Consider the following 57,671-nt stretch of genomic DNA (forward strand, 5'->3'; position numbering starts at 1 on the left):
AACGAGGCTACACAAAGATTTGATAGATACTTAATACTATACGATACCATTCCAGGAGGTACAGGATATTTGCAGAAATTATTTGATCCAAATGAATTTACAATATTATTAAATGAAGCCTATAAAGCCATAAAAGAATGTACGTGTAAAGACCATGGAAAAGATGGCTGTTATAGATGTATTTTAACATATTCAAACCAATACAATAGAGCAGATTTAAGTAGAGAAAATGCTGAAGATATCTTTCGAAGAATTGTTGAACAATCCAAAGATTGGGAGCCTATCAATCAAGGTATTTCTTCTTTAACAAAAACTGGAATGATTGAGGAAAGTGAGTTGGAATTAAAATTTATCCATGCTTTAAGAAAGTATACAGAAAAGCATAGTGATAAAAACCTAGTTTTTGAAGAGGTAAAAGAAAATGGAATTCAAACCTATCGTTTATCCTTGCCAATTTTAAACGGTAGTATAACTTATGCAATTAGACCACAAATAAATTTAGGGGAAAAAGATGGTGTTACAGTAAATACAAGAACGGATTTTTTAATAAAGTGTATTCAAATTATTAAAAATGATGAGGTTATAACAGATGTAGACACCTTATTAGCTTTTAAAGAAGTTGCTATTTATTTAGATGGCTATACATATCATGCTTCAGAAAAGCACATGCGTTTTTATGAAGATATTACAATTAGAAATGCTATTTCAGAAACACCAAATATAGTTCCATGGTCTCTTAGTTGGTCCGATGTTATTTTGTTTGAAACAGATGAAGACAAAATAAATACAGATAATTTATATGTTGATCCTTTACGCTATAGAAAAGCGATTCAATCTTTAAACAGTTTTCCAATGTCACAAAAACTAAACAAAGGTTTAATTGTCGCTAAAAATTCGATTGAACGATTATTATGGTTTTTAGCAAATAGCAGTAGTTTAGAATTAAATTCAGAAATAGGTCACTTTTTTGCAGTACAACAAGATAGTTTTAATAAATATATTTTTAATGAAAGTTCTGTATTAAAGTTATTGGATGTGAATGAGATGATTGATCAAAGTATGTTAACGAATCCGGGGCCAAACGCGTATATGCAATCTGATAGAACTGAAGCTAACGAATTGTTTAAATCAAGAGTATTTGTACGTTTCAAAGATTTTGAAGTAAAATCAAACCTTATCGCTTCAGAACTAAAGGAAATAGATAAAGCAAAATGGGAGGAGTATCTAAGATTGTTTACTATTTTAAAATTATGAGACATACTAGTTAAAAAGAAAAAGTAGAATTAAATTATTGCAAAAAAAATGAGTAAAGAAAGAGCATTGAATATGTTACGTAGGTCTATAAATATGCCTACTGCAACATTTAGGGAAGGACAATGGGAGGCCATTGAAAAACTTACAGTAAATAAAGAAAAACTACTAGTTATTCAAAGAACAGGTTGGGGTAAAAGTTCTGTTTATTTTATAAGTAGTAAATTATTAAGAGAGCAAGGTAGAGGCCCCACAATTATTATTTCACCATTATTAGCTTTAATGCGAAACCAAATTGAGGCAGCAGAGCGTTTAGGGATAAAAGCAGTTTCCATAAATTCAACAAATTTTGATGATTGGAAAGCCATTCAAAATGAAGTATTAAAAGATAATATAGATACTTTATTAATTTCACCAGAACGTTTAGCTAATGATCGATTTATGGATGAAATTCTGTTTCCAATTGCAGATAAAATTGGTTTGTTTGTTGTAGACGAAGCGCATTGTATTTCAGATTGGGGCCATGATTTTAGGCCAGATTATAGACGTATTGTTGGTATCTTAAAAGCGATGCCCAATGGTATGCCTATTTTGGCAACAACAGCAACAGCTAATGATAGAGTAGTAAGTGATGTTCAAGAACAATTGGGAGGTATAAAGACTATTAGAGGTGGATTAACAAGAGCAAGTTTAAAACTACAGAATATTAAGTTAAAAGACCAAGCATCACGTTTAGCATGGTTAAAAGAGAATATACCTAATATGGAAGGAAGTGGTATTGTATATGTATTAACAAAACGTGATGCTAGAACTGTTACACAATGGCTAAATGATTGCAACATTGATGCTGCTGCTTATTATTCGGATGTTAAACATGAGAATTTTGATAATTCTACTGCCTACAGAGAATTTTTAGAGGATTCATTATATAATAATGAGATAAAAGTTTTGGTAGCTTCTACTGCTTTAGGTATGGGTTATGATAAACCAGATTTAAATTTCGTGATTCACTTCCAAGCACCAGGTTCTATTATTGGATATTACCAACAAGTTGGTCGTGCAGGTCGTGCAATAAAAAGCGCATATGGTATTTTATTATCAGGACAAGAAGATGCAGATGTTCACCGCTATTTTAGAGAAGGTGCATTTCCGCCAGAACAAATAGTAGAACAAATTTTAGAAGCTATTGAGGATCATGATGGATTGTCTATTCCTAAATTACAAGAACTTTTAAATGTAAAATATAGTCAGATTACAAAAACAATAAAATATTTGAGTGTAGAGGAGCCTTCTCCCATTGTTAAAATTGGTACACAATGGCAAAGAACAGCCATTAATTATTCAATGGATACTGATAAAATTGAAAGATTGACAAATCAGCGGTTAATAGAGTGGAATATTGTGCAAAATTATATAGAATCGAAAGAGTGTTTGATGATGTTTTTGCAAAGTGAATTAGATGATGAAGATGTGCAATCTTGCGGACAGTGTGTGAATTGTTTAAATGAAAATATTTTACGCAATATAGCCTCTCAAAGTAACGTGTTAGAGGCTTCTATATATTTAAAACATTCTGAGTTTGATATTGAGCCTAGAAAACAAATAGCAAGAAATGCATTGCCTGAATATGAATGGAGAGGTAATTTATCTAAAAATTTACAAGCAGAAAAAGGGAAAGTGTTATCTAGATGGGGTGATGCAGGTTGGGGTAAAATGGTTGCAGATGATAAACATCATGGTTACTTTAGTGATGAATTGGTTGATGCAATGTGTGATATGATTATAAAAAGATGGAGTCCAAATCCTTTTCCAGAATGGTTAACATGTATACCGTCTTTAAGGAACCCAGAATTAGTGCCTAATTTTGCAGAAAGACTGGCGGCAAAATTAAGAATTCCTTTTAGACCAATTATTGTAAAAGTAAAAGATACTGAGCCCCAAAAAGAACAAGAAAATAGTTATCATCAATGTAAGAATTTAGATGGTGTTTTTCAAATAGATGGGGATGTTCAAAATAAACCTGTATTTTTGTTTGACGATGCTGTAGATTCTAGGTGGACTTTTACTATAGCAGCAACATTATTAAGAAAAGCAGGTTCAGGAATTGTTATTCCGATAGCCCTAACATCAACATCAGTAAGCGAATAGAATGATTTCAGAAAGGACAAAAGCCATATTACTACTTACATCTTATTTCTCAAAGGATTTAGATAAAAAGAATAAGCCACTTGCTTTATTAGAATGGAATAGGTTTGTACGTTGGTTACAAGAAAATAAATTAAAACCAGAAAACCTTTTGACAATTGATTTAAATAAACTTTTGATTAATTGGGAAGATAGATCTATTGATAAAGATAGAATTATAGCATTGCTAGATCGTAAAATGGCATTAGCTATTAAATTAGAAAAATGGTTTAAGGCAGGCATTTGGGTAATTAATAGGGGAGACAAAGAATATCCTGAAAATTTAAAAAATAATTTAAAAGACCGTGTTCCACCAATACTTTTTGGGGTTGGTAATAAAGAACTTTTAAATAAAAACTATATAGGAATTGTCGGTTCTAGAAAGTTATCAATACAAGATATAGATAATACCAAGTACATTGTTAAGCAAATTGTAAATCAAAACTGTGGTGTTATTTCTGGCGGTGCAAGAGGTGTTGATGAGCATTCTATGGTGGGTGCTTTATCTCTTAAAGGGTACGTTTTAGGAATACTTGCAGATAGCTTATTGAAAAAGTCGTCAACAAAAATTTATAGGGAAAGTATCGTTGATAATAGGCTGGTTTTAATTTCACCTTATAACCCAGAGGCTGGTTTTAATGTGGGTAATGCAATGGGAAGAAACAAATTAATTTACGGCACCTCTAATGCAACAATAGTTATTAAGTCAGAAACAAAAGGAGGTACTTGGGAAGGAGCAAAAGAAAATATTAAAAATAAATGGGTCCAATTGTGGGTTGTTAATTCTCAAGATAAAAAACAGAATAAAGGAAATGAAGCTGTTGTTAATTTGGGATCAAAATGGCTTCCAGAAGATTTAAGAATAAATGTAAAAGATTTAGCAGTAAAGTCATTTAAAACTCCCGTAGTAGTTAAGCAAGGTGATTTATTCAACGAAATAAGTATAAATAAAGTTGAGCTTGATAAGAAAAATGATAACAAAAACGTCTTATCTAGTAAGAGTCAATCTAAAACAAATAGTAGTTTAGAACTAAAGCAAATTAATTTTGATGAAGCTACACTTTTTGATTTTTTTATTCATAAATTATTTCTTGTTTTCAAAGAAAATGAAATAGATAAAACTAAAATAATAAGTCATTTCAAATTAACTCCTAAACAAGTGGATGAATGGTTAAAGCTAGGAGTAGAAAAAGGTTTGTTTATAAAAAAAACAAGACCTGTTAGGTATACTTTAAATCTAAAGATGATAACAATTATTAATAAGAAGTAATCACTTTTCAATAATTGAATAAAGAGATAGTGTTAATAATTGGAAAATTTTATGAGTTAAAGCAATTATAAATATTAGTATTTATATTTAGATAATATTCATTTAATACGATTTAAGTATAAATGAATTAATAGCTACTATATTAAAAAAGGAATTAGATGTTTCGCATAAAGAAGTTGTAGAACTGAAGTTTTTATATTTTGACAAGGAAAAAACGTTTAATTTAAGTTGCAATCATAAAATTGGTTTTGATAATATCTCGTTGAAGATTTTTAAATCCGTAATTAATAATTTGTTTCCATAGCTCTTTAATTTTTCAACTTTCATAGCACAACATTTTTTATATTTTGGTTTACCACATATAGGGCACTCTCTATTGCGTTCAGCTTTTAAAACCCCTAAAGAACATTCAAGGTATTTTATAATAGTTTTAAAATCAGTAAGTTGAAACTCTTCTTTATAATATTGTATTACACCAGCTATATCGTGATCATATTCGCCATTTGCATAAGAATCAGTTTCAATTTTAAATTGATGATTAGCAAAAAAAGGATAAACAAATTTTTTATAAAAATCAATAATATTTATTCCTCTTCTTTGAGCCAAAGCTAATCTATGGTAGATATCCAAACAACATTTTCCATTTGTATCAATATGATACTTTATATCTCTATCTATTTTAGAACTTATTTCAAAAACTTCTGGGAGAATGTGTGGATAATTTAATTTTGGTAAAAACATTCTTATTTTATAATTCTGCCAAAAATCACCTTCGGTATCTATAATATCAATAACACCATCTATAACTAAACAATTTTTCGTTTCCATTTCGTTATTAATGCTAAAATTAAAATACTTTGCTAAAAAATCTTTAGCATCTTTCTTTAAACAAGAGTTCATTAAAACTTATAATAGGGTTTATTTATCTCTGCAATAGGGCTTAAATGAGCTGGATTTAATATTGGAGTTTTCGGATTTCCAATACTTAAAATCAAGTCACTATCGATATTTTGTTTTGCAAAATCATTATCCACAAGATATTTTTCCCAGTTGAAATCATATTGATTATAAAATCGTCCATCTTCATAATCCCATATAGGTTTAGACTTTACTTTAAAATACTTATCAGAAGAAGAAATTTGATTAATAATGTTTTGCCCTGTAACGATTCCGTTTGAAATTGCATTTGCTTGCATTTTAGGAGCAAGACTTGTATGTAGACTACACGTAGTCACTTCTCCAGAATTACTCAATCCTGAATACATCCAAAGGACTTGGCTATCGTGTCCTAAATCAATACCAGTTCTTGTGGATATGTCTTTGATATTCATTGAATCAAAATACTCTTTTAAATCATTTTTCACAAAGTAAGAAATCATTGCAAAAGCTTTTAAAGCATCTTTTGTAGCTTGTCCTTTATCAATTTTTTTTCCTCCAAAATAAACCATTAAACCATCTCCTTGTATTCTATGTACATATCCGCCACATAAATTAACTGCAAAAATAGAAGCCTTTACAATACTTTCAGTAATTAATGCTGCAGTTGCAAGAGTAAAGCGATTATGTAGTTGAGTGCTTTTTTGCACATCAACAAAAGCTGATATAATCCAATGCTTTTCTGTATCTGATGTATTTCTTAAGTCTGCAAAATCAGGATGATTTCCTAATCTTGGTAAGTTCTCTATTTCTAATGCATTAAGGCCTTTAACTATACGAGAGGACTCATTTAATTTTTCTAAACCAGGTAATTCATTTCGCAATGCTTTTATATAACTTGTATCAAAATCAGTTTCTGGTTGTTCTGAATGAAGTCTAATATATTGTTGTTTTGGATCTTTATCTATTGCTTTTTTGATAACATCCAAATATGGGTTAAAAATGCTCATAACTCTTTATTTAAAGTTTAATTAATATGGTTATTAAAATTAATAATAGCATAGAAAATTGAATCACTAATAATATTCCTGCTAATTTTAGTTTTGTAAATTTTTTTGTTAAGCCTTCTGAAAGAACAAAAGCTTGTGACCTTAAATCTTTTAATTCTTCTTTTTGTGTATAATTTTTGGAAGTTTTATTAAAATCAGATTGTGTCATTTTAGATATCGCTCCAAAATAGTAGATAGATTTTGGTTTGGTTGAAAAAAAAGGGATGCTTGCAATAGATAGTACAATTAAATTTATAATACCAGTAATTAATAACAACCAAACAATAACTTGTCCAACAATTATTAAGTCTTTAACAATATCAGTCTGTGTAAGCAATACAATAACACCACCAGTAATAAAAGTATTTATTGCTATATAAACAGCAGTTTTATTATTAACACTATCAAAATAGTGATCAAATCTATTTATAGTATATTTCAATCTATCTTTTTCCATCTCCGCCAGTAATTAATTTTAAAGTGACTAAACCAGCCAATATTAGAAAACCATTAGTAACTTGACTACTAGTTTCTTTACCATACTGTACCCAATTAGCGAAATGTTCACAATTGAATCCTAAAAAACTATATGGTTGTCCTAATTTTTGTTTCACTCTTTTTACAGCTTCATTTGCATCAAAATGATTACCAGAAAACTTTCTTATTTTTATAGGTTCATAAACATTCAATAATTCAAAGAGCTCAGTATATGTAACTTGTTTTACGCTTCCCTTTAAGTTTCCAACAAATATCCCATTACCTAAATAGACGATGTAGTGATTTAAAATTCTTCCTAAACCAACTCTTTTTTTAGCTACAATGACATCTATTGGTTCCAGACTATTAAATAATGCATCATAATTTTTCATAATATTCATTTTTTTAATTTATTTTTCTTTACGTACTCCTTTAAACTTTCCTCCAGTAGTTTTTACATCCATAAACCTTCCTGTTTCTGCATCTCTCTTTACATAAAGATTTGTTTTAGGATTTAATACTTGTGAACGTCCTTTGACTGCTCCTTTTCTTGCGTTATCTCCTGTGGGTGCGTTTTTAGCCATTTTTTTAATGTTTATAAGATTAATATTTAACTATTTAAAGGACTATGCTCATAATTTTTTATATTTTGCCACAACTAATAAAAAAAATGAGGAGTATATTGTATTCTTTTTACAATTGTATATGCTCATATGTTTTATTTTTTTTCCATTAACGTGGATATTTTTTAATCATAATGAGCATACTCTATTGAAATATGGCTGTAGCAAGTAAAAAAGAAATTCTTGACCACCTTGATTCTATCGATTTAAACGAACTTTTTGATAGAATGGAAAACTATGTCCGTTCTCGCTTTTATGATAAATCAAAAAATAAGAAAGATGGATTCGATTATATGGATTTCTGTAATGATGTTTTAGTCAAAGCATTAACAGGTGTTAGGAAATGGAATATGGAAAATGTTTCTTTTGAAGATTTTATCTTTGGTGCTTTAAAAAGTGATTTGTACAATTTCTTTAGGAAACAAAAAAATAACCAAGACAATTCGCAATCCTCAGAACAAGAAATATATTTAATTGAAGTAAATGATTTTATTTTATTAGATGGAATTGCTACAGAAGACGAACCTCCAGATATAGATTTTGAAGATATATCTCAAGATGTAATTAAATCTTTAAGAGAGCAAGGAGCAAAAAAATTAGAAATAGATATATTTGAATGCTGGTTATCAGGTTATTATAAGCCTAAAGAAATAGCTGAACTATGCGGAAAAAGTACTACAGAAATAAATAACTCAGTTAAAACACTTTCTAGAAAAACTATCAAGTTAAAAGAAAAATGGATAAGCTTAAAAAAATAATAGACAAAGGTATTACTGAAAATTATCTTTACGGTAACATCAATGATATTCGTCAAAATTTATCTGATTACGGCGTTAATTTGGATGATAATCGTGTGCGTCAGAACAAAATGATTAAACAATTAAAATTTAAACTAAGTTCTACTATTAACAAAGAAAAAAATGAAAACCTTTTACTTAAAGCTACAGAATCATTTCAAGAAGCTATCAATAAAGGTTTAGAAAAACCAATTGCTTATTTAAATAATCTTATTAGAGAAAACCAATTAGTAGTTCAATACAATAAATTAGATAAACTAAGTCCTGATGAGATAAAAGATATAATCAAAGATCAAAATTTAATTGAAATAATTGAGTTACTTGAAAACGAATAGTAAAGGCAAAAACAAAGCCAAAGAAATCTTAAATGAAATTGGTTTTGATGAAATAACTGAACTTTCAAATTCAGAATTAGTCAGTGGTTTTGGTATAATTTTTATTTCAGAACCTTTAAATAATGCTGATGGTAAAATAATTAGAGGTAAAACAAAAACCATAATTAAAGTCAATTCACTAATACCTTATGCTGAAAGAATACGCTACGTAGTGGCACACGAACTAGGTCACTACTTTTTACACGATAAATTAGAAATTCATACAGATAATTCTAAAACTCTAAATTGGTTTAAAGTAGAAGACCAAGCAAAAAGGGGTTTACAAGAATATGAAGCAAATGATTTTGCTTCTGAATTATTGATGCCGGAAACTGTTTTTCGAAAATTTATTGAACGCAAACCTTTTTCCCCATCTTTAATTAAGGCAATATCAATTAGGTTTCAAACTAGTTTAACTTCTGTAGTTTATAGATTAATAGCTTTAGATGTTTTTCCATTATTAGTTGTTTTTATCTCTGATGGCATAGTTAGATATTGGAGAAAATCTCCTGATTTAAAAGGGTGGTTAAAAGACGTTACAAAACTTTCACCTCCAGAAGATTCAGTTGCAAAAGAATATATTGATGCAGATTATGAATTTATATACAAAGGTGATGAAAAAGCTCAAGAAATAGAGCGTTCTACCTGGTTTAAACTTTATGAAGATCAGGAAGATTCAGATTTTATGGAATATTGTATACCCATAAAGCAATACAAAACCATTATTAGTATTATTTGGGAAGAATAAACCCAACTCAAACCAAATTCAGTTTTCTTATTCCTCAAAAACCTCTGTATTTTGGTTTGTTCCAAGTGCCAACTCAAGTTTAGCGTTTTAATATTCTCTAGGTACTTGCATTTTACAGCTTGTATTTTCGCTCACTCAAACACAACTATAAAAAGCAATCTTTGTTATTGTTTTCATAAAACACAAAACTCCCCAAAGCTAAGTTACATAATGCGCAGTTATAGGTACATTCATTCACTTTCTGCCCTATAACGCCATTATGTAAAATAGCCGCTTCCAGCCGCTTAATTAGTGCTTTTAAATCAAATTTGTGGCTATTCATGAACTCCCGTAAAAATAGAACAGTCGTGAACTAAATAGCCGCACTCCCAACGCTCACCTAGTAAGTATTTAATAAAGTCCATACAATTAAATCACATTTTTACTTTGTTGCATTGTTTATATAAGTGCTTATGCTTACAATAAATTCAAAATAATAACAGGTAAACTTAAGGTAGTAAATTTCAGAAAAACTATAAAGCACCTATAAAATCAAAAAAAGCCAATAAGAGTATAACTTTTTATTTTTTAGGAAATTAGTTAAGGCAGTTTTTACCAAATGCGGATGCTGTATTAATTTTTATAAAAGAAAAAGCAATACAAAATATAGAGGTATAATCATAATGAATATCAAGTACCAGCAACCACTTTTAGCAAAAACATCAATAGAAATCGTATAAGAAAAATAAAAAGTAATACACTTATTTTCACTGCTGCCAACGCACTAGGTATTCGTTAATGCAGTTTTTTTAATCAAAAAACCCACATCGTGGAGAGGTGGGAAATTGCTATGAAAAAGAAAGTGAGATTGAACTCACTTGACTTTAAAAATAGTAAAAATATACTTCAATTACAAATAACATTCCTTATCTCATTCAAGCTGCACAAAACCATCGCTAAGTCCAAGTATTCCTTATCTCAAGTCTTTGTTTGTTTCATTTCGCTAAGTAATAAATTTTAGTCCACTTTCCCCACCGGATCGAACGTTAAGAAACAGTCTAGTAGACTGTTTTAGTGAAGAGGCCAGCTTGTCGCGTTGTTAAGGCGTAGGTTACAGCAATTAGTAATGTTTGCCATGTGTTTGTGGTAGTTTCATTCCATTCATTCAAGACACCTCAATGCTTCCTTTCATCCAGCAACTTCGGTTTCCTTTCTCTCATTCCATTTAACCACCTCAACACCGCGCATAAAAAAAGAGTATTTTTTCTAAAATACCCTTTATTTATTTTTTCCACATACCAGTTAAAGCATATAATTTTAGGAAGTATTTTAGAGTTAATTTGCCAAGATTAAGGTAAAAAACAGAGGCATAATTGTTTTAAGTCGAGTATTTTTAACGCAAATATTGCCAAATTAAAATGAAAGAGGAGTAACATTATATGCTTTAAATGGTATTTCTACAACATCCCTAATTACCTCCACCTACCCAGGTTGAGTCTGAAAGTTAGTTTCAATTATTCAATACGTTGATATCTTTTTTCTAATACAGTTTTGTAAGCTGTTTTCATTTCATCAGATAAAAAAGAAGCGTTGATCAATTGATTCGCTTTCGTTTTATTTTTGAACATTCGTTTAAAAACACTTTTAATTTGTTTGTCTGTTAAATTTAAAAGTTGTCCTAGTTTTTCAAAATGTTCCTTTTGTAACTTTCTCTTTTTTCCTGCTAGTGTAAGAGCTAATTCTTCTGTGTCTTCTGGTAAAACAATGCTAACATTTAACAAATCATATGCTGGGGCAAGAACCCATCCTGAAACACTTTCTATCAAAGAAAAGTTCTTTAAGTGCATGTCATTATTACCTGTTAAAAAGCTAAATAAGGTCAATTCAAAAAAGAAAATTTTATCAAGAAGTGTATTACTAGAATACAGCCCAATGGCTTTGCCTACTTTTTCCATAGAACCTTTGTACTTATCATAAGCTTCTGTAACTTGAAATAGATCCAGCATATGTATTTTGTCTCCTTCCGTGGTTCTATCAATTCTTTTCGTAATATAAGCGAGTTCTCCAGAGGCAATTCGTATCAAACTTGAAGGTACAGTGTTTAAACCAAAAGCCTCAGCAATACGCATGGTCAAATGCTCATTTTCTGGCATTTCTCTAAACTGAGGAGTAGGTGGTTTAAAAATATAATGTCCTCCCAAAGCACCAACTACGGTAAGTCTTGGTGTTTCTTTAGTTTCAGAATCTTTTACTAAAGACATAGATAGTTTTGGTTGTACTCCTGGTACTGCAATACTTCTTTCTACAACATTTTTTGCGAGTGCACCCATATCTTCAAGACTGTACGGAATCTTTGGTACTTCTTTGGTTCCAAAGAATTCTAGCGCACATTTTTCATGAAAATCAGCTTCATTAGTCAATGTTTTGTAACAATACAAACAGTTTTTTTTAGACATCATTGTTTTCTTTTATAGGTACAACACTAACAGCTCCAATACAATTTTGACAACAAGCTAACAACAATCCCATTCTGTCATTGGCTTTTATTTTCCAGTTTTTGGTGGCAATTTCTAACAACCATCCTTCTGGTATCAATCCTTCAAAAAAAGGAAACAATCGATCTGATGTATAGGGTTCAATCCTTACAGGCATACTAAATGTGATAAATTGTTTAGGGTATTGGGTTACATAAGTAGCATCATATGTAAAAACATAATCTCCTTCTGCAGTTTCTGTAATTTTACCTGCAAGTATGTCTTTATAATATACATTACCTTGTCTCATAGTCTATCTTTTTTCTTTCTACAGGTGCTAATTCATGACCAAACATCGCCAAAACCAAATTCACTTTTTCTAAGTTCAAATTGGTTTTACCTTGTTCTATTTTACGCACTACTGTCAAAGCAACTCCTGCTCGTTCTGCAAACTCCTCTTGGGTAAGATGTACTTCTTTTCTGCGTTTTTTTACAAATTCTGATAACAACTCCATTATATGCTTTTAAATATAAATATAAGCAAATATACTAATTTATATGTTTTTAGATATAATATAGTAAAATAATATAATTTTATATGCTTTTAAATATAATATTTATGTCTAAAAGGATCTAATTAATAAGAACAAGGGTAAATTTTAATAAAAATTACCTTCGTTTTTCATATAGAGGTAAAAGCTACACTTAATTCATACATTTTAGAAGTAGAATAAAATAAAAAAAGATAGCAAATATAAGTGCCTCACTTCATCCAACGCTAAAAGGCTATAAAGGTCAAGGCCTTCGGGTTTTAAATAAAACTTTTTTCAATAGCCTTTTTCTTTTTAAATCAGCATTTGTATAAAAAAAACTTTTATCTAAAAACCTTGACAGCCTATCCAAGGCACTTTTATATAGGCATATCTCTTTTTAGTTCCAAAAAAATTATGTGCGAAGCGCAGCGAAGCATAATTTTAAATTGGATACCCATGTCAACTTTTCAAATCAAAACACACCAACCAGGTCGCACGTACGCAACTCCTCATTTTTTTATTTTGAGCAAAGGGCTAAATTCTGGCAAACCGCTAGAAAAGCCTTGTCCAAATTGCTTTGTAATTATCACAACCACAAGAGCAGAAAGAGAATCCCTGTATTACCTGTGCCTATCCTTAAAAGTAGGAAAATTTTTGCCTATTATTTAAAAGGATCTGTGATTCCTTTTATTGGTATCTCAGATGCTAAAAAAGTAATCAATGCAGCTTTACAAAATTATGAAGCGCAGCAATGGCAAATGAAAGTTGAAAAACTCAAAAAAATAACGGCTTTTGAAGAAAACTTGCAACAACAGTTGTCAACTATTTCAAAATTAAAAATCGCTTTACTAAGGTCTTAATAAAATTAAAAAACATGAAAGTAATTATAGCCGGTTCTAGAAACTTCACAGATTATCAAAAACTAAAAAAAGAATGCGACCAATTCCTCCAGGATCAAAAAAATATCGAAATTGTATCTGGTGATCATTTTAAAGGTGCTGACAAATTGGGAATCCAGTATGCAAATGAAAAAGGTTATAACCTAATAAAGTTTCCTGCAGAATGGAATAAATTCGGGAAAGCTGCAGGACCCATCAGAAATAAAGAAATGGCAATATTTGCAGATGTATTAATTGCTTTTTGGGATGGAAAGAGTAGAGGTACTCAAAATATGATTCGATTAGCAAATCAAAAAGGATTAAGAATCAAAGTTGTTTTGTTTAAAAAATGAAAATTGAATTTTTTTAGAAGAGTTTTTAAAAATAGGATGCATTATAATGTGGGAGAAAAAGTCGCACATTCTTTTTATAGGTACCATTTTTTGTTTTTTTTGGTACATTCACTAATAAAAGGAGTATGTATAAAAAAATCAAAAATTAGATCATTTGAAATCATTATGTAAAGAAAATCGAATTTTCTTTACATAATAATTGCCCTATGTTAAGGGAATTCAATTTTTTAATCATTATAAATGATTCTAAAGTAAAATAGTCGTAAAAAAAAGTCCAATCAGATGATCGGACTTTAATTTCCAGAATTTATTTCAGGATCTATTCAGTAAAGGTTACCACATCAAAACTGAATTTATTTTTTATGCTTTGTAATCTTTTTTAAGAAATAGGAAACCATAAAACTTACGGTTGCTCCAATCACTGCTAAAATAATTGTTTTCACAATATCTTCCGTAAATATTCCAGGACTAATACTTAACAAAGTACCAGAGGCAGTTCCTATTTTTAATTGGATGTTGCTGTTCATGGTCCTTGATCTTTTTTTGCTTTAGAGTCTTCAACAGTAACTTGACTTACTGCAGAAATAATGCCTCCTGCAACAGCAACATATCCTGCAACTGTAACTACTGCAGCTGGTAATGCAATGGGTGCAGCCATAATACTACCACTTATTGCTAGTAAGGACAAACCAATAGTTCTTAAAACTTTGAAAAATTTAGGTGTAGGTGCTTTTGCACGTTCTTGAATGTTCATGATAAAATATTTTTAATTGTAATGTTGACTTTTAAAATAGGAAAGGGAAGAGGTAATTCGCAATTGCACGGGTGTATTTTTAGCAAGTACTGGCAAAACCAAACTCGTTAATTTATGTAATGCTTTTCTTGACGAATTTCCTTTTCCAATCCCTGTATGAGAACTTACGGGTGCAATACAACCCTCTAATTCTTTTTTTGCATTATTAGCTGGATGAATTAAAATCAAGCTTCTACCAATAACATTTTTCAAATGCAAATGATACTTGAATTTTGAGCTGTATCGTTTTTGTAAAGTATATAAACCTTCAGGAACACAAGAAATGTTTCGTTTATTTTGAATCCAAGGCAGTTCAATCGTGTAGCAAATAAACTGTCCATCCAAAAGTAGCATTCCTTGTGTACCTTCAGGAAAATAGGTTCTGTGTAAAACGAATAGCATTATACACCACCATCTACTTTTACCAAAGACAGCGCATTATATGCACCATTTTTCAATGGGTACATTTGTCCATTTACTTCTTGGTAAAATTCAACTCCTAATGCTAAAAACAAAGGATGTGTACTATTTGCAGTAACTGCGTTACTCAAGTTGATTGCAGCTGTAGCAGAAGCATCCCAAGGTAAAATAGCAGTTTCTGAGGTTGCAACAACAGACGTTTCATTTTCAAAATCAATTTCTGCCCCTCCAGAAATTATTTTAAAATGAGTAGTTCCATTAGGTGCTGCAATCATTGTACTAGGTACAAATGATGGAATGTCAATATCCAATGTTCCAGCAACACGATCAATGGTTGAGGTATATGCTGCAAACAAACTGGTTCCTAGTTTTCCATTGATGTTGAATTCAAATCCAGTCAATAATTCAGCTTCACCATCAATTACGTTTCTTAATCCACGTTCACTTACAGTATCTGCTTGAATCACTTTTACCATAGATTGGTGCAATCTACTTACCACTCTATTGTCAGAAGCATTTAGTAAAAGCAAACGCATAGCAACACGTAATACTTTCCCGGCTTTTCCTGCTCTACCAAATTCAGAACCGTTTTCTCGAGTTCTTTGAAACGCAGGATCTGTAGCAATTCTTTGGGCATCTATTCCTCCTTTTTCTCTGGCCAAATGGCCATCTTTTGTTTTGTAAAAGGTGATATCTCCAATAGTACCTTTTAGTTTAATAATTCCTTTTTGTCTTGCCATAATTTCTAATATTTAATGATTATACACTCAAATATTAGAGCTTTTAATCAATAAAAAAAGGAGGAGCAGTTCCAGATGTCACCCAATGGAATAAATGACTTTCAGTGTCATAAATAGTTAGGGTAAGTTCACTTAAAATCAGTATATTGATGAGGTAGTGTTACACCATAGTAAAAGCATAGATAATATATGAAAAAAGAGATGCAAAGAGTGTGCATCTATCCAAAAGACGTTCAGATCATTACTGGTAAAAGTTATCGTCAAAGTGTTAGATTGGTGCACAAAATTAAAACAGAGCTTAACAAAACCACCAAAGAGTTCTTAACTATTGATGAATTTTGTGAGTACACAGGCATAAAATATGAACAAGTTGCTCATCTTATTTTAGGGTAAAATAGCTTGAGAATTTATTCTAGAATAATTCTGAAAGCTTCTTAAATATCTTTTTAAAATACTAGTTCATTTATTAGCATAGTTTCTATCAAAATCTCTTTGAAAAAAGTGCTAATTTAAGTATCTTTATATCATACAATTTAGTGTTTTTTAGTAGGTAAAATTCGGTGTCTAAATCGGTGTCATTTTTTAAGTAAAATTTTGTAAAACATTGATTTTCAGATATAATATAAGGAGGTTCAGAAACCTCTTTCTCCGCTGATAGATTTTAATTAATCATCCAAACCCTTTAAAACTATGTTTTAAAGGGTTTTTACTTTTTTGTAAAAACATAAAGTTTATTAAATCATAAAAATTAGTGAGACTGAATTTTATTGTATCCCTTTGATGTAAAGGTTTTAAAAATTAATTAGCTAAAAGTAGTTCAAACTACGGTTTTTAGTATTTTTAAAATATTGAAATTGTCTTTTTATAAAATTATTGATTTTCATGAATAACATCATTTTTTGGTTGTAAAAATTACAGTTATTTTAATACTAATTTTTGGGAATAAGTATTATTTTTTATTTGATATGAATTTTATTACTTATTAAATAATGATAGAAGTTGATGCAAAATAATCCTTTTGTACATTTGTGATAAATCAGTTTTACAGATGTCAATTATAACCATGAAATACAAAAGAATTTTTTTAAAAATTCTTCCTTTTGGTATCATTTGGTTGCTGTTAGGTTTGTTGTTTTTATGGATTGAGTATGCATCTATTAATACTACAATAAACCAAGAAATCTCTAAATCAGCAATTTATATTACTCCTGAAATTGTTCTTTTTGCAAGTATTAGTATATTTTTTATTGGATGTTTTGTCGGGTTTTTAGAAGTAAGATTAATCAATAAATTTTTCGTTAAAAAAAGTTTTCCATCAAAATTAATTGGAAAATTTATAATTTATGTGGTGTTGATGAATCTTTTAACGTTTGTGTTTTATCTACTAGCAGCAAGTATAGAAATGCAAAAATCGGTGTTTAGTTTAGCTGTTTTTGAAAGGTATAAACTCTTCTTTTTTAGCATTACCAACATTAGTACTAGCATTCAATTGGCATTTTCTATGCTTGTATCTTTATTATATGCAGAAATTAGCGACAACCTTGGTCAGAATGTGTTATTAAACTTTTTTATTGGTAAATATCATAAGCCAGTTGTAGAAAACCGAACTTTTATGTTTACTGATATGAAAGATTCTACTCGAATTGCAGAAACATTGGGCAATGTAAAATACTTTAACTTTTTAAGGTCTTATTATAATGATTTGTCAGAATCTATTTTAAATTATAATGGAGAAGTATATCAATATATAGGAGATGAAATTGTAATTTCTTGGCAAAACAAGAATGCTAATTCTGAAATGCAAAGTGTAAATTGTTTTTTTGATATGAAGAAAAAGTTATCAGAAAAAAAAGACAAATATTTAAAAGAATATAACGTTTTTCCTGAGTTTAAAGCTGCTGTTCATAAAGGAGAAGTTACTGTAGGAGAAATTGGTGCTCTAAAAAAAGAAATCTTTTTTACTGGCGATGTTTTAAATACAACTGCTCGAATTCAAAATTTATGCAATGAATTTAAAATGGATTTATTGGTGTCAGATTTAATTGCAAAAAACTTAGAGTCAAACAGTTTTGTTTTAAAACGAATGGATAATATCGTTTTAAAAGGAAAATCAAATACTATTAATATTGTCGGAGTTCAAAAAAAGGAATAGAAGTGAATTTAATACCAAGAAATTCAATTGATTTTAATTTCGTAATAAATTATAAATCGAGTTTAAATAATCAAAATCAAATCTCTATCTTTTTAAAAAAGTATATCTTGCGTTAAGCTTTTGGCTTCTTATTTATAATTAAGTAATTGCAAATGAAAAATAATAAATCCATAGCAGTTTTACCTTTCGTTAATTTAAGTAACGATTCAGATAATGAATACTTTAGTGATGGTATTACTGAAGAAATTATAAACGCTTTAACTAAAATACAAAACCTAAAAGTAATAGCAAGAACATCTTCTTTTGCATTTAAAGGTAAAAATATTGATGTAAGAAAAGTAGGTAAACAATTAAGTGTTTCCACTTTATTAGAAGGTAGTGTTAGAAAAGCAAATAATAGAGTTAGAATAACTGCACAATTAATAGACACCAAAGATGGCAGCCATTATTGGTCTAAAAATTTTGATAAAGAACTTGTAGATATATTTAAATTACAAGATGAAATCAGTTTATTAATTGCTAATGAAGTTCGTAATAATTTCGGGCATTTTGATATTCAAGAACATTTAGTAAAAAAACCAACAGATAGTGTAGATGCATACGAACTTTTCTTAAAAGGACGTTATTCTCAATTACAATGGACACCACAATCTATGCGTACTGCAATAGAATTTTACGATAGTGCAATTGCTGCTGATAAAAATTATGCAAAAGCATATTATGCAAATCTGCAATGTTATGGTTTATTAGCTGCTTGGGGCTTTATGCCTTATCAAGAAGGTATAGAAAAAGCTATAGGATATTTTTTAAAAGCAAAAGAAATAGATACACAATTGCCAGAATACCCTCAATCTTTTGTGGGTAGAAGTTTGTGGGGAGAGTGGGATTTTAAAACAGCTTATATTCATATTAAAAAAGTTTTAGAATTTAACCCTAACTATACAGATGGTTTAGAAGCTATGGCTGAATTATTCATAGCCCACGGTTTTTTTAAACAAGCAATTATTTATGCAAAAAGGTTGTTAGAAATAGATCCATTATCAGCAAATAATTTATACACGCTTGCACACATTTATTATTATAAAAAAGATTTTGAAACTGCTTTAAATTATATAAGAAAAGCAATAAGTTTTGGACCAGATTTAGAACTAGCCAATCATTTACATGCTTTATGTTTAATATGGTTAAACAGAAAAGAGGAGTTTAACGATGCTGTAAAAAACGAGAAAACAATAGACTTATATAATTTATTGTACAGTGTTGCTAACGAAGGTATATCAGAAATACCTAATTATCAAATTGAAAAGTGGGTAAATGCAGAGAAAGAAGATACGCAATTAGCACCTTTACAATTATTTATTTTAGCCAATACTAAGCACCAAGAAATTGCTTTTAATTTGCTGAAAAAATACATAGATCAAAAACGAGGTCAAATAATAAATTACAGATTCGATCCTTTATTAGAAAAGTTAAAAACAAATACAGAATTCAAGAATTTACACCAAACAAATCTTTTTAAAGAAGATATTACTTTAGATGTAAAAACCAAAAAGAGTTCTAAAGCTATAGTTGATAAAGAAGAACAAGAAAGTTTTAAAGAAAAACTTTTAGACTATTTTAAAGAGAATGAACCGTATTTAAATTCTCAGTTGAGTTTAAATATTTTAGCAGATGAAGTTGATGTTCATCCTAATAAATTATCTTTTTTAATCAATGAAATTATGGGAATAAACTTTAACGAGTTTATGAATAAATATCGATTAAACCATTTTAAAAGCATAGCATTAAACCCAAAATTTAAACACATTACTATTTTAGGTTTGGCTTATGATAGTGGTTTTAACTCTAAAAGTGTGTTTAATACTTACTTTAAAAAAATAGAAGGCATTACTCCAAGCCATTGGGTAAAGTCTCAGAATACTTAATTAAAAAAAAACACTTCTTAAATATTTAGAGCACGAAACATAACTAGTTTATGTTTCGTGTTTTTTATTTCAGCCAAATTGGTATAAAATAAATTTTAAAGATGTTCTAAATTATAATTTCGAACGATTGGCACTCGCATTAACTTCAATTTTGCAGTATCAAATTTTAAATAAATTAAAAATATCATTATGAAAACACTTAGCTATTTTACGATAATACTAATATTATCAATCACAACTTTAATGATGTCTTGTACAAATGATAAGAACATCGAAAATCCATCTTTAGAAGGCATTAAAACAAATGCAGATTTATCTGAATATTTAGAGAGTCTTATTGAAACAAAAGGAGTTCCTGGCTTTACAGTAAATGTAAGTTTAGGTAATAATATTGCTTTTCAAGAATCGTTTGGCTATGCAAATATTGCCAATCAAACTTCTTACACCAATCAAACAGTAAATAACTTAGCATCAATAAGTAAAACGTTTTTAGGGGCAGCTACAGCAAAAGCAATTGAGCAAGGTCATTTTACTTTAGAGACAAACATTAATAATCTTTTACCTATTGATATTATTAATCCTAAAAACCCAAATGGAGTCATAAAAATTAAACATTTGGTTACACATACTTCTGGTATTGTTGATGTTCCAGACACTTACATCAGCAGTAATTATTTCATTTTAAAGGATGAAGATGTAAATACAACAATTGGTAATATTTTGGTAAATGAATTGGGCATTCAACAAATGGAACAAGTAGATTTAGATGAATATTTAGTAGAGATTTTTGATGAAGATGGAGATTTATACAATTTAGATAATTATTTAGACTCAGAACCAGGTGAAACTTGGGCTTATTCTAATGATGCATCTTCGTTATTAGGCTATATAATTGAGTTTGTCTCTGGTGTTTCTTTTGATGAATATGTGGCTAATTATATATTAAATCCGTTACAAATGAACAATTCTACTTTTAATATAGATCAAGTAGATTTTCAGAATATGGCAACTTTATATTATGATGTAAATACACCATTTCCAAATTACGCAAATCACGGTTATGTAGAAGGTGGTTTGTATAGCAACAGTAATGATATGAGTAAATATTTATTAGATATGATGCGTGGAGCAAGAGGAGAATCTGCTACTTTATTTTCGAATCAATATTATGGTTTATTATTTTCTGAACAATTACAAAACGGAATTGTGCCTACAGAATTTGCAGAAAATCACGGTTTATTCTGGTATATGAATAACGGTTATTTAATGCATGGAGGTAATAGTTTAGGTATTTCATCTCAAATACAATTAAAAAAAGATGGTTCTGCAGGTTTCTTTATTATTTCTAATATGGATGGAACTTTTACAGGAAATTCTGAAAAATGGGAAGAAGTTAAAACGCTTGTTACTAATGCAATTGAAGAATATATTTCTAATAATTAAAAATTTTGAAGGTATTTTAGTTTGATAAATACCCTCAAATTAAAGAGATATTTATGAAAAATATTGATGATAGAAAGATATTAATTGCTGGTGCAACAGGTTATTTAGGCAATCATATTCTTAACGTTTTAGATAAGAATAAAGAGCAAACAAGAGTAGTTACAAGAAGTACAAAAAAATTACAATTATTTTCTGATTCACATATAGATATTAAGATTGCTGAAGTTACCAAACCAGAAACTTTGTTTGATGTTTGTAAAGGAATAGACATTGTAATTTCTACAGTGGGTATTACAAGGCAAAAAGATGGTTTAACATACATGGATGTAGATTATAAAGCCAATTTAAACCTTTTACAAGAAGCCATAAAAGCAGGGGTAAAACATTTTATTTATGTTTCTGCAATTAATGGTGATAAATACAAACATCTAAAAATATTCGAAGCTAAAGAAAAGTTTGTTTCAGAATTAAAAGCGTCAGGAATTCACTATACAATTGTAAGACCTAATGGTTTTTTTTCTGATATGAAAGACTTTCTGCAAATGGCTAAATCTGGTAGAGTTTATTTGTTTGGTGATGGAAATCAAAAGTTTAACCCAATTTCTGGGGAGGATTTAGCCAATTTTATTTATGAGTTATTAGATACAAATGTTAAAGAGGTTTCTGTTGGTGGGCCAGATATTTTGAGCCTAAATGAAATTAGCAAAATGGCTCTACAGACTTTAAATAAACCAGTAAAAGTTACTCATCTGCCAGACGGATTTAGAAAATTTATAATCTGGAGTTTAAGAAAATTCACCAATGTAAAAACCTATGGACCTATAGAGTTTTTCTTAACACTTATGGCAGAAGACAATATCGCACCAAAATATGGTAAGTATAGATTAATCAATTTTTTTAAACAATCCTCTTAAGTATTTCTACTTAAAAAAGTAACAAAATTATATCTATAGTCGTAATTCTCTGCCTATCAATTTTAAAACAATTAGTACTGAATTATAAATCAGAACGATTCACTTTTAAATCAACTGCATCTTTGCAGTATAAAATTTTAATACAAACAAACAAATAAAAATGAAAACAAAAATGACAAGTAAAAAAATGATGAACAAATTAACGTTAATTGCATTCGTATTAATCTCTTTTTTATCACTAGAGCAAAATGCACAAGATAAACCAAATAGAGAAAAATTTATTTTCGAATTCGGAATTGGAGGTGGAGTAATTAGCTTAGAAAATAGCGAAGGCACTCAAACTTTTGATAAATCTCAAGGAACTTCGATTTTCCCAGATTTAAAAGTAGGGTATATGGTAAAAGAAAATTTAGCAATTACAGCTTCTTTACCTGGTAATATTTATAGTTTTGAAGGAAATGATAGACATTTTGGTGGAATTTTACCTGGTGTACAATATTGGGTTTCTAACAAATGGTGGATAAATGGTAGTGTTGGTTTGGCAATAGATTCGCCTGCTTTGTATGATGTTAATGATGGAAATGATAATTGGGACTTTGGTAAAATGGTGTCATTTGGTGTTGGTTATGAGTTTTATCAGAAAGAAAACTTTGCAATGAATATTCAAAGTAAAGTATTATTAGGTAGTGTTAACTTAGACAATAATCAACATAGAGATGCAGCATCATTTGGGTTAAGTGTAGGGTTTAACTGGTTTTAAGAACAGTATGAAATCCAAAATAAAAAATACAGATAAAGCACAGATTTTAAATTTATATTATCAAAAATTAGATAATTTAGGTTTAGCATTTGAACTACAAACTGTAGAAACATCTTTTGGAGACACAAATGTTATTATTTTAGAAAACAATAAAAAACCACAATTAATATTGGTGCACGGCTTTTTGGGTTGTGCACCATTTGCCATAGAAACTTTAAAAGGGTTAGAAAAATATTTTAAAATTTATGCAATAGATGTTTTAGGTGAGCCTAATTTAAGTGATGAGTATTATTTAAATCCTACAGAAAAAGATCATAGCAAATGGTTTTATGAGGTTATATCTTGTTTGCAAGTGTATAATGCTTATTTAGTAGGTATTTCTTTAGGTGGTTTTATTGGTTTTAAAGGTTTAGTAACAAATTCTAAAAGATTTAAAAAAGCGTTTTTTATAAACCCAACAGGTGTTGTAAAATGGAATTTTTTTAAGACAGCTACACACATATTATTGCCATCTATATTATTTAAAAAATTTAATGATCAGAAATATTTATTAAAAATTTACAATAAACTATATCCCAAAAAAGATGTTTTGTCATTAAAATATTTATCAGAAAAAATAAAAATAACAGATATTGATGCATATAATTTTCCATTAATTTCTGAACAAGAAGCAATGTCAATACAAACACCATTATACATAATTGCATCAGAAGATGGTGTAATTTATAAAGGTAAAGCATTGATGGAAAATGCAAAAAAAATGTATCATTCTTTGCAAGGAGTAGTCTTTTTAAAAAACGCCAAACATATTTTGTCTAAAAAAGAGCATAAAATTGTAATTAATTATATTTTAGAGAACACAAATACTGAAAGATGAAGAACTTAGTCTTAATTTTAGCGATTTTATTAAATTCAGTTCTACTAACTGCACAAGAAAATATTGAAGTAAATATTACAAATATTTTTAATAAAGAATTAGCCAGAAATCAAATTCATAATGCATTTTTAAAAGTGTATTCTGCTTCTAAAAATCTAAATATAGATTTAGCAAAAGGCAATTTTGTAAACGGAGTTTCAGTATCAAAAAAGAATCCTTTTTATACAGCAAGTATTGGTAAAACTTTTACAGCAACTAGTATTGCAATTTTAAAGGATAAAAACAAATTATCGTTTAAAGACAAAATAAGTAAGTTTCTTTCTGCGGATATTTTAAGCAAATTACACATTTTAGGAGGTAAAGATTATTCTAACGAAATTACTATAGAAAATCTTTTACAACACACTTCTGGTTTGCCAGATTATTTTGAAGATGCAACAATTGATGGTTCTCCAAATATAATCAATCAGCTTTTTTTAAAGCCAGATAAAATATGGACTCCAATTGAATGTATACAGTTTACCAAACAAAAAATGAAACCATTATTTGCACCTGGTAAAGGCTATCATTATACAGATACAGAATATGTGCTTTTAGGTTTAATTATTGAAAAAGTTAGTGGAATGGAGTTCCATAATTTTATTAAACAAAATATTTTTAAGCCTTTGCATATGAATCATTCTTATTTTAATTTAAAATCAGAATCAATAAAAACTACTAATAAGATGGCTGATATTTATGTAGGTGATGCAGAGATTTCTGGTTTTAAAAGTTTATCTGCAGATTGGGCTGGAGGTGGAGTAGTGTCTACAGCTTTAGATTTAATTGCTTTTCAAAAAGCATTATTTAATAACAAAATTTTAGAACCAGAAACCTTAAAATCAATGCAAAAATGGATAGCAGAAACCCAAGGAATGTATTATGGTTTTGGTTTAAGAAAAATTGTTTTGCACGAATTGAGTCCGCAATTACCAAAATTAGAATTAATAGGTCATTCAGGTAGTACAGGCTCTTTTTTATATTATTGCCCTAATTTAGATGTCTACTTATCAGGTACTTTAAATCAAGTAGAAGCAGTGCAGAATACAATTAAGTTAATGGCAAATATCTTAGAAGAAACCTCTAAATAAATGAATTACTTTTTGAATGCAGTCTAATTTTTTAAACTTATAACTCATGAAAAACCATAAAATCACTAAGATTTATTTTTTGATATGTTTTAGTGTCTTTTTTCAAACCATTAACGCTCAAAAAACAGATTGGCAAGCAGATTTAAAAACATATAGCAGTCAACTTGAAGCAAAACATATCGATCTTTATCATAAAATAAGTAAACAAGATTTTCAAAAATCGGTAGAAAGAATTCAAAATATTGCGAAATCAGAAGATGATTTTAAGACAATTATTGAGTTAATGAAATTAACCAAAAAAATAGGAGATGGGCATACAGCAGTTTCGTTAAGAAATTTAAATGTTCATCAATTTCCTTTTGATGTTCAACGTATAGAAAATAAATGGCGAGTTGTAAAAACACTTTCGTCCAAAGAAAATATTTTAAAAACGTCTTTAATTAAAGTTGATGGTGTTCCGATTTCAGAAGTAATAGCTAAGGTTTCACAAGTGGCGCAATTTGTAGAAAATGAGCATTCACAAACTGTACGAACTGCAAGTAATTTAAATATAAGTGAATTGTTGTATCATTTAAATATCATCAAAAATAAAAAAACGGCACTTTTTACTTTTTTAGATGATGATAATAATGAAATTGAAGTAGAACTTTCAGCATTTAAAAACAATGAATTACAGCAGTTAAATTATGTAACATTTAAAGTTGGTGTGCCAGAAATAACCAAGCCTAAAAATTCTAAATTCGACTTTTTATGGTTTTCTTCTATCAAAAATAAAAATGCGATTTATATAAATTTCGAAAGCTATCCTAGCTTTAACGATATGCAAGTTTTTGGAGAAAATTTAGTGAAATATATAGCTGAAAATAATACTAAAAACATTGTAATTGATCTACGTAAAAATGGTGGAGGTGATTTGTATATTGGTGTAATTTTGGCATATGCTCTTAATTTAGCAGATTCTGTAGACTGGAAAAATGGAGTTTACGTATTAACATCTAATGTTACTTTTTCTGCAGGAACAAGTAATGCAGCCTTGTTTAAACAAATGCTAAATGCTAAAATTGTAGGGCAACCAACAGGCTCTAATCCTACAGGTTATCAAGATATGGGGCAGTTTAACCTACCAAACTCTAAATTAGTAATTACTTATTCAAAAAGAAAGTTTAGGTTATCAGAAAAAATAACACAAGGTATTCAACCAGATATTTTATTGTACCCAAAATGGTCTAATTATGCTTTGGGTAAAGATGATGTACTTTCTTTTGTTATCGATAATTTTGAGAATTAACCATAATTATTTCTTTTTTGTAAAAAACGATTTTCTATATTTATTGCTTTGTAAAAAAATAATGAAAGAATCTTTAAAATCTATTGCAGTTCTACCTTTTATCAATATGAGTAATAATATTGATAATGAGTATTTTTGCGATGGTTTAACTGAAGAAATTATCAATGCACTTGCAAAAATAAAACAGTTATCTGTTACTTCTAGAACTTCGTCTTTTTACTTTAAGAATCAGAAAATAACATCAAAAGAAGTTAGAAAAAAACTAGGTATTTCAATTTTTATAGAAGGTAGTGTAAGATTATCTGGCAATAAAATGAGAATTACGGTTCAGATGATAGACGCAATAGAAGATTATCATTTTTGGTCAGAAACTTTTGATAGAAATTTTAACGATGTATTTGCAGTTCAAGATGAAATAAGTCTTTTTATAGCAGAAAAATTAAGAGAACATATTGGCCATTTAGAAATTGAAGACAAACTTGTTACACCTCTAAATGTTCCTGTAAATATTTACAAAGAATATTTAAAAGGAAGGTATTTTTTAATGAAATTAGATTACGAAAATACCTTAAAGGCAATTTCAATTTTTGAAGAAATTATAAAAAATGAACCTAATTTTCCAAATCCGTATTTAGATATCAACCAAGGTTATACGTATCTGGGGGCTATGGGTTTAATCTCTGCCTTTGAAGGTTTTCAAAAAGCGCAACCTTTTTTACAAAAAGCAATAGAATTAAATCCAAATTCATCTAAATTTCAATTAAATTTATCTTGGATTGCTTGTTGGCAAAATTGGGATTTAAAAAAGGCTTTTGAACACGCAAATAAAGCGTTAGAACTTCAGCCTTCTGATGAAATTTATTTAACACTATCTAATTATTTAACGGTTCAAGGTAAATTAAATACTGCTCATAATTATATAGATAAAGCTTTAGAATTAGATCCTTATGCAGCAATGAATCATGATTATAAAGGTTTTTTATATTATTTGCAGGAAGACTATAGCAAAGCAAATAGATACTTTAAAAAGGCATTAGAATTGAATAAAAAGCTGCCTTTTCCACATATTTATATAGGTCAAATTTTATTTTTAACAGGTAAGCCAGAACAAGCAGTTTTATATTTTGAAAGTTTAGAAAATATTCAGGTAACAGATTTAACACAATTAGGTGGTTTAGCCATGTGTTATGCTGTATTAAAGAATGAAGAAGAATATACTAAAAAGATTATAGAATTAGAACAGTTTTTACAAACCGAAAAAATTGATAAAGCTTTAAATTTTCTAATTCTTACTAATGTACTTTTGGGTAATTATATAAAGGCTTTAGATTATATAGAGCAGGCTTTTAAAAACCATTTACCATTAATTTTATTGTTAAATACAGAGCCAATTATAAAACCATTAAGAAATAAGCCTCGTTTTAAAAAAATAATGCTAAAAGCTATTTCTGATAATAAAAATTATAAAACCACTAAAAATTACAAGCAATCTTTATTAAATAAAGAGGAAGTTAGTTTATATGCAAACGAGCTAAAAAAGATAATGATAGATTATAAATTGTATTTAAATCCAGATTTATCCTTAAAAGATATTGCATCTTATTTAGAGCTTCCTTCAAATTATGTTTCACAATTATTAAACCTTGGTTTTCAGAAAAATTTCTCAGAATTCACCAATACTTATAGAGTAAATGAATTTAAACAACGAATTGTTTTAGAAGAAAATAAAGGACTTACAATTATGGCAGTTGCTTACGATAGTGGTTTTAACTCTAAAACTGTTTTTAATACTTTTTTTAAAAAAATAGAAGGCTTAACACCAAATGCTTACTTAAAAAAGACTTTAAAAAAATAGTTTACTTTTTTTAAAGGAAACCTTTTTAATTTCCAAACAACTATTTTTTAGTTTATTGATTTTCGGTTAGAAAAACTAAACTTTAAAAATTAAATTGATTGTAACATTTCCTAATAGAAAAAGTCTTAATAAAACTACTAATTAGTAGTCATTAATTATTGAGTATAACTTTTATAAAGACTTAAAAAATGAATCAATTAACCAAATTTATTGAAAGAAACGCATCAGGAAAAAAAGTTTTGCTACTTTTTATACTGACCAACTTAATTTATGCTTTTATGTTAATGGTTACAATACCAAATACAATGATTTTTTCTGACGGAATGAAATTGTTAGATATGATGCCAACAGGATATAGCTTTGATTATGTAAATAATTTATTAAACACTTTAGGAACCAAAGGGAGAAAAATATATTTAACCAATCAAATACCTGTTGATATGATTTACCCTTTATTTTTTGGGATTTCTTATAGTCTAATAATGGCATACTTTCTTAAAAAAATAAACAAACTTAACTCAACTTATAAATATTTGTGTTTGTTGCCTCTTTTAGCTGGTATAGCAGATTATTTTGAAAATTTTGGTATAATAATTATGCTAAACAATTATCAAAACTTAACAGAAGTTTTGGTGAGCACAACTAACATTTTTTCAATTATTAAAAGTTTTGCAACTACCATCTTTTTTGTTCTGTTATTAATTATTTTAATTACAGTGGGCATTAATTATTTCAAAAATATTAAAACATTAAAACACAATTAATATTACACTTTTAAATTTAACTAAGAATTTGGTTCATAAAGAAATTGAATTCAATACTACAGTAATTCTAACCTCAATTTAGTTCGGATTTTAAAAACAGAACTATATATAAACAACACAAGTTTAATTTTGATTTAATATTAAATCATGTAAATAAAAAAATGAAAAAAGCATCTTTTATAACAATAAAAGCTATCATCTTATTATTCTTTATTTCCTGTTCTGAGGAAGAGTCAGACACAAATGAAGTTTGTACAATTGGTAATAGTATTATTCAGGTTGATAAATTTATAGAAAAATTACAAACAACACATCCAGGAAACCTACCTACTACAAGAAGTTATGAATATTCGTATAATGAATACAACTTACTAGAAGAAAAAAATGAATATACTTTTGATTATAGTATTTATAGAAAATTCAGCTATAGTTGTGGTAATAACATAGATGAGGTTGTTAACGATAGTAATAGCCTAAAATATGAATACACATATAATGAAGATGGCAAAATTATAGCCTATAAAACTACAAATTCTTATTTACACGATTACACACTTTCTTATTATGATAATAGAGTTACAATAACAGGAACTATCAATAAAGAAGAAAATACAACTTTAATTTTAGAAACAAATTTAGATGGATTAGTTACCAAAATTGAACGTGAAGATAATTATTATTCATTATTTGATTATGATACAAATGGAAACCTTATTAGAGCTAAAGATTTTGATGAGTCAAATACATTAATAAGAGATTATGAAGTTGAGTATGATGCCAACCCTAATCCTTTTAATCAACAATTTAATTCGGCTTATATACAAAAATTTATAGAATATTTTTCAGATTCAGCATTTCAAGGAATAGATATATTTTTTAGGTTCAATCAATTCGACTTCCCATATTTAAAGAATAATCCAGTTTTGTTAGTCGATAAAAGTTGTACCCTTTGTTATTCTAATTTATTAGAAAGAACTTTTACCTATAATTCTGAAAACTATCCTATAAAAATGGAAGAAAGTTATGTAGGTGCTCCACCTGTTGTTTACGAATATTTTTATAAATAAGTTCTAATTCTTAAAATAGAACTTCTAATAGTCAAATAATCAACAACTTTGCTGTAAATATAAAAATTATGATAAGAGCAGTTTATAAAAAATACGGAGGTCCAGAAGTTCTTGAGTTTACGAGCCAAGAAAAACCAATACCTAAAGCAAATGAAATTTTAGTAAAAATTTTGGCATCTTCTGCAACAAGAGCAGATACGTTAATTAGAGAGGGATCTCCCAAGTTTGGAAGATTATTTCTTGGGGTTTTTAAGCCTAAAAATACATCTTTAGGCACAGGTTTTTCTGGTGAAGTAGAAGAAAAAGGAAGTGAGGTAACAAAGTTTAAAATTAAGGATGAGGTATTTGGAGAATTATTATTTGACAGTGGTACAAATGCAGAATATTTATGTATTTCAGAAGACTTAATTATTGCTAAAAAGCCAAAAAATATTTCACATTCAGAAGCTGCACCTATTTGTGATGGATTTTTAACGTCTTACAGTTTTTTAAAAGATATAGCAAATGTAAAAGAAGGTCAGCATATTTTAATAAACGGTGCTTCTGGTAGTTTAGGTACTGCTGCTGTTCAGCTTGCAAAACAGATGGGCGCAAAAGTAACAGCTGTTTGCAGTGGTAAAAATAAAGAGTTAGTTAAAAATTTAGGAGCGGATTCTGTAATAGATTATAAAAAACAAGATTTTACAAAAGAAGATAATTTATATGATATTATTTATGATACTATAGGGAAATCGTCTTATAAAAAATGTAAAAAAGTGCTTAAAAAAAACGGTATATTTATGTCTCCAGTTTTGAGTTGCGAAACTTTATGGTTTGCTATTTTTAAACCTAAAAAAGTTAAATTTTCTGCAACAGGTATTAGAAAAACAAAAGATTTAAAACGCTTGTTAAGCGAGCTAATTCCGTTTTTTAAACAAGGTAAAATAGAAACTGTTATCGATAAAACTTACAAGTTAAAAGACATTGTAGCAGCACACACTTATATAAATAGCGAACGTAAAGTAGGTAATATTGCTATTCTAAATTCATAATTTACATCAACCAAAAACTAATAATACTATGTTTTTTAAATCACAATCTGGTAAAGAAAAAATACTATCACTTTACAATAAAAAGTTAAAAGAATTACAGATAGATTATACAGAAAAATTAGTAGAAACTAAGTTTGGAAAAACAAATTTAATTATAGTTGGTGATGTTAGTTTACCACCATTAATGTTAATTCATGGAACAGGAGGTTGTGCACCTTTAATTTTAGAATCTTTCCCCAATTTAGCATCAAAATATTGTGTTTATGCCATTGATGTTTTGGCACAACCAAATAAAAGTGCAGAAAATAGATTGGATATGAAAACCCCAGATTATGGCAAATGGTTAATAGAAGTTATTATAAAATTAAGAATTACTCAGGTTACTTTAGTAGGTTTTTCTTTTGGAGGTTTTATCAGTTTAAAAGCTTTAGAATTTAATGAAACATCTATTAAAAAAGTTTTTTTAATAGCACCAGTTTATATTGTAAATGGCAATCCAATTAAAGGTTTGTTTAAAATGTTTATACCATTAAAAAAGTACATAAAAAGTAGTAATAACAAATATCTTAAAAAAGTAATAAATGCTCTTTTTACAGAATATGATGATTTTGCTGAAACGTTTATGGGTACCACTTTTTTGAATTGTAATATGGATTTTTCTCCTTTACCAATAATATCAGCACAGAAAGCCAATCTTATAAAAACACCAATAACTTTATTTGCATCAGAAAATGATATCATGTTTCCAGGTAAAAAGATGATAAAAAGGGCAAAGAAAGTTTTTCCTTCATTAAAAGAAATTGTGTTGTTTTCAAAATCTAAACACGTACCTAGTAATAAGGATTTTATATTGATTGAAAAAAATATTTTAAAAGGAGAAATCTAATCTTTATTTTAGTATCCTTTATTGAAAAAAAGAGAAAACTACAATTGTGTAGCAATTATTTACAATTTGTTGTCTATTAATTTTAGAAGTTTTCGTTTTTTTTAAACTTTGCAAAAGATTTCTAATAATTAACTAATCAAACTAAAAAATGGCAACAAAGAATCGTATAAAACAAATAGCTCGTATTTTATTTATTTTGGTATCTATTTCATCACTTTATTTTGTGCCTTGGATAATTGTAAAAGCTTGGATTATGCCATTGCCAACTACCATGCAAGAACAAGTTGAGGCAGTTACAAATTATGGTTTTGATGGCATGATAGTTTATGTTGATAAAAAAGGAAATCTACCAAAAACATACACTGCTGGTTGGCATGATAAACATAATAAAATTGCAGCAAAACCAGATGCGTTATTTAAAATAGCAAGTATAAGTAAGCTTTATAATGCAGTTGCAATAACCAAATTAGCAAATAGCAAACAATTATCTTTAGATGCTAGTTTGGCTAGCTTTTTTCCAGAATTAAAAGATAGAATAGCATATGCAGACCAAATTACATTAAGAATGTTGGTTGCACATAGAAGTGGAATTCCTAGTTTTACAAACACACCTAATTTTTGGAATAGAACAGATTTGGATCGGCAAAAATGTTTGGAGTTAATTTTAGACCAACCTGCAAATTTTAAACCCAATGAAGATTATGAGTATTGCAATACCAATTACTTATTAATTAATAATATCATCAGAAAAATAACAAACAATGATCATGAATTTGATTATTTTAAACAAGTAATTTTAGATCCTTTAGAACTTAAAAACACCTTTAAATCTATCAATGATATTAATATTGATGATTTAATGAGTGGTTATTATGTTGGGGTAGAAGAAGATATTAAAACCGTAAATTACGATAGTATGATTGCTACAGCAAAAGATGTTGGTGTTTTTTTAAGAGCTTTAAATAACGGAACTTTATTTACAGAAAATGAGAAAGAAATTTACGATGGTTTGTATGAATACGAACATGGAGGGTTAATTCCAGGTTATCAAAGTTTGGCAAAATATCATAAAGAATCAGATGCAGTAATTATTCAGTTTATGAATACCACCAAGTTTGATGGTTATGAATACAATTTAATGCAAATTTTTCATAATAGAATGGCTAAGATTTTAGAGAATAATAAATAAATGTTTTTTATTTAAACTTTTTATTTAGTCTATTTTTTAAGTAAGTAGTGTTTTTAAGACCTACTTTTTTTGCTGTCTCTTTAAGGCTAATTCTAGGGTTTTTAGATAATATTTCTTGGGCAACATTTAATCTACATTCTATTAAAAGTTGATTTGGTGTTTGGCCAAATATTGCTTTGGTTCTTCTTGTTAAAGTCTTTGTAGATATTTTAAATTCTTTTGCTATAGTTTCTACAGAAAAATTAAAATTGTCTACATTATCATATAAAATTCTTTCTAATTTAGATTTAAATTCTTCGTATTGATCTTTAACTTTAAGATCTAGATTACTTTTAGAAGAAAGAACAGTTTTATGATAAACAATAGCCCTTTCAATAACGCTTATGAGTTCTTCTTTAAAAAACGGTTTATAGATATAATTGTCTATACCTAATCTTAGCATTTTTTTCTTTTTATCTAAAGAAGTTAAGTTGGTAATTATTATTATTGGGAATTCGTTGTCGCCTTTTTTTATGTTAGAAACTAAATCAAATCCATCCATTTCTGGCATATTATAATCTGTAATTAACAAATCAATATTGTTATTACCTATAATATGCAAAGCTTCTTTACCGCTTTTTGCTTCTATTATTTCATAATCTTTTAAAATACTAGAAACATAAACTCTTGAATCTTTTGAATCGTCAACAAGTAAAATTTTAGTTTTCATTCTAACCAATATTAAAGATTTAAAAATAAATATTTGTTGAGAATTTTATAAAATAAATGAAGTTGTCTAAAATCGATTTTTTATTGTCCTTAATGGTTGTTTTTATTTTTAAATTAGACCCTAATTCCATTTTTTTGTTTAGCAATTTTTGGCGAAAATATAAAAAATGACTCAATTTTGTTATTTATCTTTCTTAATGCGATCTATATTATTTTTTTATTTTTCTTTTTTTTAGGTAAAATTTATGGATTAAACAAAATTTGCCATTCTAAAAGTGTTATTTGTTAAAATTTAATGAAATAAGTAGGTGCTTTAAATAATTTCGTAATAAAAAAAAACACCTTTTTTTTATCTTATTTTTAAGGTTTAATTAAAATTCTGTCTTAAATAGTCATTAAATGTCTTTTATAGTTTATTAAATTGTTTATCTAAAGCTTGAAAATTTTATATATTTGAGTATATACTTTGGGGGAAGTGTATACAAATAAAAAGAACCTACTTTTTTAAGTTGGTTCTTTTTTTTTGTCCTAAATTGATGTTATTATGTCTTTAATCGTTTGTGTTATTTTTAGTTTATAAATCTATATCTGTTTATATTTGAAATGCAGACTTTGGGGGAAGGCTGTAATGAAAAAGATCTACATTTTTATGTGGATCTTTTTTTTTAAATAAATTTTTAAATGCTACTTTCTGATAATAATAATTTATTTTTTTGTTCCTTTTTTGTCTTAAATTGATATTTAGTTGTCTGTTATAGTTAATCAATATTTCTATAAATTAAACTTTTTCTCTCTATTTTTGTAAGACAGACTTTGGGGGAAGGCTGTAGAAAAAAGAGTCAGCATTATATGTTGGTTCTTTTTTTTTGTCTTAAAATGATGTTAAATGTTTGGTTTGGTTAAGTGTAATGTTGCTATCTATATAAGATATTGTTTATATTTGCAGAACAGACTTTGGGGGAAGTCTGTGGTAAAAAAGAATCTACATTTTGTGTCGGTTCTTTTTTATTTTTTATGATATTTTTCTTTACAAGTATCATTTTAAAAGATTGTTTACATTGTCTTTAATAGATGATTGTTTGTCTTTTATCGTTAATCAAAAAATCAATAAATTACATTTTTTAATTTTATATTTGGATAACAGACTTTGGGGGAAGGCTGTAAAAAAGAATCAACATTTTTATGTTGGTTCTTTTTTTTGCTTATTATTTTATGAATTAAAACAAAAAAAGAACCATAAAAGTAGAATCCTTTTTTATAAAACTTTTAAAAATAGAATGTTTTTAGGGGAGAATTATATGGTTATTTTGTTATTTAAAATGATTATATTTTATTTTTTCACTAAAAATTAAATATTGTTTTATTTAAAATTAACTTATCTTTATGAGATATAATTCCCCAATAGTTTTTTAATATGGATACAGAATTTAACACTGGTTCCAATGATAATATGGTTATAAAAAATAATTCATTTATCATCGGAATTGGAACTTCAGCAGGTGGTTTAGAAGCTTTAAAGAGATTTTTTGTCAATTTACCATCAAATTTTAATCACACTATAGTTATTGTACAACATCTTTCTCCAGACTACGAAAGTTTAATGGCAGATTTGTTATCAAAAAGTACAAGCTTGCCTATTCATGAGGTGAAAAATGCTACAATAATTAAACCTAGTAATGTTTATTTGATACCACCTAAAAAAAATATGACACTTAAAAAAGGGGTGTTATATTTAACAGATAAGCCTAAAGGTTTAAATTTAAATTTACCAATTGATATATTTTTTAAGTCGTTGGCAGAAGATAAAAAAGAACATGCTATAGGTATTATTTTATCGGGTACAGGTTCAGATGGTACTAGAGGTATTAGAGTAATAAAAGAAATGGGAGGTATTATTATGGTTCAGAAACCTAGTGATGCCAAATTTGATGGAATGCCTAATAGTGCTATTGCTACTGGTTTAGTAGATTATATTTTGCCTGTTTCAGATATATCATCAGAATTAGATAATTTTATTAAACATCCCAACTCTTTTAATAGCTTATTAGAAGACGATAATTTTTTATTTAATAAAGAATTTAATCAATTAGTATCTTTAGTATATAAGAAAACAAATATTGATTTTTCTGATTATAAGCTACCTACTTTGGTTAGAAGAGTTATTAGAAGGATGAATGTTAATAAGTCTAAGACTATAAAAGAATATTTAAATTACATTATAAATAATGATTCTGAATTAGAAGTTTTATACAAAGAGTTTTTAATTGGTGTAACAAGATTTTTTAGAGATAGAGAGGCTTTCGAAATTTTAGAAACAAAAGTAATACCAGAATTATTTAAAAATAAAAAAGCAAATGATGTAATAAAAATTTGGTCAGTTGCATGTTCTACTGGTGAAGAGGCTTATAGTATAGCTATACTTATAGCAGAATATATGGAGAAGCATAATATTAACAACATAGATGTTAGGATATTTGCTACAGACCTTGACAAAGATGCTATTAAAAAAGCTTATTTAGGTAGTTTTACAGAAAGTATTGTTGCAGATGTATCTATAGATCATTTAAAGAAGTACTTTGTTAAAAATGGGAAATTATACTCTGTAGTACCAGAGATTAGAAAGCTGATTATCTTTTCTCAGCATAATGTTGCTCAAGACACGCCTTTTACAAAGATGGATTTAATTACATGTAGAAACTTACTAATTTATCTACAACCAAATTTACAGCAAAAAATAATTGGTAATTTTCATTATTCTTTAAAACCAAATAGATTTTTATTTTTAGGCCCAAGTGAAGCTATAGGTGATTTTACAAAATCATTAAAAGTTATTTCTAGAAAATGGAGAATCTACGAAAATCTAGTACCTACAAAATCCTTGAATTTAGGTTATTTTTCGAATAATTTTACAAGTAATATTTATCAATCTCAACAAAGAAATAGCACTAAAACTATTGTAGATAAACAATTAGCAGAAACTTTGTCTCAAACTTTATTAGATGAAACTGGTGCAGCAAGTGCTTATGTAGATAAAGATTATGAATTAATAAGTGCAGATGGAGAGTTTAATAAATATTTTATATTTCCAGAAAAAAAATTAAGATCATTTAATATTTTTAAAATACTGCCTCAACCAATTTCACTTGCTTTAAATACTGCTTTAAGAAAAGCAGAAAAAGAAATGAAAAAGGTTGTTTATAAAGATATTTCTGTAAATATTAATAATTCTCTAGTAACTATAACTTTAATTGTTAAGCCTGTTAAAACTTCACCTACTAGTTTAAATAATATTTATTTAATCCTTTTTTTATCAGAAAAGAATGAAAATAATTTTAAGACAGCAGCAAATAAAGAAAGTTTTTTAGTAACAAATAATGTGCTTAGTAGTTCTGAGAACGATAGGTTAATTCTGTTAGAACAAGAACTTTTAGATACCAAAGCAAATTTACAAGCAATGGTAGAAGAAGTTGAAACTTCTAATGAAGAATTACAGGCAACTAATGAAGAGTTGTTAGCTTCTAATGAAGAGTTACAAAGTACTAATGAAGAATTACAAAGTGTAAATGAAGAATTGCATACTGTAAATTCTGAATTTCAAGAGAAAATAGAAGAAATAGCAATCATTAATTCAGATTTAGAAAACCTAATTAAAAGTACAGAAATTGGTACAATATTTTTAGATGATAAATTATGTATTAGAAGAATTACACCTGCAGTAAAAAAATTCTTTAATATTATAGATAATGATTTAGGTAGGCCTATATCTCACTTTAATCTTAGTTTTGGTAATGTTGATAGAAATAGTTTTATAACTAATTTAAGTAAAGTATTAAGTTCTGGTAAAACATATCAAAAAGAAATAAAATACCAAGATAAATGGTTTTTAAAAAGAACAAACCCTTTTTATAATGCCAAAAATCAAATTAAAGGTGCAGTTATTTCTTTCGTAGAAATAACTGAGCAAAAACTTTTAGAAAAACAATTTGCTGATAAAAACTATTTTTTAGAAAGAATTATAAATGTAACACCAAACATAATTTATATCTTTAATCAAGAAACTTACGAAAATGAATTTTCTAATAACGAACTTTCTACTATTTTAGGTTATTCTGTAGAAGATGTCCAAGAAATGGGACAAGATTTCTTGCCAAAAACAATGCATCCTGAAGATTTAGAGAGAGTTGTTAGGCATCATGAAAATCTAAAAAACTCTAAAATTGGTGAAGTATTAGAATTTACATATAGATTAAAAGATAAGTCTGGTAACCAAAAATGGTTCTTGTCTAGAGATTCTGTGTTCGAAAGAAATGAATTAACAGGAGGTGTAAAACATATTGGTGTAGCAATAGATATTACTGATCTTAAAGAGTCTCAAGAAATATTAAGAACGGTTAATGAAAATTTAGAGCTAGAGGTTGATAAAAGAACTAAAGAATTACAAAGAGCTGAAAAAAAATATCATAAACTTTATGATAATGCACCAGATATGTTTGTTTCTGTAAGTGCAGAAGATGGTTTTATAGAAGAATGTAACCAAACTTTAATTGATAAAACAGGTTTTACAAGAGAAGAAATAATTGGTATGCCTATATTAGATTTTTATTGTGAAAGTTCTAGAAAAGATGCATTAAATGCCTTTGAAAGTTTTAAAAAAACAGGTTATGTAACAAATAAGGAATTGAAAATTAGAAAAAAGAGTGGTGACTATATAGATGTAAATTTAAATGTTTCTTCTGTAAAAGATGAGTTTGGTAATGTACTTTACAGCTCTTCTTCTTGGAGAGATATTACTGCATTTAAAAATATTATGTCTGAGTTAGAAGAGTTAACTTATGCAAGTACCCATGATATTAAAGCACCTATAAATAACATAAGTTCTTTTGTTTCTCTATTAAAAGAAGATACATCTATAACAGATAAAAACTCTTTAGAGGCTATACAATGGATAGAGAGTAACGTAAATACTGCAAACAATACTTTAAGAAATTTAATTTCTGTAGCTAAGGCTAGAACTGTTGTTATAGATAATTTAGAAGTAATTACTATAGAAAAAATATTTAAAGAGGTAATATCTTTGGTAGAAGGTTTAACAGAAAATATAGATGTTAAAATTACGAATGACTTTACCAATTGCGAAACAGTAAGCTTTTCTGAAGTTCACCTAAAAAGCATGTTGCAAAATTTATTAAACAATGCTATTAAATACCAATCTAAAAATAGAAAACTAGAAATAGAAGTTAAATCATATAAAATTAGAGGTTATAATTGTATATCTGTTAAAGATAATGGTATTGGCATTAATTTAAAAGAACATAAAGATTTGGTTTTTGGTTTATTTAAAAGAGCTACAGACCATAAAGAAGGTAGTGGTTTAGCACTTTATTTAATTAGAAAAATTTTAGATAAAACAGGTGGTAAAATAGAAGTGAAAAGTCAGTTGGGAGTAGGGAGTACATTTATATTATATTTTAAAAATTAATGTTATTTTAATGAAGTTTAATAATATATTATTAGTAGATGATGATGAATCTACAAACAGATTTCATCAAATAGTTATAAATCGTTTAGAGATTACAAACAAAATTACTTTTGCTAGAAATGGTAAAAAAGCTTTAGATTATTTATTATCTAAAGAAGAGTTTGCAGGCAATAAAGAGTTTGTGCAACCAGAATTTATTATAATTGATTTAAATATGCCAGTTATGAGTGGCTTTCGATTTGTAGAATTGTATATAGAAACAGAAAACTTTAAGAAGCATAAACCTAAGATTATAGTTTTATCTACTTCTTTAATACCAGAAGAAAAAGAAAAAATAGAGGCAAATAAAGACATATTTATGTTTTTGAATAAGCCATTAACTAAAGATGTTATAGTAAGTGTATTAGTAGGTAATTACATAGAAAATTAGAGGTTATTACTCTTGTCTTGGTAAAGTAAAAAAGAACGTTGTGCCTTTATCTAATTCAGATGCTACCCATATTTTACCACCATATAATGTAATTATTTTTTTACATTCTGCTAAGCCAATACCAATTCCATCAAATTCTTCATCGCGATTTATGGTGTAAAAAATATCGTATATTTTTTTAAAATGCACTTTATCAATACCAATTCCATTATCAGAAATACTATATAAATAGTTGTTTTCTTTTACTTCGGATTTTATATTGATAATAAGTTTGCTGTTTTTTTTAGAATAGATTAATGCATTTTCAATTATATGTAAGAATAACAATTGAATATCGTTCTTATACCCTTTTAATTGATGTTCTTTTATATAAATATTAATTTCTGCATTGGCTTTATCTATTTTATCTAAAAGTACATCCTTTACAGAGTTTATAACATCATTTATATAGAATTCTTCATTTTTTGGATTGCTACCAATTATAGTGTATTCTAATAGAGAAGTTATAAAACTTTTCATTTTATAAGATGATTTTTTGACGGCGTCTAAACATAAGTTTCCTAAATCATCTAATTTGTCTTTACTATCTTCTAAAATACTTAAATAGGAAATTATATTGTTTACAGGTTGCTGTAAATCATGAGAAGCTAAATAAGAAAATTGTTTTAATTCTTTATTTTGTTGCTCTAAGTTGTCGTTTTTTTGTGCTAATTCTTTATTAATAGCAAGTAAATCTTCAACTTGTTTTTTGTAATTATTTTGCAATTTTATTATTTTTTATAGCTATTCAGTTTCTTTTAAAGCCTTTTTTTCTGCTTTGTCCCAAGATTTTTTTTCTCTGATTTTTTTATACAATCTTATTGCTAACATTAATAAAACTCCGAAAAGAATAATACCAACAACACCCCAAATCCAGTTTATAGCACTCTTTAAAGTTACTAAAAAAACTATTGCAAATAAGATTATTGTTGCAACTTCGTTCCAGATTCTTAATTGTAGGGCAGAATATTTAATAATGTTCTTTTGTAATTGAGTGTAAATTCTTTGGCAAGAATAATGATAAAAGTATAAAGCTAATACAAATGCAAGTTTTACATGCATCCAAGGTTCTGATAAATAATAAGGACTTTGATAAAGCATCCAAATAGCAAAAAAACTTGCTAGTATTGCTGATGGCCAAGTAATAATGTACCACAAACGCTTACTCATTAATTTGTATTGTGTTTGTAGAATTTCTTTTGCTGGTTCTATTTTTTTTTCTGCTTCTATATGATAAATAAATAAACGAATAATATAAAATAACCCCGCAAACCAGGTTACTACAAAAATAATGTGTAATGATTTTACGTAAAGAAAATCCATAGAATTGTATTTAGTTTTAATATGACTATCTGTTTACAAACTAGTTTAGCCCTGATTGCAGCGACATCCTTTTTTCTGTCAGTTCGAGTGAATTTGCTTTTTCTGCAAATTTGTATCGAGAACAGAAGAAAAAAGATATAGCGAAAAGCAGGAAATAGCTTCTAATAATTTATTTATTTATTTATTTTTCCAGTCGTTAATCCATTTTACCATAACATCTACCCAATCATCATTATCGTTCATACAGGGTATGTGTTTGTAATCAGTTCCACCAGCTTCTAAAAAATCTTCTTTACCTTCCATTGCAATTTCTTCTAGTGTTTCTAGGCAATCTGCAACAAAAGCGGGTGTAATTACAGCTAGTTTTTTCTTGCCTTCTTTTGGAAATTTTTCCAACTCAAAATCTGTATATGGTTTTAACCAAGGATCTTTTAATAATCTAGATTGAAAAGAGTTGCTGTAAGTGCCTTCTTTTAAATTCAATGTTTTTGCAATTTCTTTTGTGGTTTCAAAACATTGATGTCTGTAACATGTGTGGTGTGCAACTGAGTTACGCTCACAACAAGAACCATCTATTTTACAATGCGAATTGGTTGGGTCTGATTTTTTAATATGACGTTCTGGAATTCCATGATAAGAAAACAAAACATGATCGTAGTCAAAGCCTTCTAAATGATTGGCTATATTATTACTCATTGCTTTTATATAATCTGGTTCATTATAAAAAGGTGGCAACGTATCTAGTTTTACATCTGGATATTTTTCTGATAAAATTTCTTCTGCTTTGGTAACTACAGTTTCGTAAGAAGACATTGCATAATGTGGATATAAAGGCGCTAAGAATATTTCTGTAACTCCTTTGTTAACCAGTTTTTTAATTCCTTTTTCTATAGACATAGATCCATAACGCATGGCTAATTCTATAGGGGTTTCTGTTTTTTTCTTTAATTTATCTGTAAATCTTTGAGAGATAACTACAAGAGGAGAGCCTTCATCCCACCAGATTTTTTTGTAGGCAGCACCTGCTTTTTTAGGTCTTGTTTTTAAGATAATTCCGTTAATTAATAAATAACGTTTCCAATAGGGAATATCAATAACGCGTTCGTCCATTAAAAATTCGCCTAAATATTTTTTTACATCTTTTGTTTCTGTAGAATCTGGTGATCCTAAATTGTTTAATAAAACTCCTTTCATTTATATCGTTTCAAAAGTTTTTAAGTTTTAGAGTTGTAGAGCTAAAACTTTATTCTATTTTTTATTTTTACTAACAGCTAACTGATTCGTAACTTCATATAGTGTAATTGCCAAACTATGTATTACATTCATGCTTGAATTTTTACCATACATGGGTATTGCAATTGTTGTATCAACTAAATTAATATTTTCAATTCCATTTCTTTCACTACCCAAAAGTAAAACGATTTTTTGATTATTTTTAAAATCAAAATCTTGAATATTAATACTTTTATCAGTAATTTCTATACCAATTATGGTGTTGCCTTCTTGTTTTAATTGTTGAATAGTTTCCTCAAAATTAGTATAATACTCGTAGTTAATTTTATTAATAGTGTTTCTTGCAGTATTAATTACTTTTCTGTTTTCTACGGATGGTGAGTTTTCATGAAAAAAGATTTTTTCGACACCAAAACTTTCAGAAATACGAAAACACATTCCTATATTTTCTGGAGTTCTAATAGCATCACAAACAATAGTTATCGGAAACTGTTGCTGTTTGTTTTTTACATCACTATGTGTTAATTGTTTCACCTATTTTAATTTTGTTTACTGATTCAAACTCATTACATATTTCTTTGGTGTTGTGCCAAATTTTTTCTTAAAAGCTGCTATGAAATGACTGGCTGTACTGTAACCTACTTGTATGCCAACTTCGTTTACATTGTATTGGTTGCTTTCTAGTAATCGTCTAGAATGTTCCATTTTATAGTCTAGTAAAAAACTATAAACAGTATCACCATAAATTTGTTTAAAACCCTCTTTTAATTTTTTAATATTCAAACCAATTTCATTGGCTAATTCTTGCAAGCTTGGTGGCTCTGCCATTCTAGAAATAATTATTTCTTTGGCTTTTCTAATCTTTATTACATTTTCTTCATCTACCAAAAAAGGACAAAACTCACCTTCTACATTTTCGTCTTTTTGAAAATGTAAACTCAATAACTCATAAACTTTACCTTTAACGTATAATTCTCTAATAGAGCTATTAATATTAGAGTTTATAATTTGTTGTAAAACAATAGATACTGTTGGTTTAATTTCTGCATCATCATAATATTTTCGATTGCTATTTTCATCACTCAAAAAAGGAATATAACCAGATTCTTTTGAAAATAGTGAGTGAAATTTCTCAATAGAAATTAATAACGAGATTAAAGTTGTTTTAGGTTGTATTTCTAAATTGATAGGTAATGTTCTTTGCGGATTGTATAATAATATAGATCTGTTATCTAAAACATCAAAAGTATAAGAGCTATCATTAAACAAAAATTTAGATTTTCCTCTCAAACAAAAATGCATTTGTATAAAAGTACTATCAATCTCTCTCTCAAAATTTACAATATTTTTGCTTTCGTTCTGAAAATGAAGAACATAAAAACCTTTTTCTAGGTTAATTTCGTCTAAAGTACTTTCTCCGACATTTTTAAACATATAAAATATTTTAAATTTGATGCATTCTATTTAGAATCGTTCTATATAAATTAAGGTAAAAACCTTTAACCACCACAAAAATAAGGCTTTTTATAAGTTTTTATATTAAAAACAGTGCAAAAAACATATAACGTTATTAAAAGTTCTTTAAGCGACATTTTTTTTTAATTGAAGTTTATATTTTTGTGCAACTTTTACAATTTATGCAAGAGGACAGGCAAGAGCACTTTTACAATATTGGGGTCAGTTACAAAAAAGCTGACGCAAAAACTCGTGGAAAATTTTCTTTATCTAAAGAAAGTCAAATATCCCTATTAGAATTAGCCAAAGAAAAAGGTTTTAAGGGTATGTTTGTTTTATCTACTTGTAATAGAACAGAAATTTCTGGTTTTGCAGAACATCCATATCAATTAATACAATTATTGTGTTCTTTCTCTGAAGGAACTGTAGAGGAGTTTGCAACAATTTCTAATGTTTATAAAAATCAAGAAGCCATTCAACAATTGTTTAGAATTGGTACTGGTTTAGAAAGTCAAATTTTAGGAGACTACGAAATTGTAGGTCAGCTTAGGCAATCTTTTAAAATGGCAAAATCGTTAAAAACTACAAATGCATATTTAGAAAGATTACTAAATAATGTTTTACAAGCCAGTAAAAAAGTTAAAAACGAAACAAAATTAAGTTCGGGTACAACTTCTGTTTCTTATGCAGCTGTACAATACATTATTAAAAATTTACCAAATTATAATTCTAAAAATATTTTAGTCTTTGGTTTAGGTAAAATGGGCAAGCATACTTGTAAAAATTTAGCAGAATATACGCAAAACAAATCTGTTTGTTTAATAAACAGAACCGAAGAAAAGGCTGCTGAATTTGTGAAAGATCATAGTGTTATTAGAAAATCGGTTATAGAAAATTTATCTGAAGAAATTAATAATGCAGATGTTTTAATTGTTTCTACAGGTGCAGATAAACCAACAATTACAAAAGAACATATTGCTAAGAACAAAGAGTTATTGATTTTAGATTTATCTATGCCAGAAAATGTGGCAAAAGATGTAACTGAATTTAATGGTATTTCTTTAGTTAATGTAGATGAACTTTCTAAAATTACTGATGAAACTTTAGCTGTTCGTCAACAAGAAGTGCCTTTAGCAGAAGCAATTATAGAAACACATAAAGCAGAATTTAATGATTGGTTAAATCATAGAAGATTTACACCTGCAATAGCTGCTTTAAAGCAATCTTTAGAAAATATTAAAAACGACGAAATTAATTTTCAGAAGAAAAAAATTACTGATTTTGATGAAAGTCAAGCAGAAATCTTAACTTCACGTTTTATCCAAAAAATAACAACACAATTTGTGAAACATTTAAAAGATGAAGAAACATCGGTTTCACAAAGCCTTCAAGTAATACATAAGGTTTTTCAATCTTAATTAAAAAAACTAAATGCAAAAAACCATAAGAATAGGAACTCGCGATAGCCAATTAGCGCTTTGGCAAGCTAATAAAGTACGCAAAGAATTAATTGAATTGGGTTACGAATCTGAAATTGTTCCTATAAAATCTACTGGTGATATTGTTTTAGACAAACCTTTGTACGAATTAGGTATTACAGGTATTTTTACTAAAAACTTAGACATTGCCATGTTAAATGGCGATATTGATATTGCAGTACATTCATTAAAAGACGTACCAACTTCTTTACCAGAAGGTATTGTTCAAGCAGCAGTTTTAAAACGTGCAAATTATAGCGATATTTTAGTTTTAAAAGATACAGAAGAGTTTTTTGGTCAGCCAAATGGAGTAATTGCTACTGGTAGTTTACGTAGAAAGGCAATGTGGTTAAATCGTTACCCAACACATAAAGTAGTAGATTTAAGAGGTAATGTAAATACACGTTTGCAAAAATTAGAAGATAATGAGTGGAATGGAGCTGTTTTTGCAGCTGCAGGATTAGAGAGAATAGGTATAAGACCAGCAGGTGCAATTAATCTTTCTTGGATGATTCCTGCTCCTGCACAAGGTGTTATAATGATTGCAGCTTTAGAAAAAGATGATTTTGTAAAAGATGCTTGCGAACAATTAAATCATTATGAAACGCAAGTTTGTGTGGGTATAGAAAGAGAATTCTTAAAACAATTAGAAGGTGGTTGTACTGCACCAATTGGAGCTTTAGCTTATGTTGATGAAAAAACAGAAGAAATCAATTTTAAAGGTGTTCTTTTAAAAAGAGATGGTTCTAAGAAAATTACAGTAAATAAAACTGCAAAAATGGGACGCCATCGTTTTTTGGCAAAAGATTGCGCAGATTATGTAATTAACAGAGGTGGTAAAGATTTAATGTTAGAAGATGAGGAAGTTTCTGCAGTACAAAATGCAGTTTTTTCTACCAAAAAACTATCAGAAGCTCAAAAGAAAACCTTACCACATACAATTGGTATAAAAGATAGCGATTTTATTAAAATACGTTTCAATAGAATTTCACCAAAGGTGATGAAAAACGAAATAGAAAACGTAATTATTACCAGTCAAAATGGAGTAGAAGCAATCCTAAACTCTTTTACTAAGGATGAAATAAAATTCAAGAATATTTTTTGCGTTGGTAGAAGAACCAAAAAGTTAATTGAGAATAGAATTGGTAAAGTAAACCATGTTGCTAAAAATGCTAAGAAATTAGCAGAATATTTATCTAAAGAATTAGAAAATAAAGAAGTTACGTATTTCTGTTCTGATTTAAGATTAGATATTTTACCAGCATTCTTAAAAACAAAAGAAATAGCTGTAAATGAAGTCGAGGCTTACAAAACAATGTTAAGTCCAGATAAAATTTCTGATGAAGTTTCTGGAATCTTGTTTTACAGTCCTTCAGGTATTGAGAGTTATTTACAGAAAAATTCTACAGAAAAAGTAGCATTTTGTATTGGAGAAACTACAGCAAAAGAAGCAAGAAAACATTTCGAAAATGTAGAAGTTGCCAATGTACCTAGTGTAGATTCTGTTTTAGAAATGGTAAAAAAATATTACAATGCAGATAATAATCTTTCTGAAGAGGAAGAATAGGTTGTATTAGAAAATAAAATATTAATGAAACACACTGCTGTTAAGAGTGTGTTACCCTTTGGGGAAACAGAGGCTTATGTTTAGAACAAGAAGACTTAGAAAACACGAAGGAATTAGAAGATTAGTTAAAGAAACTAGACTTTCTGTTGATGATTTTGTATATCCACTTTTTATTGAAGAAGGAGAAAATATAGAAACAGAAATCGTTTCTATGCCAGGTATAAAACGTTTTTCTTTGGATAAAATTTCTAAAGAATTGGATGAGGTTGTTGATTTAAAGATTCCTGCTGTTTTATTATTTGGTATTCCATCAAATAAAGATGATGAAGGTACAGAAACTTGGAACGATAATGGAATTATGCAACAAGCCATTCGTTTTATCAAAACCAATTACCCATGCTTATACGTAATTACTGATGTTTGTTTTTGCGAATATACTTCTCATGGTCATTGTGGAATTATTTGCGACAATGATGTTGATAATGATGCAACTTTAGTAAACATTGCAAAACAAACAATTTCTCATGCAAAAGCTGGAGTTGATATGGTTGCACCTTCTGGAATGATGGATGGAACAATTGATATGATGCGTCAAGCATTAGACAATTCAGGTTTTGTGAATTTGCCAATTATGGGGTATTCTGTAAAATATTCATCCGCATTTTATGGGCCATTTAGAGATGCTGCAGATTCTGCACCAACTTTTGGAGACAGAAGAACATATCAAATGGATCCATCAAACAGAGATGAAGGTTTAAGAGAAGCCACTTTTGATGATCAAGAAGGAGCAGATATTTTAATGGTAAAACCAGCTTTGTCTTATCTAGACATCATTAGAGATTTAAAAAATAATTTTGATAGACCAATTGCATGCTACAATGTAAGTGGAGAATATGCAATGGTAAAAGCAGCTGCAGAAAAAGGTTGGATTGATGGAGATAGAGTTATGATGGAAAGTTTACTCTCAATGAAAAGAGCAGGAGCAGATATTATTATTACTTATTTTGCAAAAGAAGCAGCAAGGATTTTAAACAAACAATAAGATGAGTCTAGAGCAATTAAAAGTTAAACTCGAAAATAAATTTCCAGAATATGAATATAGAATTGGAAATAGAAAGTTAGCAGGAGATTGTATTATTGTTAAAAAAACAAAATATAGTGGAGTTGATATTTTTAAGAGAAAAGATAAATTCTTAATTGAAGCAGCTATTCCAGAAATGAAAACAAGATTATTAATTGGTGCTGGAGCCTTATTTTTAAAGTTTTTTAGCAAAAAATTTAAAGAACCTTCAAGTAAAATTTATAAATATTTAAAAGTAGAAGGTATAAATGTAGGCTACAGAATTTAATTTTTTAGAAAAAGCAAAAAAAATGAATTTCAAAAAATCAAATAAATTATACAAAAAAGGATTAAAAAATCTTGTTGGAGCAGTAAATTCTCCTGTTAGAGCATTTTCATCAGTTGGTGGAAACCCTTTATTCATCAAAAAAGCAAAAGGAACTAAAATTACTGATGTTGATGGTAATGATTATGTAGATTTAGTACTTTCTTATGGGCCAATGATACTGGGTCATAGACATAAAAAAGTGCAAAAAGCAGTTACAAAAGCCTTAGAAAACGGGTATTCTTTTGGAGCATCAACAGAAAATGAAATTAAATTAGCCAAAATAGTTTGTGATGCTTTTCCAGAAATGGATAAAGTTCGTTTTGTAAATTCTGGTACAGAAGCTGTTTTAAGTGGTATTCGTTTGGCAAGAGCTTTTACAGGTAAAGATAAAATCATTAAATTTTCTGGTTGTTATCATGGGCATCAAGATGCACTTTTGGTTGCAGCAGGTTCTGGTTTAGCAACTTTAAGTTTACCAGGTTCTAAAGGTGTACCTGAAGGCGCTGTAAAAAACACATTAATTGCAGAATACAATAATTTAGAAAGTGTAAAAAAACACTTTGCAGAGCATAATGATATTGCTGGTGTAATTATTGAGCCAGTTGGTGGTAATATGGGAGTCGTAATTCCGCAAAATAATTTCTTAAAAGAATTAAAGGAGTATTTAGAAACAAAAGGAGCATTGTTAATTGCTGATGAAGTAATGACAGGTTTTCGTTCTAAATTTGGTGGAGCTCAAGAATTATTAGGTGTTACAGCAGATATTACGTGTTTAGGTAAAGTAATTGGTGGTGGTTTTCCTGTTGGCGCTTATGGTGCAAGAAACGAAATTATGGAAAACGTTGCACCTTTAGGAGGCATGTATCAAGCAGGTACTTTGTCTGGAAATCCAATTGCAATGGCTGGTGGAATAGCAACCTTAACAGAGTTAAAAAAACAAAATCCGTATGATAAATTCGAAGAAATTGGAGCAATTATTGAGGTGATTTTGTTAGAAACTGCTAAAAAATACAATGTAGATTTAACTGTAAACAGATTTGGTTCTATGTTAAATCCGTTTTTCACAAAAACAAAAGTGACTAATTTTGAAGAAGCACAAACATCAGACACAGAAAAGTTTGCAGTATTCTTTTGGGAAATGATAAAAAATGGAGTCTTTTTACCTCCAAGTCAATTTGAAGCTTGGTTTTTATCATCAGCTTTAACAGAAAAGGATATTAAGATTATTGCAAATGCAGTTGATAAAGCAATGAATGCAGTTGCCAATAGTTAAAAGAAATAAAAATAAGAAAGTAACTTTTTAAACTTACTACTTTCAAACTTTAAAAAAATATTTTTGATCTGATTGCTATAGAAGGTAAAATGATTAATAAATACAATAAAGATAAATAGCTAAAAGCCAAAGCCAAAAGCTAAAAGCCAATAGCCAAAAGCTATAAGATGATAAAAAACGATTTATTTTTAAGAGCATTAAAAGGAGAAACAGTAGATAGACCACCAGTTTGGATGATGAGACAAGCAGGTAGATATTTACCAGAATTTATGGAAATCAAACATAAATATGATTTCTTTACTCGTTGTCAAACTCCAGAATTAGCATCAGAAATTACTGTACAACCAATTAGAAGATATGGAATGGATGCAGCTATTTTATTTTCTGATATTTTGGTAATTCCACAAGCAATGAATATTGAAGTGGAAATGAAACCAAATTTTGGCCCTTATTTACCAAATCCAATTCGTTCTCAAAAAGATTTAGATTCAGTAATTATTCCAGATATTCAAGATTCTTTAGGTTATGTAATGGATGCTATTAAAGCAACCAAAGAAAAATTGAATGATGAAATTCCGTTAATTGGTTTTGCAGGTTCACCTTGGACAATTCTTTGTTATTGTGTACAAGGTCAGGGTTCTAAAAACTTTGACAAAGCAAAAGAATTGTGTTTTACAAATCCGGTTGTAGCACATTCTTTATTGCAAAAAATAACAGACACTACAATTGCCTATTTAAAAGCAAAAGTTGAAGCTGGTGTAAACGCTGTTCAAGTTTTTGATTCTTGGGGAGGTATGTTGTCTCCAACAGATTATCAAGAATTTTCTTGGCAATATATGCAGCAAATTATTGATGCTTTAAAAGATATTACACCTGTAATCGCTTTTGGAAAAGGGTGTTGGTTTGCGCTTAATGAAATGTCTAAATCAGGTGCTTCTGCTTTAGGAGTAGATTGGACATGTTCTGCAAGAAATGCACGTTATTTATCAGGAGGTAATATTACTTTACAGGGTAATTTTGATCCATCAAGATTGTTTTCTCCACCAGCAGAAATCAAAAAAATGGTAACTCAAATGATTAATGAATTTGGGAAAGATAAATATATTGTAAACTTAGGGCATGGTATTTTACCAAACATACCATTAGAAAATGCGAAAGCATTTGTTGATGCAGTAAAAGAATACAAAGCGTCATAAAATAAGTAGTTGGGCGTTACTTTGTTTTGAAAAAAAACAAAGTCGCGCTTTCCATTATATCTTTTTGCAAAAAAGCAAAAAGGATGTCATTTCAATCGCTAACGCACTTTTTGCTAACTTTTAGAGTTAATAATTAAGTAAATGCTTTTCAAAAATAATTATTACAGAAATGTCTAAATGGAAAATCATAAAAAGCCTAAATTTCAAGCAAGTAATTGTTCTTTTTGGGTGGTTTTTAAAGCATCCTATTTTTATGTATGCTACTTTTAGAGCAACTGTAAAAACGTTAAGAATCGCTCAAAAAAGATTTCCAAATATTCATAATTTCGATAATAAAGCAAACGCTTTTCGTCACGCATTCTGGAATATTTTAATAGCCAAACAATGTTTAAAGTTTAGCTCAGATATAGAGCAAGTTTTAACTTGGACAAAGCAAATTACAGATTGGCATGAAGACTTTTCTCCTAATGAAATTTTAGCCCAAAAGATGGATTTAAAAAATAATCAATTGGGTAGAAAATGGTTTGCGACTCTAAAAAATGAATCAATAATAGCAATTGAAGAATATTTAATTGAAAAATTAGACAGCGCTGTAAAAATTAATGCAGATACTATTCTAGATAAAATTGATAATTTGGTATTTTTGGAAGACTAAATAATTTACTATGTTAAAGAATATAATTTTAGGAATTAAAGAATACTCAGGCGCTTTCGATTTAATTTCAAAGTTAAAACTCTGGAAATACTTTATAATACCTGTATTAATTAGTCTAGTTACTGCAGTTTTAATTGGTATAGAAGCCTATGCTTTGTCAGACAATGTTGGTAGTTTCATTGCTAAAATCTGGATTTGGGATTGGGGAAAAGAAATTTTTTCTGGAATCAGTAATTTTGTTGGTGGTGTAATTGTCTTAATAATTGGTTTAATACTTTATAAACATATTGTAATGGCATTATCAGCACCATTTATGAGTCCTGTTTCAGAAAAAATAGAAAAACATTTTTATGGAGATGTAAAACATTTGCATCGTAAAACATCTAACACAGAACAGTTAATAAGAGGTTTACGCTTAAATATCAGAAATTTAGCAAAAGAATTATTAATTTCTGTACCTATTTTATTGCTTAAATTCATACCCATAGTAAATATCTTTTCTACGATTTTATTATTTCTAGTACAAGCATATTATGCAGGTTTTGGTAATATGGATTATACCCTAGAACGTCATTTAGACTATAAAGGAAGTGTAGATTTTGTGGGTAAAAACAAAGGTTTTGCCATTGGTAATGGTATTGTATTTATGTTGTTTTTATTAATACCTGTTATCGGAATTATAGTTGTCTTGCCATTATCAGTAACTGCAGCATCAACTAAGACTTTAAAGTTATTGCATAATAAACACGAGTTGGTTTATGAAAAATAATATCTGGATTATAAGGATGTAAAACTTTTAGAGTTTTTGTAATTCCACATTAGCAATACAGAATTAGAAAGGAAGTTCGAAACTTCCTGCAAGGTTTTCAAAATCTTGTAGGTATATTAAAAGGCAATAATAAACGAAAAATTGAAGAACATTTATAAAATTTTTATTTTAAGCTTATTGTTTTTTTTAAGTTCTTGCTCTAATAGAGAATCTTATTGGATAGATTTTAGTTGGGTTCCCTTAAATATGGGCGAACATAAATTTGAAAAAGCTGCAATTTTTCTCAATTTTAAAATAGATAGTTTTCCAAACCGTTTTTCAGCACAATTTGATACAGGAGCAGAAAGTTTTTTTAAAGAAAACACAATTTCATCTTTTATAGAAAATAATACAAAACTGTCAAAAAAACTTGATACTTTATCAGGTAATAGAAACTTAAATAATTTACCTGTAAAATTAGCGTTAACTGATTTAAATTTAAAATTTAAGGATACTGTAGTGCTTCAAAAAAAAGTATTGTTTTACCCAAACACAGGAAAAACATTTACTGAAGAACAATTTAATACAAGTAGAATTCATTTAGGAACTTTAGGCGTAGATTTATTAAAAAATAAAATTCTTATAATGGATTATTCTTCTAGAAGAATCGCAATTTTAGAAGAAATACCTTCTAATTTTAGAATTAAAAAAAGTACACCTTTTATTTTAGATTATATTAACAGAGTTCATTTGCCTATTAAAATAAGAGGCAATTCATTTTATGTTATGTTTGATACTGGTTCAAGTATTTTTTCATTACTTACAAGTGATAAAACTATTTGGGATAAAGTAAAAAGAAATAGTAATAAAGATACTTTAAGTGTTTCTTCTTTTGGGAAATATTATGATGTTTATGGTTCTACTATAGAAGAAGATATTTATCTTATGGATATGAATTTTAAAAAACATAAAATCCACTACAGCACAAGACCAATGGAAGATACTTTTCTTGATGGAATAAAAGTTATAGGTACAACTGGAAATAAATTATTTTTAGATAAAGTAATCGCTATTAATTATAAGAATAACTCGTTGAATATTTTAGAATAATGAAAAACAAATTTTACAAATACATAGAAAACCTACAAGACGCCATAACTGCTAAATTAGAAGAAGTTGATGGTTCAGCTAAATTTCAAGAAGATATTTGGCAAAGAAAAGAAGGTGGTGGAGGTAGAACTCGTGTAATTGAAAATGGTGCAGTTTTCGAAAAAGGGGGTGTAAATATTTCTGCAGTACATGGAGAATTGCCAGAAGCGTTAAGAAATCAATTTAAAGTAAAAGAGGGCAATTTTTTTGCTTGTGGTTTAAGTTTGGTTTTGCATCCTCAAAATCCTTTTGTACCTACTGTTCATGCAAATTGGCGTTATTTTGAAATGTATGATGAAGATGGAAATATTGTTACACAATGGTTTGGTGGAGGTCAAGACTTAACGCCTTATTATTTGTTTGAAGAAGATGCAATTCATTTTCATACCATTTGTAAATCTGCTTGTGATAAACATAACACAACATTTTATCCGAAGTTTAAAAAAGTATGTGATGAATATTTCTGGAATTCACATAGAAACGAAGCTCGTGGAATTGGAGGTTTATTTTTCGATTATTTAAAAGAAACTGAAGAGTTTTCTATAGAAGATAGATTCAATTTTGTTACGGAAGTTGGCAATAGTTTCTTAGAAAGTTATGTTCCAATTGTAGAAAAAAGAAAAGACATTCAGTTTACAAAACAACATAAAGATTGGCAAGAGGTAAGAAGAGGAAGGTATGTAGAGTTTAATTTAGTACATGATAGAGGAACTTTGTTTGGACTTAAAACTAATGGAAGGATAGAAAGTATTTTAATGAGTTTACCACCTATTGTTCAGTGGAAATATAATCATCAACCAGAAGAAAATTCAGAAGAAGAAAAACTTGTTAGAGTTTTAGAAAAGCCTAAAGATTGGGTTTAAAAATAAAAAGACAAAACAGTGAGTTTTGTCTTTTTTATTTTATTCTGTTTAGATATTTACAGTTTTAATACTAATTTTTAGTAATTTAGTCTTCTATGGTATTCTTTTCCTTAAGAGAAAGATATTTTACAATGTTCTATAAAATTATTATACTTTTTTTATTTCTAACTTCTTTAACTGTGAATGCCCAAGATTTAGATTCTGTTTTTACAGCTAAAAAAGAAGTTGTAAACTTAATAAAAACTGATGAAGAAAAAATAAAGTTTTTATATGAGTGTGGAGAGTTCTTTTACAATATAAACATTGCTAAATCAGAATACTTTTATGCTAAGGCCTTGTCTTTAAATAAAGATAAAAGTAATACTATGAAAGGTAGAGCTTTGTTTAAACTAGGTTTAATAGAGAAGAAGAAAGGGAATCTAAGTACAAGTTTAAGATATTTAAATATAGCAAAAGATATATTTGAAAAAACTAATGATTTTGAACGATTAGCATCTGTTACTTTTGATATTGCTTATGTCTATAGGTATAAAAAACAAGAAAAAAAGGAATTTGAGTATTATAAAAAAGCGTTTAAATTTACTAAAAAAGGAGATAAAAAAAATTTAGGTAAAGGTTTTTTGTATTTAGGTAATTATTATACAAGGCAAAAAAAATTAGATTCTTCAATTTATTTTTATGAAAAAGCATTAAATATTTTTAAAATATTAAACAGAGATGATAGAGTTTATAATGTTTATAACAATTTGGCAAATACTTACTATAAACAAGGTAGATACAAAGAAATTATAAGTTTAAGAAGTTTAGTTCTGCAATATGCTAAGAAAGAAAATAACCAGTTATTAATTACTGTAAATTATCACAATATTGCTGCTGCTTATATTAAAATGAGAAATTATAAGATTGCTTCAATATATCTAGATTCTGCAATTAGTATAGCTGAAAAGGAAAATTTAAAGATAAGATTGTCTAAATCTTATAACTCACTTGCTAAAGTAAATTATGACTTAAAAAATTATAAAAAGGCATATTTATATCACCAAAAACATAAAATTTATTCAGACTCCATTTTTAAATCACAAATATTAAATACATTAAAAGAAACTGAACTTCAAAGTAAGCTTAAAATTGAAAATAAAAATTTACAAATTTTAAAACAAGAACAAGATTTTGATAAAAAGTTATATTTAAGTCTAATTTCTGTTTTTTTATTATTAGGTATTCCTTTGTTATTACTTTTTCATAGAAATTCAGTTAATAAAAATAAAATAATACAAGCAGATTTAGACAAGGAAAAGATTAAAAAAGAAGTTTTAGCGGAAAAGTTTAAAGGAGCAGAAGTAGAAATAAAAAGTTTAGTTGCAGACAATTCCATGAGATTAGAGTTTTTAAAGCAGCTTTTAATGCAATTAAAAAATCAAAGAAAATCAAACAAATCTTTAGCGGTAAAAAGTTACATAAAAGATTTATCATTTAAAATTCAACAACAAATTACAATAGAAAGTAAATTAACTTTATTGAAGAAAAAAATAGGTTCTGTAAACGATGGATTTGATAGTTTATTAATTAATGCATACAAAGACCTTACTAAGACAGAAAGAGAGGTTTGTGCTCTCTTGCGTTTAAATTTGTCAATAAAAGAAATAGCATCTATAAGGAATTCAAATTCAGATGCAATTAAGGCTATTCGTTATAGAATACGAAAAAAAATGAATGTTCCAAAAGATCAAAAACTTGAAAGATTTATTCAAAACCTGATACTTTAATTGTTAAGGAAGATATTGTAATTCCAAAAAATTTGAAATTTTATTACTTTTGTTTTTTATCAAAAACCTGTAAAACAGTTGTATAGGTTTTTTTTGTCACTTTTTGTCACTTTTTAAATTTCAGGACTGTTACTATTTGTTACTCTTTTTAAGTGATTTTGTTTTTATTTAAAATTATATTTGTGTCTATCAATATGAAAAATAAAACTATCCCCCCCTCAACAATTTGTCTATCCCAATTAGTTTGGTTAACAAATTATTTATAAAGTAGCTTTTAAAAAGCTACTTTTTTTTGTTATAAATAACTTTTCAGATAATAGTATATATTATAAAATTAGAGAAGATTATACTTTATTAATAACAGATTTAGAAAATCATTATATTTATTTAAAGCATCTTAACTACTAGAAAACTAACATTTATGTATTAGTGAATTTTAAATAATATAAATTGTTAGATGATTAATTTGCAATAAAATTATTGATTATTTTTTATTTAAAAGCTTTAAAAATCATTTTATTAATAAAAATGTGATTGTTATTGTATGTTTTATTATTGAAAATACAAAGTTAAAGTTTAGCAAATACTTTTTTAGTTGTGTTTTATGATAATAAAATCAACCATTTTTAGTACTTTTACGCTCTGTAAAATCAGGATAAATGGCAAGATTCGAATTAAAATTACCAAAAATGGGAGAAAGTGTTGCAGAAGCAACCATAACTTCTTGGCTAAAAGAAGTTGGAGACCCTGTTGAACTTGATGAAGCTGTTGTAGAAATAGCTACAGATAAAGTAGATTCTGAGGTACCATCTGAAGTAGAAGGAACTTTAGTTGAAATTTTATTTGAAAATGATACTGTTGTTGCTGTTGGTGAAACTATTGCAATTATTGAGACAGACAAAGGTAGTGCACCAACTAAACAAGAGCCAGTAATTGTAAAAGAAACTCCAGCTCCAAAGGTTGTAGAGGTAGAAAAAATAATAGAAAAAGCAATTGAAACTGTTGCAAAACCTATAACTAACTCTCCTGATTCTACTAAATTTTACTCACCTTTAGTCAGAAATATAGCACAAACAGAAGGTGTTTCTATAGAGGAGTTAGATGCTATTGTAGGCACAGGTCAAGATGGTAGAGTTACTAAAAGTGATATACTTATTTATATAGAAAATAAAGTAACTAAAGTTCCAAAACCAGTATCAGTACCAGTATCTGAATCTAAACCAGTGCAAGTTCCTATTCAAGAAAAGAAAATAGCAACAATTCAAAAGCCTAAAGTAGAAAAACCAGTTAAAAAATCCGGTACAATTTCTGTAAATGGAGGTGATGAAATTATTGAAATGAGTAGAATGGGAAAACTGATTGCCAAGCATATGGTAGATTCAGTACAAACTTCTGCACATGTACAATCTTTTATAGAAATAGATGTAACAAATATTGTTAATTGGAGAAATAAAGTTAAAGATGCATTTTTTGAAAGAGAAGGTCAGAAGTTAACTTTTACACCAATTTTAATGCAAGCAATTGCGTTAACCATAAAAAAGTATCCTTTAATTAATATTGCTGTTGATGGTGATAAAATTATAAAAAAGAAAAACATTAATTTAGGTATGGCTGCTGCTTTACCAGATGGTAATTTAATTGTACCAGTAATTAAAAATGCTGATCAACTAAATTTAGTAGGTATGTCATCAGCTGTAAATGATTTAGCAAATAGAGCCAGAAATAATGCTTTAAAACCAGATGAAGTTCAAGAGGGTACATATACTGTAACCAATGTTGGTAGTTTTGGTTCTGTAATGGGTACACCAATTATTAATCAAC

54 protein-coding genes and 1 pseudogene (2 of these 55 only partly in view) are annotated in these 57,671 nt (G+C 28.0%); 37 read left to right on the forward strand and 18 right to left on the reverse strand.

Annotation, left to right across the window (positions count from 1 at the left end; genetic code table 11):
• The 3 genes in view from ACJJVK_RS10100 to ACJJVK_RS10110 are tightly spaced (at most 48 nt apart) and all read left to right on the forward strand, a layout consistent with a single transcriptional unit that may run on beyond the window.
• Nucleotides 1–1,254: the end of a DEAD/DEAH box helicase gene (locus ACJJVK_RS10100; protein ID WP_405565721.1), read on the forward strand. Its footprint begins 4,719 nt before the window's first position; the window shows 1,254 of its 5,973 coding nt (coding positions 4,720–5,973); its start codon lies beyond the left edge, outside the window; it ends in the stop codon at nucleotides 1,252–1,254.
• A gap of 48 nt (nucleotides 1,255–1,302) precedes the next feature.
• Nucleotides 1,303–3,399 carry a RecQ family ATP-dependent DNA helicase gene (locus ACJJVK_RS10105; RefSeq protein WP_405565722.1) on the forward strand — a complete coding sequence of 699 codons (2,097 nt, stop codon included), beginning with the start codon at nucleotides 1,303–1,305 and terminating at the stop codon, nucleotides 3,397–3,399.
• 1 nt (nucleotide 3,400) lies between these two features.
• Nucleotides 3,401–4,705 (forward strand): DNA-processing protein DprA, encoded by a 1,305-nt coding sequence (locus ACJJVK_RS10110; protein ID WP_405565725.1) that lies wholly within the window; start codon nucleotides 3,401–3,403, stop codon nucleotides 4,703–4,705.
• Nucleotides 4,706–4,939: 234 nt separating this feature from the next.
• Here the strand turns inward: ACJJVK_RS10110 and ACJJVK_RS10115 are convergent, their stop codons facing one another.
• The 5 genes from ACJJVK_RS10115 to ACJJVK_RS10135 all read right to left on the reverse strand — a co-directional run bounded on the left by ACJJVK_RS10115 (nucleotide 4,940) and on the right by ACJJVK_RS10135 (nucleotide 7,691).
• A complete protein-coding gene (locus tag ACJJVK_RS10115; protein WP_405565726.1) occupies nucleotides 4,940–5,533 on the reverse strand; it encodes a hypothetical protein in 594 nt (197 codons plus the stop codon).
• A 71-nt stretch (nucleotides 5,534–5,604) separates the two neighbouring features.
• Entirely contained in the window at nucleotides 5,605–6,591 is a 987-nt protein-coding gene (locus ACJJVK_RS10120; protein WP_405565729.1) for a hypothetical protein, read from the reverse strand.
• Nucleotides 6,592–6,601: 10 nt separating this feature from the next.
• A complete protein-coding gene (locus tag ACJJVK_RS10125; protein ID WP_405565731.1) occupies nucleotides 6,602–7,087 on the reverse strand; it encodes a Pycsar system effector family protein in 486 nt (161 codons plus the stop codon).
• The gene (locus ACJJVK_RS10130; protein WP_405565734.1) at nucleotides 7,074–7,499 is read right to left on the reverse strand and encodes a lecithin retinol acyltransferase family protein; all 426 of its coding nucleotides are present in this window, start codon (nucleotides 7,497–7,499) and stop codon (nucleotides 7,074–7,076) included. Before ACJJVK_RS10130 ends, ACJJVK_RS10125 begins: the two co-directional genes overlap by 14 nt.
• Nucleotides 7,500–7,517: 18 nt before the next feature.
• On the reverse strand, nucleotides 7,518–7,691 hold the full coding sequence (locus ACJJVK_RS10135) for a hypothetical protein (RefSeq protein ID WP_405565737.1): 174 nt from the start codon (nucleotides 7,689–7,691) through the stop codon (nucleotides 7,518–7,520).
• 194 nt (nucleotides 7,692–7,885) lie between these two features.
• Here ACJJVK_RS10135 and ACJJVK_RS10140 point away from each other — a divergent pair, with 194 nt between their 5' ends.
• Genes ACJJVK_RS10140 through ACJJVK_RS10150 form a run of 3 tightly spaced genes read left to right on the forward strand, consistent with a single transcriptional unit; the run spans nucleotide 7,886 to nucleotide 9,649 of the window.
• Nucleotides 7,886–8,488 carry a hypothetical protein gene (locus ACJJVK_RS10140; protein ID WP_405565740.1) on the forward strand — a complete coding sequence of 201 codons (603 nt, stop codon included), beginning with the start codon at nucleotides 7,886–7,888 and terminating at the stop codon, nucleotides 8,486–8,488.
• Nucleotides 8,467–8,862: a hypothetical protein gene (locus ACJJVK_RS10145; protein WP_405565742.1), complete on the forward strand. Its 396-nt coding sequence runs from the start codon at nucleotides 8,467–8,469 to the stop codon at nucleotides 8,860–8,862. The genes ACJJVK_RS10140 and ACJJVK_RS10145 overlap by 22 nt, the downstream gene beginning before the upstream one ends.
• Entirely contained in the window at nucleotides 8,840–9,649 is an 810-nt protein-coding gene (locus ACJJVK_RS10150; protein ID WP_405565744.1) for an ImmA/IrrE family metallo-endopeptidase, read from the forward strand. The genes ACJJVK_RS10145 and ACJJVK_RS10150 overlap by 23 nt, the downstream gene beginning before the upstream one ends.
• A 1,493-nt stretch (nucleotides 9,650–11,142) precedes the next feature.
• Here ACJJVK_RS10150 and ACJJVK_RS10155 read toward each other — a convergent pair.
• The 3 genes from ACJJVK_RS10155 to ACJJVK_RS10165 are packed head-to-tail and all read right to left on the reverse strand — an operon-like array spanning nucleotide 11,143 to nucleotide 12,617.
• Nucleotides 11,143–12,087: a HipA domain-containing protein gene (locus tag ACJJVK_RS10155; RefSeq protein WP_405565746.1), complete on the reverse strand. Its 945-nt coding sequence runs from the start codon at nucleotides 12,085–12,087 to the stop codon at nucleotides 11,143–11,145.
• Nucleotides 12,077–12,412, reverse strand: coding sequence for a HipA N-terminal domain-containing protein (locus ACJJVK_RS10160; RefSeq protein WP_405565749.1), 336 nt, complete (start codon nucleotides 12,410–12,412; stop codon nucleotides 12,077–12,079). Before ACJJVK_RS10160 ends, ACJJVK_RS10155 begins: the two co-directional genes overlap by 11 nt.
• On the reverse strand, nucleotides 12,399–12,617 hold the full coding sequence (locus tag ACJJVK_RS10165; protein ID WP_405565751.1) for a helix-turn-helix domain-containing protein: 219 nt from the start codon (nucleotides 12,615–12,617) through the stop codon (nucleotides 12,399–12,401). The genes ACJJVK_RS10160 and ACJJVK_RS10165 overlap by 14 nt, the downstream gene beginning before the upstream one ends.
• 474 nt (nucleotides 12,618–13,091) lie before the next feature.
• Between ACJJVK_RS10165 and ACJJVK_RS10170 the strand changes: the two are divergent.
• Nucleotides 13,092–13,495: pseudogene (locus tag ACJJVK_RS10170) on the forward strand (DUF6943 family protein).
• Between the two features lie 14 nt (nucleotides 13,496–13,509).
• Nucleotides 13,510–13,866 (forward strand): DUF2493 domain-containing protein, encoded by a 357-nt coding sequence (locus tag ACJJVK_RS10175; RefSeq protein WP_405565754.1) that lies wholly within the window; start codon nucleotides 13,510–13,512, stop codon nucleotides 13,864–13,866.
• A 353-nt stretch (nucleotides 13,867–14,219) separates the two neighbouring features.
• Here ACJJVK_RS10175 and ACJJVK_RS10180 read toward each other — a convergent pair whose 3' ends face one another.
• The 4 genes from ACJJVK_RS10180 to ACJJVK_RS10195 are packed head-to-tail and all read right to left on the reverse strand — an operon-like array spanning nucleotide 14,220 to nucleotide 15,819.
• The gene (locus ACJJVK_RS10180; RefSeq protein WP_405565755.1) at nucleotides 14,220–14,393 is read right to left on the reverse strand and encodes a hypothetical protein; all 174 of its coding nucleotides are present in this window, start codon (nucleotides 14,391–14,393) and stop codon (nucleotides 14,220–14,222) included.
• Complete coding sequence (locus ACJJVK_RS10185; protein ID WP_405565757.1) at nucleotides 14,390–14,620, reverse strand: hypothetical protein; 231 nt, start codon at nucleotides 14,618–14,620, stop codon at nucleotides 14,390–14,392. The genes ACJJVK_RS10180 and ACJJVK_RS10185 overlap by 4 nt, the downstream gene beginning before the upstream one ends.
• 12 nt (nucleotides 14,621–14,632) lie before the next feature.
• On the reverse strand, nucleotides 14,633–15,061 hold the full coding sequence (locus ACJJVK_RS10190) for a DUF5675 family protein (protein ID WP_405565759.1): 429 nt from the start codon (nucleotides 15,059–15,061) through the stop codon (nucleotides 14,633–14,635).
• Nucleotides 15,061–15,819 (reverse strand): hypothetical protein, encoded by a 759-nt coding sequence (locus ACJJVK_RS10195; RefSeq protein WP_405565761.1) that lies wholly within the window; start codon nucleotides 15,817–15,819, stop codon nucleotides 15,061–15,063. The genes ACJJVK_RS10190 and ACJJVK_RS10195 overlap by 1 nt, the downstream gene beginning before the upstream one ends.
• A gap of 189 nt (nucleotides 15,820–16,008) precedes the next feature.
• On the opposite strand from ACJJVK_RS10195, the gene ACJJVK_RS10200 reads away from it, so the two are divergent.
• From ACJJVK_RS10200 to ACJJVK_RS10270, 15 genes are all read left to right on the forward strand, one after another.
• Nucleotides 16,009–16,212, forward strand: a complete 204-nt coding sequence (locus ACJJVK_RS10200; RefSeq protein WP_299051714.1) for a hypothetical protein — start codon at nucleotides 16,009–16,011, stop codon at nucleotides 16,210–16,212.
• Between the two features lie 655 nt (nucleotides 16,213–16,867).
• Nucleotides 16,868–17,971 carry an adenylate/guanylate cyclase domain-containing protein gene (locus tag ACJJVK_RS10205; RefSeq protein ID WP_405565763.1) on the forward strand — a complete coding sequence of 368 codons (1,104 nt, stop codon included), beginning with the start codon at nucleotides 16,868–16,870 and terminating at the stop codon, nucleotides 17,969–17,971.
• A gap of 152 nt (nucleotides 17,972–18,123) precedes the next feature.
• Nucleotides 18,124–19,896 carry a helix-turn-helix domain-containing protein gene (locus tag ACJJVK_RS10210; RefSeq protein ID WP_405565764.1) on the forward strand — a complete coding sequence of 591 codons (1,773 nt, stop codon included), beginning with the start codon at nucleotides 18,124–18,126 and terminating at the stop codon, nucleotides 19,894–19,896.
• 189 nt (nucleotides 19,897–20,085) lie between these two features.
• A complete protein-coding gene (locus ACJJVK_RS10215; RefSeq protein ID WP_405565765.1) occupies nucleotides 20,086–21,339 on the forward strand; it encodes a serine hydrolase domain-containing protein in 1,254 nt (417 codons plus the stop codon).
• Between the two features lie 53 nt (nucleotides 21,340–21,392).
• Nucleotides 21,393–22,253: an SDR family oxidoreductase gene (locus ACJJVK_RS10220; protein ID WP_405565766.1), complete on the forward strand. Its 861-nt coding sequence runs from the start codon at nucleotides 21,393–21,395 to the stop codon at nucleotides 22,251–22,253.
• A 160-nt stretch (nucleotides 22,254–22,413) separates the two neighbouring features.
• A complete protein-coding gene (locus ACJJVK_RS10225; RefSeq protein WP_405565767.1) occupies nucleotides 22,414–23,013 on the forward strand; it encodes a hypothetical protein in 600 nt (199 codons plus the stop codon).
• 7 nt (nucleotides 23,014–23,020) lie between these two features.
• On the forward strand, nucleotides 23,021–23,890 hold the full coding sequence (locus ACJJVK_RS10230) for an alpha/beta fold hydrolase (RefSeq protein ID WP_405565768.1): 870 nt from the start codon (nucleotides 23,021–23,023) through the stop codon (nucleotides 23,888–23,890).
• The gene (locus ACJJVK_RS10235; protein ID WP_405565770.1) at nucleotides 23,887–25,020 is read left to right on the forward strand and encodes a serine hydrolase domain-containing protein; all 1,134 of its coding nucleotides are present in this window, start codon (nucleotides 23,887–23,889) and stop codon (nucleotides 25,018–25,020) included. The genes ACJJVK_RS10230 and ACJJVK_RS10235 overlap by 4 nt, the downstream gene beginning before the upstream one ends.
• 46 nt (nucleotides 25,021–25,066) lie before the next feature.
• The gene (locus ACJJVK_RS10240; protein ID WP_405565772.1) at nucleotides 25,067–26,308 is read left to right on the forward strand and encodes a S41 family peptidase; all 1,242 of its coding nucleotides are present in this window, start codon (nucleotides 25,067–25,069) and stop codon (nucleotides 26,306–26,308) included.
• A 61-nt stretch (nucleotides 26,309–26,369) separates the two neighbouring features.
• Complete coding sequence (locus tag ACJJVK_RS10245) at nucleotides 26,370–28,163, forward strand: helix-turn-helix domain-containing protein (protein WP_405565774.1); 1,794 nt, start codon at nucleotides 26,370–26,372, stop codon at nucleotides 28,161–28,163.
• 188 nt (nucleotides 28,164–28,351) lie between these two features.
• Nucleotides 28,352–28,927 carry a hypothetical protein gene (locus ACJJVK_RS10250; RefSeq protein ID WP_405565775.1) on the forward strand — a complete coding sequence of 192 codons (576 nt, stop codon included), beginning with the start codon at nucleotides 28,352–28,354 and terminating at the stop codon, nucleotides 28,925–28,927.
• Nucleotides 28,928–29,088: 161 nt separating this feature from the next.
• Nucleotides 29,089–29,994: a hypothetical protein gene (locus ACJJVK_RS10255; RefSeq protein WP_405565776.1), complete on the forward strand. Its 906-nt coding sequence runs from the start codon at nucleotides 29,089–29,091 to the stop codon at nucleotides 29,992–29,994.
• Between the two features lie 68 nt (nucleotides 29,995–30,062).
• Nucleotides 30,063–31,025, forward strand: coding sequence for an NAD(P)-dependent alcohol dehydrogenase (locus ACJJVK_RS10260; protein ID WP_405565777.1), 963 nt, complete (start codon nucleotides 30,063–30,065; stop codon nucleotides 31,023–31,025).
• 28 nt (nucleotides 31,026–31,053) lie between these two features.
• The gene (locus ACJJVK_RS10265; protein WP_405565779.1) at nucleotides 31,054–31,911 is read left to right on the forward strand and encodes an alpha/beta fold hydrolase; all 858 of its coding nucleotides are present in this window, start codon (nucleotides 31,054–31,056) and stop codon (nucleotides 31,909–31,911) included.
• Nucleotides 31,912–32,059: 148 nt separating this feature from the next.
• Entirely contained in the window at nucleotides 32,060–33,100 is a 1,041-nt protein-coding gene (locus ACJJVK_RS10270; protein ID WP_405565781.1) for a serine hydrolase domain-containing protein, read from the forward strand.
• 7 nt (nucleotides 33,101–33,107) lie between these two features.
• Here the strand turns inward: ACJJVK_RS10270 and ACJJVK_RS10275 are convergent, their stop codons facing one another.
• Nucleotides 33,108–33,809, reverse strand: a complete 702-nt coding sequence (locus tag ACJJVK_RS10275; protein WP_215993185.1) for a response regulator — start codon at nucleotides 33,807–33,809, stop codon at nucleotides 33,108–33,110.
• 1,413 nt (nucleotides 33,810–35,222) lie between these two features.
• Here ACJJVK_RS10275 and ACJJVK_RS10280 point away from each other — a divergent pair.
• Together ACJJVK_RS10280 and ACJJVK_RS10285 are read left to right on the forward strand one after the other, a co-directional pair.
• Nucleotides 35,223–39,287, forward strand: a complete 4,065-nt coding sequence (locus ACJJVK_RS10280; RefSeq protein WP_405565783.1) for a chemotaxis protein CheB — start codon at nucleotides 35,223–35,225, stop codon at nucleotides 39,285–39,287.
• 10 nt (nucleotides 39,288–39,297) lie between these two features.
• On the forward strand, nucleotides 39,298–39,717 hold the full coding sequence (locus tag ACJJVK_RS10285) for a response regulator (protein ID WP_405565784.1): 420 nt from the start codon (nucleotides 39,298–39,300) through the stop codon (nucleotides 39,715–39,717).
• 6 nt (nucleotides 39,718–39,723) lie between these two features.
• Here ACJJVK_RS10285 and ACJJVK_RS10290 read toward each other — a convergent pair whose 3' ends face one another.
• The 5 genes from ACJJVK_RS10290 to ACJJVK_RS10310 form a co-directional block, all read right to left on the reverse strand.
• Complete coding sequence (locus ACJJVK_RS10290; protein WP_405565785.1) at nucleotides 39,724–40,482, reverse strand: ATP-binding protein; 759 nt, start codon at nucleotides 40,480–40,482, stop codon at nucleotides 39,724–39,726.
• An 18-nt stretch (nucleotides 40,483–40,500) separates the two neighbouring features.
• Nucleotides 40,501–41,079, reverse strand: a complete 579-nt coding sequence (locus ACJJVK_RS10295) for a CopD family protein (RefSeq protein WP_215993181.1) — start codon at nucleotides 41,077–41,079, stop codon at nucleotides 40,501–40,503.
• A gap of 177 nt (nucleotides 41,080–41,256) precedes the next feature.
• Entirely contained in the window at nucleotides 41,257–42,273 is a 1,017-nt protein-coding gene (gene hemH / locus ACJJVK_RS10300) for a ferrochelatase (protein WP_405565787.1), read from the reverse strand.
• Nucleotides 42,274–42,327: 54 nt separating this feature from the next.
• Entirely contained in the window at nucleotides 42,328–42,846 is a 519-nt protein-coding gene (locus ACJJVK_RS10305; protein WP_405565789.1) for a TrmH family RNA methyltransferase, read from the reverse strand.
• A gap of 15 nt (nucleotides 42,847–42,861) precedes the next feature.
• On the reverse strand, nucleotides 42,862–43,746 hold the full coding sequence (locus tag ACJJVK_RS10310; protein WP_405565791.1) for a helix-turn-helix transcriptional regulator: 885 nt from the start codon (nucleotides 43,744–43,746) through the stop codon (nucleotides 42,862–42,864).
• Between the two features lie 203 nt (nucleotides 43,747–43,949).
• Here ACJJVK_RS10310 and hemA point away from each other — a divergent pair, with 203 nt between their 5' ends.
• The 12 genes from hemA to ACJJVK_RS10370 form a co-directional block, all read left to right on the forward strand.
• On the forward strand, nucleotides 43,950–45,185 hold the full coding sequence (hemA, locus tag ACJJVK_RS10315; protein ID WP_405565793.1) for a glutamyl-tRNA reductase: 1,236 nt from the start codon (nucleotides 43,950–43,952) through the stop codon (nucleotides 45,183–45,185).
• A gap of 13 nt (nucleotides 45,186–45,198) precedes the next feature.
• Entirely contained in the window at nucleotides 45,199–46,812 is a 1,614-nt protein-coding gene (hemC, locus tag ACJJVK_RS10320) for a hydroxymethylbilane synthase (RefSeq protein WP_405565795.1), read from the forward strand.
• Nucleotides 46,813–46,888: 76 nt separating this feature from the next.
• Entirely contained in the window at nucleotides 46,889–47,854 is a 966-nt protein-coding gene (hemB, locus tag ACJJVK_RS10325) for a porphobilinogen synthase (protein ID WP_405565797.1), read from the forward strand.
• A gap of 1 nt (nucleotide 47,855) precedes the next feature.
• Nucleotides 47,856–48,161: a hypothetical protein gene (locus ACJJVK_RS10330; RefSeq protein WP_405565799.1), complete on the forward strand. Its 306-nt coding sequence runs from the start codon at nucleotides 47,856–47,858 to the stop codon at nucleotides 48,159–48,161.
• 22 nt (nucleotides 48,162–48,183) lie between these two features.
• The gene (hemL, locus tag ACJJVK_RS10335; protein WP_405565800.1) at nucleotides 48,184–49,473 is read left to right on the forward strand and encodes a glutamate-1-semialdehyde 2,1-aminomutase; all 1,290 of its coding nucleotides are present in this window, start codon (nucleotides 48,184–48,186) and stop codon (nucleotides 49,471–49,473) included.
• 167 nt (nucleotides 49,474–49,640) lie between these two features.
• Nucleotides 49,641–50,669, forward strand: a complete 1,029-nt coding sequence (hemE, locus tag ACJJVK_RS10340) for a uroporphyrinogen decarboxylase (RefSeq protein ID WP_405565802.1) — start codon at nucleotides 49,641–49,643, stop codon at nucleotides 50,667–50,669.
• Between the two features lie 169 nt (nucleotides 50,670–50,838).
• A complete protein-coding gene (locus ACJJVK_RS10345) occupies nucleotides 50,839–51,324 on the forward strand; it encodes a DUF6973 domain-containing protein (RefSeq protein WP_405565803.1) in 486 nt (161 codons plus the stop codon).
• 10 nt (nucleotides 51,325–51,334) lie between these two features.
• Nucleotides 51,335–52,093 (forward strand): EI24 domain-containing protein, encoded by a 759-nt coding sequence (locus ACJJVK_RS10350; RefSeq protein WP_405565805.1) that lies wholly within the window; start codon nucleotides 51,335–51,337, stop codon nucleotides 52,091–52,093.
• Nucleotides 52,094–52,339: 246 nt separating this feature from the next.
• Nucleotides 52,340–53,182, forward strand: coding sequence for a hypothetical protein (locus ACJJVK_RS10355; RefSeq protein ID WP_405565807.1), 843 nt, complete (start codon nucleotides 52,340–52,342; stop codon nucleotides 53,180–53,182).
• Nucleotides 53,182–54,084 carry an oxygen-dependent coproporphyrinogen oxidase gene (gene hemF, locus ACJJVK_RS10360; protein ID WP_405565809.1) on the forward strand — a complete coding sequence of 301 codons (903 nt, stop codon included), beginning with the start codon at nucleotides 53,182–53,184 and terminating at the stop codon, nucleotides 54,082–54,084. Before ACJJVK_RS10355 ends, hemF begins: the two co-directional genes overlap by 1 nt.
• Before the next feature lie 179 nt (nucleotides 54,085–54,263).
• Nucleotides 54,264–55,850, forward strand: coding sequence for a tetratricopeptide repeat protein (locus ACJJVK_RS10365; protein ID WP_405565811.1), 1,587 nt, complete (start codon nucleotides 54,264–54,266; stop codon nucleotides 55,848–55,850).
• 659 nt (nucleotides 55,851–56,509) lie between these two features.
• Nucleotides 56,510–57,671, forward strand: the 5' portion of a protein-coding gene (locus ACJJVK_RS10370; protein WP_405565813.1) for a dihydrolipoamide acetyltransferase family protein. 206 nt of this gene lie beyond the right edge of the window; only the first 1,162 of its 1,368 coding nucleotides appear in the window; the start codon lies at nucleotides 56,510–56,512; the stop codon falls past the right edge of the window.

Source organism: Polaribacter sp. Asnod6-C07 (assembly GCF_045063625.1).
GTDB lineage: Bacteria > Bacteroidota > Bacteroidia > Flavobacteriales > Flavobacteriaceae > Polaribacter > Polaribacter vadi_A.

Coding starts and splice junctions, on each gene's coding strand:
- ACJJVK_RS10105 (WP_405565722.1), top strand. CDS start 1,303: ATGAGTAAAGAAAGAGCATTGAATATGTTACGTAGGTCTATAAATATG.
- ACJJVK_RS10110 (WP_405565725.1), top strand. CDS start 3,401: ATGATTTCAGAAAGGACAAAAGCCATATTACTACTTACATCTTATTTC.
- ACJJVK_RS10115 (WP_405565726.1), bottom strand. CDS start 5,533: ATGGAAACGAAAAATTGTTTAGTTATAGATGGTGTTATTGATATTATA.
- ACJJVK_RS10120 (WP_405565729.1), bottom strand. CDS start 6,591: ATGAGCATTTTTAACCCATATTTGGATGTTATCAAAAAAGCAATAGAT.
- ACJJVK_RS10125 (WP_405565731.1), bottom strand. CDS start 7,087: ATGGAAAAAGATAGATTGAAATATACTATAAATAGATTTGATCACTAT.
- ACJJVK_RS10130 (WP_405565734.1), bottom strand. CDS start 7,499: ATGAAAAATTATGATGCATTATTTAATAGTCTGGAACCAATAGATGTC.
- ACJJVK_RS10135 (WP_405565737.1), bottom strand. CDS start 7,691: ATGGCTAAAAACGCACCCACAGGAGATAACGCAAGAAAAGGAGCAGTC.
- ACJJVK_RS10140 (WP_405565740.1), top strand. CDS start 7,886: ATGGCTGTAGCAAGTAAAAAAGAAATTCTTGACCACCTTGATTCTATC.
- ACJJVK_RS10145 (WP_405565742.1), top strand. CDS start 8,467: ATGGATAAGCTTAAAAAAATAATAGACAAAGGTATTACTGAAAATTAT.
- ACJJVK_RS10155 (WP_405565746.1), bottom strand. CDS start 12,087: ATGATGTCTAAAAAAAACTGTTTGTATTGTTACAAAACATTGACTAAT.
- ACJJVK_RS10160 (WP_405565749.1), bottom strand. CDS start 12,412: ATGAGACAAGGTAATGTATATTATAAAGACATACTTGCAGGTAAAATT.
- ACJJVK_RS10165 (WP_405565751.1), bottom strand. CDS start 12,617: ATGGAGTTGTTATCAGAATTTGTAAAAAAACGCAGAAAAGAAGTACAT.
- ACJJVK_RS10175 (WP_405565754.1), top strand. CDS start 13,510: ATGAAAGTAATTATAGCCGGTTCTAGAAACTTCACAGATTATCAAAAA.
- ACJJVK_RS10180 (WP_405565755.1), bottom strand. CDS start 14,393: ATGAACAGCAACATCCAATTAAAAATAGGAACTGCCTCTGGTACTTTG.
- ACJJVK_RS10185 (WP_405565757.1), bottom strand. CDS start 14,620: ATGAACATTCAAGAACGTGCAAAAGCACCTACACCTAAATTTTTCAAA.
- ACJJVK_RS10190 (WP_405565759.1), bottom strand. CDS start 15,061: ATGCTATTCGTTTTACACAGAACCTATTTTCCTGAAGGTACACAAGGA.
- ACJJVK_RS10195 (WP_405565761.1), bottom strand. CDS start 15,819: ATGGCAAGACAAAAAGGAATTATTAAACTAAAAGGTACTATTGGAGAT.
- ACJJVK_RS10200 (WP_299051714.1), top strand. CDS start 16,009: ATGAAAAAAGAGATGCAAAGAGTGTGCATCTATCCAAAAGACGTTCAG.
- ACJJVK_RS10205 (WP_405565763.1), top strand. CDS start 16,868: ATGTCAATTATAACCATGAAATACAAAAGAATTTTTTTAAAAATTCTT.
- ACJJVK_RS10210 (WP_405565764.1), top strand. CDS start 18,124: ATGAAAAATAATAAATCCATAGCAGTTTTACCTTTCGTTAATTTAAGT.
- ACJJVK_RS10215 (WP_405565765.1), top strand. CDS start 20,086: ATGAAAACACTTAGCTATTTTACGATAATACTAATATTATCAATCACA.
- ACJJVK_RS10220 (WP_405565766.1), top strand. CDS start 21,393: ATGAAAAATATTGATGATAGAAAGATATTAATTGCTGGTGCAACAGGT.
- ACJJVK_RS10225 (WP_405565767.1), top strand. CDS start 22,414: ATGAAAACAAAAATGACAAGTAAAAAAATGATGAACAAATTAACGTTA.
- ACJJVK_RS10230 (WP_405565768.1), top strand. CDS start 23,021: ATGAAATCCAAAATAAAAAATACAGATAAAGCACAGATTTTAAATTTA.
- ACJJVK_RS10235 (WP_405565770.1), top strand. CDS start 23,887: ATGAAGAACTTAGTCTTAATTTTAGCGATTTTATTAAATTCAGTTCTA.
- ACJJVK_RS10240 (WP_405565772.1), top strand. CDS start 25,067: ATGAAAAACCATAAAATCACTAAGATTTATTTTTTGATATGTTTTAGT.
- ACJJVK_RS10245 (WP_405565774.1), top strand. CDS start 26,370: ATGAAAGAATCTTTAAAATCTATTGCAGTTCTACCTTTTATCAATATG.
- ACJJVK_RS10250 (WP_405565775.1), top strand. CDS start 28,352: ATGAATCAATTAACCAAATTTATTGAAAGAAACGCATCAGGAAAAAAA.
- ACJJVK_RS10255 (WP_405565776.1), top strand. CDS start 29,089: ATGAAAAAAGCATCTTTTATAACAATAAAAGCTATCATCTTATTATTC.
- ACJJVK_RS10260 (WP_405565777.1), top strand. CDS start 30,063: ATGATAAGAGCAGTTTATAAAAAATACGGAGGTCCAGAAGTTCTTGAG.
- ACJJVK_RS10265 (WP_405565779.1), top strand. CDS start 31,054: ATGTTTTTTAAATCACAATCTGGTAAAGAAAAAATACTATCACTTTAC.
- ACJJVK_RS10270 (WP_405565781.1), top strand. CDS start 32,060: ATGGCAACAAAGAATCGTATAAAACAAATAGCTCGTATTTTATTTATT.
- ACJJVK_RS10275 (WP_215993185.1), bottom strand. CDS start 33,809: ATGAAAACTAAAATTTTACTTGTTGACGATTCAAAAGATTCAAGAGTT.
- ACJJVK_RS10280 (WP_405565783.1), top strand. CDS start 35,223: ATGGATACAGAATTTAACACTGGTTCCAATGATAATATGGTTATAAAA.
- ACJJVK_RS10285 (WP_405565784.1), top strand. CDS start 39,298: ATGAAGTTTAATAATATATTATTAGTAGATGATGATGAATCTACAAAC.
- ACJJVK_RS10295 (WP_215993181.1), bottom strand. CDS start 41,079: ATGGATTTTCTTTACGTAAAATCATTACACATTATTTTTGTAGTAACC.
- hemH (WP_405565787.1), bottom strand. CDS start 42,273: ATGAAAGGAGTTTTATTAAACAATTTAGGATCACCAGATTCTACAGAA.
- ACJJVK_RS10310 (WP_405565791.1), bottom strand. CDS start 43,746: ATGTTTAAAAATGTCGGAGAAAGTACTTTAGACGAAATTAACCTAGAA.
- hemA (WP_405565793.1), top strand. CDS start 43,950: ATGCAAGAGGACAGGCAAGAGCACTTTTACAATATTGGGGTCAGTTAC.
- hemC (WP_405565795.1), top strand. CDS start 45,199: ATGCAAAAAACCATAAGAATAGGAACTCGCGATAGCCAATTAGCGCTT.
- hemB (WP_405565797.1), top strand. CDS start 46,889: ATGTTTAGAACAAGAAGACTTAGAAAACACGAAGGAATTAGAAGATTA.
- ACJJVK_RS10330 (WP_405565799.1), top strand. CDS start 47,856: ATGAGTCTAGAGCAATTAAAAGTTAAACTCGAAAATAAATTTCCAGAA.
- hemL (WP_405565800.1), top strand. CDS start 48,184: ATGAATTTCAAAAAATCAAATAAATTATACAAAAAAGGATTAAAAAAT.
- hemE (WP_405565802.1), top strand. CDS start 49,641: ATGATAAAAAACGATTTATTTTTAAGAGCATTAAAAGGAGAAACAGTA.
- ACJJVK_RS10345 (WP_405565803.1), top strand. CDS start 50,839: ATGTCTAAATGGAAAATCATAAAAAGCCTAAATTTCAAGCAAGTAATT.
- ACJJVK_RS10350 (WP_405565805.1), top strand. CDS start 51,335: ATGTTAAAGAATATAATTTTAGGAATTAAAGAATACTCAGGCGCTTTC.
- ACJJVK_RS10355 (WP_405565807.1), top strand. CDS start 52,340: ATGGGCGAACATAAATTTGAAAAAGCTGCAATTTTTCTCAATTTTAAA.
- hemF (WP_405565809.1), top strand. CDS start 53,182: ATGAAAAACAAATTTTACAAATACATAGAAAACCTACAAGACGCCATA.